Source organism: Amycolatopsis sp. La24 (assembly GCF_029087445.1).
Lineage (GTDB): Bacteria > Actinomycetota > Actinomycetes > Mycobacteriales > Pseudonocardiaceae > Amycolatopsis > Amycolatopsis nivea.
The window spans coordinates 1-55,206 of the sequence record NZ_JARACH010000008.1 but is presented as its reverse complement, the minus strand read 5'-3'; the positions used below and the strand labels follow the sequence as shown (position 1 = coordinate 55,206).

Annotated in this window: 58 protein-coding genes and 2 pseudogenes (1 of these 60 only partly in view); 32 read left to right on the top strand and 28 right to left on the bottom strand. The window is 69.0% G+C overall.

Translation table 11 applies throughout. The features are described from left to right. The 7 genes in view from PUT80_RS11555 to tcuA are tightly spaced (at most 50 nt apart) and all read left to right on the top strand, a layout consistent with a single transcriptional unit that may run on beyond the window. A protein-coding gene (locus PUT80_RS11555; protein WP_037814413.1) for an MFS transporter crosses the window boundary here: on the top strand, positions 1-101 show its final stretch. It extends 1,201 nt beyond the left edge of the window; the window shows 101 of its 1,302 coding nt (coding positions 1,202-1,302); the start codon falls outside the window, past its left edge; its stop codon occupies positions 99-101. Then, the gene (locus PUT80_RS11550; RefSeq protein WP_275291913.1) at positions 98-1,087 is read left to right on the top strand and encodes an Ldh family oxidoreductase; all 990 of its coding nucleotides are present in this window, start codon (positions 98-100) and stop codon (positions 1,085-1,087) included. Before PUT80_RS11555 ends, PUT80_RS11550 begins: the two co-directional genes overlap by 4 nt. Continuing rightward, positions 1,080-1,553: a PaaI family thioesterase gene (locus PUT80_RS11545; RefSeq protein WP_275291912.1), complete on the top strand. Its 474-nt coding sequence runs from the start codon at positions 1,080-1,082 to the stop codon at positions 1,551-1,553. Before PUT80_RS11550 ends, PUT80_RS11545 begins: the two co-directional genes overlap by 8 nt. A gap of 10 nt (positions 1,554-1,563) precedes the next feature. After that, entirely contained in the window at positions 1,564-2,586 is a 1,023-nt protein-coding gene (locus PUT80_RS11540; RefSeq protein WP_134733957.1) for an LLM class flavin-dependent oxidoreductase, read from the top strand. Continuing rightward, on the top strand, positions 2,583-4,199 hold the full coding sequence (locus PUT80_RS11535) for an AMP-binding protein (RefSeq protein WP_275291911.1): 1,617 nt from the start codon (positions 2,583-2,585) through the stop codon (positions 4,197-4,199). Before PUT80_RS11540 ends, PUT80_RS11535 begins: the two co-directional genes overlap by 4 nt. Further along, complete coding sequence (locus tag PUT80_RS11530) at positions 4,192-5,121, top strand: pyruvate carboxyltransferase (RefSeq protein WP_275291910.1); 930 nt, start codon at positions 4,192-4,194, stop codon at positions 5,119-5,121. Before PUT80_RS11535 ends, PUT80_RS11530 begins: the two co-directional genes overlap by 8 nt. Before the next feature lie 50 nt (positions 5,122-5,171). After that, the gene (tcuA, locus tag PUT80_RS11525) at positions 5,172-6,620 is read left to right on the top strand and encodes an FAD-dependent tricarballylate dehydrogenase TcuA (RefSeq protein ID WP_275291909.1); all 1,449 of its coding nucleotides are present in this window, start codon (positions 5,172-5,174) and stop codon (positions 6,618-6,620) included. On the opposite strand, the gene PUT80_RS11520 is transcribed toward tcuA, so the two are convergent. Further along, positions 6,608-7,738 carry an MmgE/PrpD family protein gene (locus PUT80_RS11520; RefSeq protein ID WP_275291908.1) on the bottom strand — a complete coding sequence of 377 codons (1,131 nt, stop codon included), beginning with the start codon at positions 7,736-7,738 and terminating at the stop codon, positions 6,608-6,610. The two genes, tcuA and PUT80_RS11520, sit on opposite strands and share 13 nt — an antisense overlap. A 55-nt stretch (positions 7,739-7,793) precedes the next feature. Here PUT80_RS11520 and PUT80_RS11515 point away from each other — a divergent pair, with 55 nt between their 5' ends. From PUT80_RS11515 to PUT80_RS11500, 4 genes are all read left to right on the top strand, one after another. Further along, a complete protein-coding gene (locus PUT80_RS11515; protein ID WP_275291907.1) occupies positions 7,794-8,408 on the top strand; it encodes an NIPSNAP family protein in 615 nt (204 codons plus the stop codon). A 459-nt stretch (positions 8,409-8,867) separates the two neighbouring features. Next, positions 8,868-9,131, top strand: a complete 264-nt coding sequence (locus PUT80_RS11510) for a hypothetical protein (protein WP_275291906.1) — start codon at positions 8,868-8,870, stop codon at positions 9,129-9,131. After that, on the top strand, positions 9,131-9,319 hold the full coding sequence (locus tag PUT80_RS11505; RefSeq protein WP_275291974.1) for a hypothetical protein: 189 nt from the start codon (positions 9,131-9,133) through the stop codon (positions 9,317-9,319). The genes PUT80_RS11510 and PUT80_RS11505 overlap by 1 nt, the downstream gene beginning before the upstream one ends. Continuing rightward, a complete protein-coding gene (locus PUT80_RS11500) occupies positions 9,261-9,989 on the top strand; it encodes an IS3 family transposase (protein ID WP_275291905.1) in 729 nt (242 codons plus the stop codon). Before PUT80_RS11505 ends, PUT80_RS11500 begins: the two co-directional genes overlap by 59 nt. A gap of 160 nt (positions 9,990-10,149) precedes the next feature. Here the strand turns inward: PUT80_RS11500 and PUT80_RS11495 are convergent, their stop codons facing one another. After that, positions 10,150-12,279 carry an FAD-binding oxidoreductase gene (locus tag PUT80_RS11495; RefSeq protein WP_275291904.1) on the bottom strand — a complete coding sequence of 710 codons (2,130 nt, stop codon included), beginning with the start codon at positions 12,277-12,279 and terminating at the stop codon, positions 10,150-10,152. A 35-nt stretch (positions 12,280-12,314) separates the two neighbouring features. Beyond that, on the bottom strand, positions 12,315-13,118 hold the full coding sequence (locus PUT80_RS11490) for a siderophore-interacting protein (protein ID WP_275291903.1): 804 nt from the start codon (positions 13,116-13,118) through the stop codon (positions 12,315-12,317). Between the two features lie 149 nt (positions 13,119-13,267). Here PUT80_RS11490 and PUT80_RS11485 point away from each other — a divergent pair, with 149 nt between their 5' ends. Beyond that, complete coding sequence (locus PUT80_RS11485; RefSeq protein WP_275291902.1) at positions 13,268-13,840, top strand: TetR/AcrR family transcriptional regulator; 573 nt, start codon at positions 13,268-13,270, stop codon at positions 13,838-13,840. 383 nt (positions 13,841-14,223) lie between these two features. On the opposite strand, the gene PUT80_RS11480 is transcribed toward PUT80_RS11485, so the two are convergent. The 3 genes from PUT80_RS11480 to PUT80_RS11470 all read right to left on the bottom strand — a co-directional run bounded on the left by PUT80_RS11480 (position 14,224) and on the right by PUT80_RS11470 (position 15,557). Then, positions 14,224-14,583 carry a hypothetical protein gene (locus tag PUT80_RS11480; RefSeq protein WP_275291901.1) on the bottom strand — a complete coding sequence of 120 codons (360 nt, stop codon included), beginning with the start codon at positions 14,581-14,583 and terminating at the stop codon, positions 14,224-14,226. Then, on the bottom strand, positions 14,580-14,924 hold the full coding sequence (locus PUT80_RS46285; protein ID WP_343076879.1) for a DUF3592 domain-containing protein: 345 nt from the start codon (positions 14,922-14,924) through the stop codon (positions 14,580-14,582). The genes PUT80_RS11480 and PUT80_RS46285 overlap by 4 nt, the downstream gene beginning before the upstream one ends. Positions 14,925-15,044: 120 nt before the next feature. Continuing rightward, positions 15,045-15,557, bottom strand: coding sequence for a class I SAM-dependent methyltransferase (locus PUT80_RS11470; RefSeq protein WP_275291899.1), 513 nt, complete (start codon positions 15,555-15,557; stop codon positions 15,045-15,047). Between the two features lie 220 nt (positions 15,558-15,777). Between PUT80_RS11470 and PUT80_RS11465 the strand changes: the two genes are divergently transcribed. Then, a complete protein-coding gene (locus PUT80_RS11465; protein ID WP_275291898.1) occupies positions 15,778-16,224 on the top strand; it encodes a GNAT family N-acetyltransferase in 447 nt (148 codons plus the stop codon). Positions 16,225-16,250: 26 nt separating this feature from the next. Here PUT80_RS11465 and PUT80_RS11460 read toward each other — a convergent pair whose 3' ends face one another. The 7 genes from PUT80_RS11460 to PUT80_RS11430 all read right to left on the bottom strand — a co-directional run bounded on the left by PUT80_RS11460 (position 16,251) and on the right by PUT80_RS11430 (position 22,275). After that, complete coding sequence (locus tag PUT80_RS11460; protein ID WP_275291897.1) at positions 16,251-16,751, bottom strand: histidine kinase dimerization/phosphoacceptor domain-containing protein; 501 nt, start codon at positions 16,749-16,751, stop codon at positions 16,251-16,253. A gap of 448 nt (positions 16,752-17,199) precedes the next feature. Continuing rightward, on the bottom strand, positions 17,200-17,952 hold the full coding sequence (locus PUT80_RS11455; RefSeq protein WP_275291896.1) for an SDR family NAD(P)-dependent oxidoreductase: 753 nt from the start codon (positions 17,950-17,952) through the stop codon (positions 17,200-17,202). Further along, on the bottom strand, positions 17,949-18,869 hold the full coding sequence (locus PUT80_RS11450; RefSeq protein ID WP_275291895.1) for a 3-keto-5-aminohexanoate cleavage protein: 921 nt from the start codon (positions 18,867-18,869) through the stop codon (positions 17,949-17,951). The genes PUT80_RS11455 and PUT80_RS11450 overlap by 4 nt, the downstream gene beginning before the upstream one ends. Continuing rightward, the gene (locus PUT80_RS11445; RefSeq protein ID WP_275291894.1) at positions 18,869-19,708 is read right to left on the bottom strand and encodes an LLM class flavin-dependent oxidoreductase; all 840 of its coding nucleotides are present in this window, start codon (positions 19,706-19,708) and stop codon (positions 18,869-18,871) included. The genes PUT80_RS11450 and PUT80_RS11445 overlap by 1 nt, the downstream gene beginning before the upstream one ends. Next, positions 19,705-20,481, bottom strand: a complete 777-nt coding sequence (locus PUT80_RS11440; protein WP_275291893.1) for an aldolase/citrate lyase family protein — start codon at positions 20,479-20,481, stop codon at positions 19,705-19,707. Before PUT80_RS11440 ends, PUT80_RS11445 begins: the two co-directional genes overlap by 4 nt. Continuing rightward, positions 20,478-21,344, bottom strand: coding sequence for a hypothetical protein (locus tag PUT80_RS11435; protein ID WP_275291892.1), 867 nt, complete (start codon positions 21,342-21,344; stop codon positions 20,478-20,480). Before PUT80_RS11435 ends, PUT80_RS11440 begins: the two co-directional genes overlap by 4 nt. Positions 21,345-21,384: 40 nt before the next feature. Then, positions 21,385-22,275 (bottom strand): DUF6282 family protein, encoded by an 891-nt coding sequence (locus PUT80_RS11430; RefSeq protein WP_275291891.1) that lies wholly within the window; start codon positions 22,273-22,275, stop codon positions 21,385-21,387. 160 nt (positions 22,276-22,435) lie between these two features. On the opposite strand from PUT80_RS11430, the gene PUT80_RS11425 reads away from it, so the two are divergent. Beyond that, positions 22,436-23,797: an MFS transporter gene (locus PUT80_RS11425; protein ID WP_275291890.1), complete on the top strand. Its 1,362-nt coding sequence runs from the start codon at positions 22,436-22,438 to the stop codon at positions 23,795-23,797. After that, complete coding sequence (locus PUT80_RS11420) at positions 23,798-24,817, top strand: tRNA-dihydrouridine synthase (RefSeq protein ID WP_275291889.1); 1,020 nt, start codon at positions 23,798-23,800, stop codon at positions 24,815-24,817. It abuts the gene before it with no gap. Here the strand turns inward: PUT80_RS11420 and PUT80_RS11415 are convergent. Further along, positions 24,784-25,575 (bottom strand): helix-turn-helix domain-containing protein, encoded by a 792-nt coding sequence (locus tag PUT80_RS11415; RefSeq protein ID WP_275291888.1) that lies wholly within the window; start codon positions 25,573-25,575, stop codon positions 24,784-24,786. The genes PUT80_RS11420 and PUT80_RS11415 overlap by 34 nt on opposite strands. A 320-nt stretch (positions 25,576-25,895) precedes the next feature. Then, positions 25,896-26,459, bottom strand: a complete 564-nt coding sequence (locus PUT80_RS11410) for a M24 family metallopeptidase (protein ID WP_343076877.1) — start codon at positions 26,457-26,459, stop codon at positions 25,896-25,898. On the opposite strand from PUT80_RS11410, the pseudogene PUT80_RS11405 reads away from it, so the two are divergent. Next, positions 26,349-26,996: pseudogene (locus PUT80_RS11405) on the top strand (IS630 family transposase); the annotation flags it as partial. The gene PUT80_RS11410 and the pseudogene PUT80_RS11405 sit on opposite strands and share 111 nt — an antisense overlap. Before the next feature lie 178 nt (positions 26,997-27,174). Here the strand turns inward: PUT80_RS11405 and PUT80_RS11400 are convergent. Next, a complete protein-coding gene (locus PUT80_RS11400; protein WP_275291886.1) occupies positions 27,175-28,107 on the bottom strand; it encodes a helix-turn-helix domain-containing protein in 933 nt (310 codons plus the stop codon). A 71-nt stretch (positions 28,108-28,178) separates the two neighbouring features. Between PUT80_RS11400 and PUT80_RS11395 the strand changes: the two genes are divergently transcribed. The 7 genes and pseudogenes from PUT80_RS11395 (at position 28,179) to PUT80_RS11365 (ending at position 33,804) form a co-directional block, all read left to right on the top strand. Continuing rightward, entirely contained in the window at positions 28,179-28,865 is a 687-nt protein-coding gene (locus PUT80_RS11395; RefSeq protein WP_275291885.1) for an HD domain-containing protein, read from the top strand. 36 nt (positions 28,866-28,901) lie between these two features. Next, complete coding sequence (locus PUT80_RS11390) at positions 28,902-29,321, top strand: Rid family hydrolase (protein WP_275291884.1); 420 nt, start codon at positions 28,902-28,904, stop codon at positions 29,319-29,321. 70 nt (positions 29,322-29,391) lie between these two features. Next, a complete protein-coding gene (locus PUT80_RS11385) occupies positions 29,392-30,621 on the top strand; it encodes an MFS transporter (protein WP_275291883.1) in 1,230 nt (409 codons plus the stop codon). 23 nt (positions 30,622-30,644) lie between these two features. Next, on the top strand, positions 30,645-31,727 hold the full coding sequence (locus tag PUT80_RS11380) for an NADH:flavin oxidoreductase/NADH oxidase (protein ID WP_275291882.1): 1,083 nt from the start codon (positions 30,645-30,647) through the stop codon (positions 31,725-31,727). A 621-nt stretch (positions 31,728-32,348) separates the two neighbouring features. Continuing rightward, on the top strand, positions 32,349-33,065 hold the full coding sequence (locus PUT80_RS11375; protein WP_275291881.1) for a methyltransferase domain-containing protein: 717 nt from the start codon (positions 32,349-32,351) through the stop codon (positions 33,063-33,065). 170 nt (positions 33,066-33,235) lie between these two features. Next, positions 33,236-33,565, top strand: a pseudogene (locus PUT80_RS11370) (hypothetical protein); the annotation flags it as partial. Between the two features lie 53 nt (positions 33,566-33,618). Continuing rightward, positions 33,619-33,804 (top strand): hypothetical protein, encoded by a 186-nt coding sequence (locus tag PUT80_RS11365; protein WP_275291880.1) that lies wholly within the window; start codon positions 33,619-33,621, stop codon positions 33,802-33,804. Positions 33,805-33,948: 144 nt separating this feature from the next. Here the strand turns inward: PUT80_RS11365 and PUT80_RS11360 are convergent, their stop codons facing one another. The 3 genes from PUT80_RS11360 to PUT80_RS11350 form a co-directional block, all read right to left on the bottom strand. Next, positions 33,949-34,254 carry a hypothetical protein gene (locus PUT80_RS11360; protein ID WP_275291879.1) on the bottom strand — a complete coding sequence of 102 codons (306 nt, stop codon included), beginning with the start codon at positions 34,252-34,254 and terminating at the stop codon, positions 33,949-33,951. After that, complete coding sequence (locus PUT80_RS11355) at positions 34,218-34,388, bottom strand: hypothetical protein (protein ID WP_275291878.1); 171 nt, start codon at positions 34,386-34,388, stop codon at positions 34,218-34,220. The genes PUT80_RS11360 and PUT80_RS11355 overlap by 37 nt, the downstream gene beginning before the upstream one ends. 638 nt (positions 34,389-35,026) lie before the next feature. After that, positions 35,027-35,890, bottom strand: coding sequence for a helix-turn-helix transcriptional regulator (locus PUT80_RS11350; protein WP_275291877.1), 864 nt, complete (start codon positions 35,888-35,890; stop codon positions 35,027-35,029). 139 nt (positions 35,891-36,029) lie between these two features. On the opposite strand from PUT80_RS11350, the gene PUT80_RS11345 reads away from it, so the two are divergent. Both PUT80_RS11345 and PUT80_RS11340 read left to right on the top strand, forming a co-directional pair. Next, positions 36,030-37,352, top strand: a complete 1,323-nt coding sequence (locus tag PUT80_RS11345; RefSeq protein WP_275291876.1) for an MFS transporter — start codon at positions 36,030-36,032, stop codon at positions 37,350-37,352. Between the two features lie 167 nt (positions 37,353-37,519). Continuing rightward, a complete protein-coding gene (locus PUT80_RS11340; protein ID WP_275291875.1) occupies positions 37,520-39,172 on the top strand; it encodes an alpha/beta hydrolase fold domain-containing protein in 1,653 nt (550 codons plus the stop codon). 186 nt (positions 39,173-39,358) lie between these two features. On the opposite strand, the gene PUT80_RS11335 is transcribed toward PUT80_RS11340, so the two are convergent. Beyond that, positions 39,359-40,468 carry an aminotransferase class I/II-fold pyridoxal phosphate-dependent enzyme gene (locus PUT80_RS11335; RefSeq protein ID WP_167754233.1) on the bottom strand — a complete coding sequence of 370 codons (1,110 nt, stop codon included), beginning with the start codon at positions 40,466-40,468 and terminating at the stop codon, positions 39,359-39,361. A 163-nt stretch (positions 40,469-40,631) separates the two neighbouring features. Here PUT80_RS11335 and PUT80_RS11330 point away from each other — a divergent pair, with 163 nt between their 5' ends. Continuing rightward, positions 40,632-40,760: a hypothetical protein gene (locus tag PUT80_RS11330; RefSeq protein WP_275291874.1), complete on the top strand. Its 129-nt coding sequence runs from the start codon at positions 40,632-40,634 to the stop codon at positions 40,758-40,760. A 103-nt stretch (positions 40,761-40,863) separates the two neighbouring features. On the opposite strand, the gene PUT80_RS11325 is transcribed toward PUT80_RS11330, so the two are convergent. From PUT80_RS11325 to PUT80_RS11310, 4 genes are all read right to left on the bottom strand, one after another. Next, positions 40,864-40,992 (bottom strand): hypothetical protein, encoded by a 129-nt coding sequence (locus PUT80_RS11325; protein ID WP_275291873.1) that lies wholly within the window; start codon positions 40,990-40,992, stop codon positions 40,864-40,866. 198 nt (positions 40,993-41,190) lie between these two features. Further along, positions 41,191-42,180 carry a hypothetical protein gene (locus PUT80_RS11320; protein WP_275291872.1) on the bottom strand — a complete coding sequence of 330 codons (990 nt, stop codon included), beginning with the start codon at positions 42,178-42,180 and terminating at the stop codon, positions 41,191-41,193. A gap of 28 nt (positions 42,181-42,208) precedes the next feature. Further along, complete coding sequence (locus PUT80_RS11315; protein WP_275291871.1) at positions 42,209-42,790, bottom strand: hypothetical protein; 582 nt, start codon at positions 42,788-42,790, stop codon at positions 42,209-42,211. Between the two features lie 85 nt (positions 42,791-42,875). Then, positions 42,876-43,448 (bottom strand): carboxymuconolactone decarboxylase family protein, encoded by a 573-nt coding sequence (locus PUT80_RS11310; RefSeq protein WP_275291870.1) that lies wholly within the window; start codon positions 43,446-43,448, stop codon positions 42,876-42,878. Between the two features lie 111 nt (positions 43,449-43,559). Here PUT80_RS11310 and PUT80_RS11305 point away from each other — a divergent pair, with 111 nt between their 5' ends. After that, positions 43,560-44,150 carry a TetR/AcrR family transcriptional regulator gene (locus PUT80_RS11305; protein WP_134730841.1) on the top strand — a complete coding sequence of 197 codons (591 nt, stop codon included), beginning with the start codon at positions 43,560-43,562 and terminating at the stop codon, positions 44,148-44,150. Positions 44,151-44,644: 494 nt separating this feature from the next. Here PUT80_RS11305 and PUT80_RS11300 read toward each other — a convergent pair whose 3' ends face one another. From PUT80_RS11300 to PUT80_RS11290, 3 genes are read right to left on the bottom strand one after another with little or no spacing between them, the layout of a single operon-like run. Next, positions 44,645-46,006 carry an MFS transporter gene (locus PUT80_RS11300; protein ID WP_275291869.1) on the bottom strand — a complete coding sequence of 454 codons (1,362 nt, stop codon included), beginning with the start codon at positions 46,004-46,006 and terminating at the stop codon, positions 44,645-44,647. Next, complete coding sequence (locus PUT80_RS11295; protein ID WP_275291868.1) at positions 45,963-47,120, bottom strand: Ldh family oxidoreductase; 1,158 nt, start codon at positions 47,118-47,120, stop codon at positions 45,963-45,965. Before PUT80_RS11295 ends, PUT80_RS11300 begins: the two co-directional genes overlap by 44 nt. Then, positions 47,117-47,692 carry an HD domain-containing protein gene (locus PUT80_RS11290; protein WP_275291867.1) on the bottom strand — a complete coding sequence of 192 codons (576 nt, stop codon included), beginning with the start codon at positions 47,690-47,692 and terminating at the stop codon, positions 47,117-47,119. The genes PUT80_RS11295 and PUT80_RS11290 overlap by 4 nt, the downstream gene beginning before the upstream one ends. A gap of 148 nt (positions 47,693-47,840) precedes the next feature. On the opposite strand from PUT80_RS11290, the gene PUT80_RS11285 reads away from it, so the two are divergent. Beyond that, a complete protein-coding gene (locus tag PUT80_RS11285) occupies positions 47,841-48,596 on the top strand; it encodes a GntR family transcriptional regulator (protein ID WP_275291866.1) in 756 nt (251 codons plus the stop codon). 592 nt (positions 48,597-49,188) lie between these two features. Here the strand turns inward: PUT80_RS11285 and PUT80_RS11280 are convergent. Then, the gene (locus tag PUT80_RS11280) at positions 49,189-50,382 is read right to left on the bottom strand and encodes an epoxide hydrolase family protein (protein ID WP_275291865.1); all 1,194 of its coding nucleotides are present in this window, start codon (positions 50,380-50,382) and stop codon (positions 49,189-49,191) included. Between the two features lie 94 nt (positions 50,383-50,476). On the opposite strand from PUT80_RS11280, the gene PUT80_RS11275 reads away from it, so the two are divergent. From PUT80_RS11275 to istB, 4 genes are all read left to right on the top strand, one after another. Continuing rightward, on the top strand, positions 50,477-51,076 hold the full coding sequence (locus PUT80_RS11275; RefSeq protein WP_275291864.1) for a TetR/AcrR family transcriptional regulator: 600 nt from the start codon (positions 50,477-50,479) through the stop codon (positions 51,074-51,076). Positions 51,077-52,163: 1,087 nt separating this feature from the next. Next, entirely contained in the window at positions 52,164-52,406 is a 243-nt protein-coding gene (locus tag PUT80_RS11270) for a hypothetical protein (protein ID WP_275291863.1), read from the top strand. Between the two features lie 623 nt (positions 52,407-53,029). Further along, on the top strand, positions 53,030-54,385 hold the full coding sequence (gene istA, locus PUT80_RS11265; RefSeq protein WP_020661065.1) for an IS21 family transposase: 1,356 nt from the start codon (positions 53,030-53,032) through the stop codon (positions 54,383-54,385). 31 nt (positions 54,386-54,416) lie between these two features. After that, complete coding sequence (istB, locus tag PUT80_RS11260; protein ID WP_275291862.1) at positions 54,417-55,115, top strand: IS21-like element helper ATPase IstB; 699 nt, start codon at positions 54,417-54,419, stop codon at positions 55,113-55,115. Positions 55,116-55,206: the final 91 nt, after the last annotated feature.

Sequence of the window (55,206 nt, the reverse complement as noted above, 5' to 3'; positions counted from 1 at the left end):
CCGCCAGCGCGCTCGCCGCGTTCGCGCTCACCCGCCGCGCGGCCCGCACCCCCGCGGCTTCCCCGTCCGCCCTTCCCCTGACCGCGGAGTCCGGCTCATGACCACCTTGCCCCTGCCCGATGCCCACGACCTCGTCCTGGCCGCCATGACCCAGGCCGGGCACACCCCGGACGAGGCCGCCGTCATCGCCGAACACCTACTCGACTGCGAACTGCGCGGGCTGACGTTCGGCGGCCTCGCCCGCGCACTGTCCATTGTGGAGCGCATCCGCGCCGTAGCCGAGGCTCCGCGCCCGATCCGGGTCCTCGCGGAGACCCCGGTTTCGGCCACCCTCGACGGCGGCGACCAGGTGGGTTACCTCGTCGGCATGCGGGCCCTGGACCTGGCGGCGGAGAAGGCCCGCGCGCACGGAATGGCCGTCGTCGGCGCCCGCAACACCTGGTACACCGGCATGTTTTCCTATTACCTGGAGAAGGCAGCCGCAGCCGGGCTCGCCGGAATGATCGCGGGCAGCGGGCCCGCCGTCGTCGCCCCGCAGGGCGGCACCGAGGGCAGGTTCGGCACCAACCCCATCGCGTTCGGATTCCCCGCTTCGCCGACGCCGGTCATCTGGGACATCGGCACCTCGGCGGTGATGTACGGCGACGTAGTACTGAAAGGGCGGCTCGGCGAGCAGCTCGAAGAGGGCCAGGCGTTCGACGCTTCCGGGGCGCCCACCCTCGACCCGGCAGCGGCGCTGGGCGGCGCGTTCGGCGTGTGGGGCGGGCACAAGGGTTCCGGGCTGGCCATGGTGGTGCAGCTGCTCGGCATGATGAGCGGCGCGGCCGCGGCCCCGCCGGGCATCTCCGACTGCGGGTTCTTCGTGCTGCTGGTCGATCCGGCCGCGCTCACCGACGCGGACGACTATCGCCGCCGCGTCAGCGAGTACGCCGCGTCGATCCGGGCGACCCGGCCCGTGGAAGGCGGCCCCGTTGTCCGGGTGCCGTTCGACCGGTCCGCCGCCTGCCGCGAAGAGGCGTTGCGGCGCGGCACGATCGACGTTCCGGACGCGGTGGTCGCGGCCCTGCGGAAGGTCGCGCATGAGTGATCGCGCGGACGATTTCCGGATCGGCCCGTCGCCGTCGGGACGACTGCTGTGCGGCGGCTGCGCCCCAGACGACCGGTGCCGCCTCGGCATCGAGGTCGCGCACACCGGGGAAGCCGCGACGACGTTCGACGTCGTCTGCCCTCGGCACTGGTGCGGTGGTCCCGAGGTCGCCCACGGCGGCTGGACCGCGGCGGTGTTCGACGACGTGCTGAACACAGTCGCCCTGCGCCGCGAAGCCCGGCTGGTCACGAAATCGCTCCAGATCTCCTACCACCGCCCGGTTCCGGTCGAACGGCCGCTGACGGTGACGGCGCGGATCGACAGTCACGCGGGCCGTCGCTGGGACGTCTCCGCGCAGATGACCCTCGCCGGCGGAACCGTCGCATTGGCCGCCGCCACCGCGGAACTCCGCACCCGGCGGCCTGATCACTTCGCCAGGCATCAGGCCTGGCTGGCACACGATTAAGGAGCATCCGATGGTCGAATTCTTCACCGGGCTGCAGCCCCTCGAAGCGGGCGAAACCAGCCCGGACGCCCTGCTCGCGCGAGTCCGGGAGCTGGACCGGTCCGAGGTGATCGACCGCGTTCTGGTCGGGTATTCCTCGACCTGGCCGCACAACCACGCGACCGCGCCGTTCGCCCTCGCGCTCACCGAGAAGTTCTCGCCGATCGTCGCGCACCGCCCGGGCGTCATGCCGCCGGCGGCCGCCGCGCGCTACTTCGCCACGCTCGACGTGCTCGCCCGCGGGAGGCTCGCGATCAACGTGGTCGTCGGCGGTTCCGACAAGGACCTGCGCCGCGAATCCGACGACCTGCCCAAGGCCGAGCGCTACCGGCGCGCGGTCGAGTACCTCGACGTCGTCCGGCGCACCTGGACCTCGCCCGAGCAGTTCGATCACCACGGCGAGTACTACACGGCCGAGGCAGTGAAGATCGTGACCAAGCCGGTGCAGGGACAGGTGCCGATCTTCATGGGCGGCGAAAGCGACGACGCGGTCGACTTCGGCGCCCGCCACGCCGACCTGTACATGCTGTGGGGCGAGCCGTTCGCGGGCACGAAGGAACGCATCGACCGCGTCCGCGACGCCGCCGAACGGTACGGCCGGAAGATGCGGTTCTCCTTGAGCCTGCGCCTGTTCGTCGGCGACACCGACGACGCCGCGTGGGCCCGAGCTCGCGCGGCGGAGCGGCAGATCGCCGAAGCCTCCGGGAAGTTCCTGCGCTCGTCGTCCACCGACACCTCGGTCGGCAGGCAGCGGGCGCTCGCGCTGACCGACGAGGAACTGCACGACGACTGCTTCTGGACCGGGCTGACCAAGCTGCTGGGCGGTTTCGCCAACTCGCAGGCGCTGGTCGGCACCGAGGAGCGCGTCCTGAACACGTTGGGCGCCTATCGTGACCTCGGGGTCGACGCGTTCCTCGTGACCACCGGAGCCGAAGCGGCCTGGGACCCGGCCCTGGAGGGATTCCTCGCCCGGGCGAAGAAGGAGCTGGCATGACGCGTTCGGTCCCTCGATCCGAAGAACTCGCGGCGGAGACCGTCAGCGGGCTGATCGCCGCGCGGGCACGGCAGCACCCGGGCAAACCCGCGCTCGTGGTCGACGGAGCCGAGCTGACCTACGGCGAGCTGGACCTGGCGGTGTCCGAGGTCGCGCGCGGTCTGCTCGCCACCGGCGCCGCGCCGGGCGACTCGGTCGGCATTCTCCTGCCCAACCGTGCCGAATACCTGCTCGCCTGGTTCGGAGCCGCCCGCGCCGGGCTCGTCGAGGTCCCGGTCAACACCGCCTACAAAGGACAGTTCCTCGACCACGCGCTGCGCAGCACCGGCGTCCGGATCCTGTTCACCGAGCCCGCGCTGCTCGGCCTCGTCGCCGACCTCCCGGAACTGCCGGAGGCCCTGAGCACCGTCGTCGTGCTCGACGACGCCGCGCCCGGCCGCACGCCGCCGGGAGTGCGGGTGCTGGGCTGGCCTGAATTGCTCGCCTCCGGCGACCCCGCCCGCGAGCTTCCCGAGGTCGGCCCGGCCGACCCGGTCGCGGTCATGCTCACCTCCGGCACCACCGGGCGCAGCAAGGGTGTCGTGTACCCGAACCGCATGCAGGTCGTCGCCGCCAAGGAATGCGTGCAGCAGATGGGCACGACCGCCGACGAGCGGCTGTACACCTGCCTGCCGCTGTTCCACGGCGCGGCCCAGGTCAACATCACCCTGCACGGGCTGTTCGCCGGCGCCACCGTGGTGCTCGGCCGCCGGTTCTCCGCGAGCCGGTTCTGGGACGAGATCCGCGCCGGCGGAGTAACCCAGTTCAACGCGCTGGGCTCGATCCTGCCGGTGCTGCTGGCCCAGCCCCCGTCCGAACGCGACCGCGACCACCGGGTCGGCCGAGTGTTCGCCGCGCCCGCTCCGCGCCAGGTGCTCGAGCCGTTCGAGGAACGGTTCGGAATCCACGTCGTGGAAGGCTACGGGCTCACCGAAATCAAGAATGTCCTCTACAACCCGTTGGCCGCGCGCAAGATCGGCTCGATCGGCGTGCCCACGGAGTCGTCGATCCTCGAAGTCCACGACGAGTCCGGGAACCGCGCGGCGCCCGGGCAGGCCGGGGAGATCGTGTACCGGCCGCGCGAGGCGAACATCATGTTCTCCGGCTACCGCGGCGAACCCGAGGCCACCCTCGCGACGATGAAAGACCTCTGGTGGCACACCGGCGACCTCGGCTACACCGACGAGGACGGGTACTTCTACTTCATCGACCGCAAGAAGGACGCCCTGCGCCGGCGCGGCGAGAACATCTCCTCGCACGAGGTCGAATCGGTCCTGCTCGCCTACCCCGGCGTCGTCGCGGCGGCGGCGGTCGCCACGCCGTCGGAGCTGGGCGAGGACGAGGTCCTCGCCGTGCTGCAGCTGGAATCCGGGCGGAAGCCGGACTTCGCGGAGCTGTTCGCGCACTGCGACCGGGCCCTGCCGCACTTCATGGTCCCCCGCTACTACCGCGTGCTCGACCAGCTGCCCGTCACCCCGACCGGCAAGGTCCGCAAGACCGACCTGCGCGGCCAAGGCCGGGGCGAAGCGTGGGACGCGCAGGCCGCCGGACTCGCCCCGACCCGCCATGTCTGAACCGAAGGCGGTGCGCATCCGCGAAATCGCGCCACGCCTGACGTTCCAGGACCACATCGCGCCGACCGAGGTCAAGGTCGAGCTTGTGCGACGGCTCGTCGACGCCGGGGTTCGCGCGTTCGAGCTCTCCTCGTTCGTGCGGCCCGACCTGATCAAGGGACTCGCCGACGCCGAGGAAGTTTTCGCGGCCGTGCGCCGCACCCCAGGTCTGCACCTCGGCTGTTGCGTCGGCAACGTCCGAGGCCTGGCCCGCGCGATCGACGCGGGCGCGGACAGCGCGTCGTTCCTTCTCTCGGCAGACGAAGACTTCGCCCGCGCCAACATCGGACGCTCCACAAAGGACTCTCTGGCCGAACTCGAACGCATGGCCGCTTACGCCGCCGATCACCGCGTCCAGCTCGGCACCTACGTGATCTTCGCCTGGGGCGGCCCGACCGGGCCCGCCCGCGGCGCCGGCGAACTGGAACCGCTGGCCCGTCGGCTCCTCGACCTCGGCGTGGACCGGTGGATCCTCGCCGACTCGTCCGGTTACGCGGCCCCGCCGCAGATCCGCGACCTCGTCACCGCCGCGCTCGCGCACATCCCGGCGGACAACCTCACCGTGCAGATCCACGACGCCCGCGGCATGGGCCTGGCCGCCCTGCTGCCCCTGCTCGACCTCGGCGTCCGGAACCTCGACACCGCGCTCGCCGGCAGCGGCGGGCACCCGGCCATGCCCGGCGCCCAGGGCGGCGGGATCTGCACCGAAGACGCCGTCCAGCTGCTCGAATTGTCCGATGTGGACACCGGAATCGACCTGCCGCGCCTGATCGCCGCCGCGAACTGGCTCGCGGACGAACTCGGCGTGCCCGGCAAGGGTTTCGTCCGGCGCACCGGACCGGTGCCGGACTCCCCCGGGCAGCCGCTCGCTTTCCGCTGGTGAACCGGGATCTTCTCCCGGCACCGATCATCGCAACCGGTCAAGGAGGACCAGTGCCGAACATTGTCGTCGCCGGAGCGGGCCTGACGGGGCTCGCCGCCGCGATCTCCGCCCGCGAAGCCGGAGCGGACGTCGTACTGCTGGAAAAGGGCAGCCGTGCCGACGTCGGCGGGAACGCCGCGTTTTCCGGCGGGCTGTTCCTGTTCTGCTACGCCGGCCCGGACGACCTCACCTCGATCACCCGGGACTTCGAACCCGGCATGCACGCCGAGGAAATCGTCGCGCCGCCCTACACTCGCGAGGCCTACGCAGCCGAGCTGACGGCGATGAGCGACGGCCAGGCCGACCCGAAACTGGTGACAGCGCTCGCGGAACGCTCGCTGGACACCGTGCGGTGGCTGTCCGAGAAAGGAGTGCGCTTCACCTTCAACCGGACAGTCGGCGCGCGCGTGCGGGACGGCGCGCTGCACATCCCGCCCGGGCAGATCCTGACCAGCACCGGCGAGGGGATGTCGCGCGGGTTCGAGGTGATCAAGCCGCTGTTGCGGTACGCCGAGCAGATCGGTGTCGAACTGCGCTGGTCCACCCCGCTCGTCGACGTTGTCCGCGAAGGCGAGCGGGTCACCGGCGCGCGGACCGCCGACGGCGTGCTTCCGGCGGACGCGGTGGTGATCGCCAGCGGCGGATTCCAGGCCAGTCGCGAGTCGCGGCTCCGGCATCTGGGCCCGCGCTGGGAGAACGTGAAACTGCGCGGCACCCGCCAGGCGACCGGCGACGGGATCGCGGCGGCGTTGCGGGCCGGGGCCGGCCCGGCCGGGACGTGGTCGAGCTGCCACTCCGCCGCCGTGGACCCGACCATGCCCGCGCCGGAGCGCAGCGAGGCGTCGCCGCCGTTCCCGCTGCACGGGTTCTGGCTCGGGGTGCTCGTCAACCGGGACGGCGAGCGGTTCGTCGACGAGGGGCCCGGCCCGTGGGTGAAGAACTATTCGAAGATGGGCAAGGCGATCATGGGCCAGCCCGGCCGCGAAGCGTACGAGATCTTCGACCAGCACACCGCGGCGCGCGTAGCGGACGAGTTCGCCGGGGCCGCGGTCCCGGTGACCGCGCCGACTCTGCCCGCGCTCGCCGAGCGCATCGGCGTGCCGGCTGGGGCGCTGGTCCGGACGGTAGCGGAATTCAACCGCGCCTGCCGGGAAGACGGGAGCACGGACGGCATCGCGCCGGCCAAATCGCACTGGGCCGTTCCGCTGGACCGGCCGCCGTTCGTCGCCTACCACGCGGTGGCCGGGCTGACGTTCACGTTCGGCGGCGTGCGAATCGACCCCGACGGACGCGCTTTGGCTTCCGACGGCGCGCCCGTGCCCGGGCTGTACGCGGCCGGCGAGGCCACCGGCGGCCTGTTCTACGGCGACTATCCCGGCGGCGCCGCACTGATGCGGGCGGCGGTGTTCGGCCGTTCGGCAGGCCGCACCGCGGTGACCGAGGCTCTTCAGCGCGGCTGAAGAGCCCGCAGCAGGCCAGACGCGGACGGCGTCCGGTCGAGCCGATCGACGCGCGCGAGGATCGCCTCACTGCCAGCCCGGCCGTAAACCCGGTCCGCGGCCGCATGAAACCGCCGGACGATCTCGGCGGCGTTCATCGAAGGAAAGGTGTCCTGTTCGGCGACGAGCACTTGTCCGTCGTCGAGCAGGACCCGCACCCAGGACCCGTTGCGGGCCGGAAATCGCGCCGTCAGCCCGGGGTCCGCGACCAGCCGGGAGCGGGCAGCGAGCCGGTTCGCCTGGGGATCGGCCGGGTTTCGCCAGTTCCGGTCGAGAATTCCGCCGGACGCCAGCACCGACGCCACGCTGAACTGCACGCTCAGCTGCGCGGCCACGACATCGGAGATCGGCCCGCTGTTGTCGCAGCCGGGATACCGGACCGCCTGCTCGGCGAGCCCGATGCGGACGGATTCGACGCGGGCCGGATCGGGACGGTGCCGCCGCCCGATCTCCTCGGCGAGCTGGCAGGGCCCCTGCACGTAGATGCAGGCCGGCGCGGGCTTGTGCACGATGTCGCGGATCGCGAAGCCAGGTCCCCCGGCGAGCCGGTGCGCCCGGTCCCGGGCGCCGAAAGCGGCGAGCAGTCCCGCCTCGCCGTCGACCGCCCCGCCGGACGCGATCAACCCGGCGGCCGCCAGCAAAGCCGACTCGACGCCGGTCCGAGCGGCCGTCGCCGAATGCAGCACATGCTCCTGCGTGGCGGCCCGCGCCCAGTGGTTGAGGCCGGACACCTCGTGCTGCCCGGCCAAGGCCAGCAGCGCGGGGAACACCACCATGCCGGGATGCGACGAACTCTCGACGTGCGTGTCCGTCCGGCCGGTCGCCGCCGCGGGCACGCTGGTGAGGTACGCCGCCGCCGGGGCGGGCGCGCCGGCCGCGGCACCGAGGACGAGCGCGGCGCCAGCTCGCGGATTTCCCAGTGCGCGCAAGGCAATTCGGCTCTCGTCCGAAGGCACCAGAGCCGCGGACAGGAAGTCCGTCAGACACAGCTTGGCTTTGTCGAGGACGTCCGCCGGCGCCAGTGCTGTGGTGGTTCCCACGCAGAAATCCGCCAGTTCTCCCGCAAGGTCGTCGCCCATGGTTGGTAGTATAAGCATGCTTACGCGTGATACGCATGCTTATGGAGGTTCCGCGATGTTCTACGAACTGACCCATCTCGCGCTGAAGCTCTACACGGTGCCTCGAGCACTGCCCGCCCTGGAGGATTACGCCACGAACGCGGCGGCGCGCGGCAGGCTGCTCGGCTGCTGGGAGACCGAACACGGAGAGATCGTCGGCCGCGTGCTGCTGCTCCGGGAATTCGAGGACGCGGGCGCACTCGCCGAGGAACGCCGACGAATCCTCGCCAGCGCCAATCCGTTCGGGGTCGGCGAGCACCTGGATTCGTTCACTGTCAGCAGCTACGCGCCGTTCCCGTTCCTCCCGCCCGTGCAGACCGGGCGCTTCGGCGATGTCTACGAATTCCGCACCTACGAACTCAAAGTCGGCGGCCTGCCGCCGACTTTGGCCGGCTGGGAGGCCGCGCTCCCCGAACGCACCAAGCTTTTTCCGCTCACCACCGCGATGTACGGACTGGACGGAACCCCGCGCATCACGCACATCTGGCCCTTCCCCAGCCTCGACGGCCGCCTCGCCATCCGCCGCGAGTCCTACGAGCGGGGAATCTGGCCGCCGAAGAACGGTCCGGAGAACATCGCCCGGGCGACTTCGAGCATCGCCATCCCGACAGCTTTCTCACCGCTGCACTGAGAGCGGACGTTGAGGCGCTGGTCGACTCGCTGGCGGATGCCGGTCGGCAGGTGATCAGCGCGAGCCCGGCCCGGTTGCAGGAGTTGTACGAAGAGATCGGCCTGGAGCTGGTCTATAACGCAAAAGAGCGGATGGTCGCTGTGACCATCCGCCCACCCCGTAGGGTTAATGCGCGTGTCCGAGGGGCGAGTTGATCTATAACCCCAACCCGCAATTTGCCACGGACCTGCAGCTTGACTGACTGGCCAGACGGCAACGAGCGCCAGCACAACAGGCGGCACGCCGGATAGTCCAGCGGGTCCTCGACGATGCGGGACTGCGCTGCGGTCGATTGAGGTTCACCCCGGGTAGCGGACACCGAGTTGGCAGGACCAGTCGTCCTGCTGAAAGGATGTCCTCGTGTCTCCTCGCTAGCGTCGGTCGTACACGGCCGGGCGCACGGTCGAGGCTACTCATCGCGTGATCGATTCCGGCCGGACGATCGCTGAGGTCGCCCGCGAGCCGGGTCTCGACGCGGGCATGTCGAGTGGCTGGGCCAAAGACGAACGTCGACGGGTCACCGCCGCCGAAATCCACGAAGGCAAAACGCTGGAGGCGGCAGAGCGCGCCGAACTGCCGCGCTTGCACCGGCAGGTGGCCGAGCTGGAGAAGGACAACGCCTTCCTGGTAAAAGCCCCGGCGTACTTCGCCGCGATGCAGAAGAACCGGCCCGGTTCGCTCTGATGGCCAAGTACGCCGGCACCGACGAGTTGGCCGGCACGACCCTGCCGCCTGAGCGCACGCGGTTTTCGTTGCGGCGTATGGCACGGTTGCCGGGCGTGTCGACGTCCGGGCATTACGCGCATGTGAAACGTGTGGCGGCAACGGTGTTGGCTCCGCGGCAGCGACGCCGGGCCGATCTCGAGGTGTAGATCGCCCAGGCGCACAAGGACTCGAGCGGGATCTACAGCGAAGACCGTCGCCAAGATCATGACCTCGATCGGGATCGAGGGCATCAGCCCGCGCACGTTCACGGTGAAGACGACAGACGTCGATCCGGCCACGTCGTTCCAGCCGGATCCGGTCGACCGGCATTTCGACAGGGACCTGCTCGACGCGGTCTGGCTGACCGGCATCACGTACCTGACGTGCGGTCAGGGTGACCTGTTCCTGTGCGCGATCCTGGACAGTCACTCCCGGAAAGTGTTGGGCCACAGCATATCCGGCCACATCAGTGCCGAGATGGTCACCGACGCGGCCGATGCCGCCGTGGCCGCTCGCGGCGGCAGATGCCGTGGCACGCTCCTGCATTCCGACCGTGGCGGCGAGGACACCGCACACCTGACAGCGAAGGCGTGCCTCCGGCACGGGCTGCGCCGGTCGACGGGCGCGACCGGAATCTGCTGGGACAACAGCCCGGCGGAGTCGTTCTGGTCGACGTTCAAACACGAGCACTGCTACCGGCACGCCCACGCCACGAAGACAGAACTCGTTGCCACGGTTGACAAATGGGCCCGTTTCTACAACAGTGCGCGACGGCACTCCGCTACCGGGATGCTCAGCCCCGACAACGACGAGCAGTCACTCCAAACCGCTGCCTGAACCCCTCGTAAGCCCCTGCCCGCCATTCGGGGTGAACCTCACGGAACAGATACGAACGTGTGGTCTGAGGATGCTTGACAATGGGCCGCGCCGAGGTGTTCCACCGCGCCCCGACGAACAAGGTGGACATCGTGATCACCGGCCAGCGGATCGCATGTCGTCACGGCTCGGCGATGTCTAGAGTGACTCTGGACAGCGGGCAGCCCACGCACGTCAGGACGTAGCCGTCGGCTTTCTGTTGCGGCGTCAGGCAGTTCGGCCCGTTCATCGCGACCTGCCCGCAGCGGAGCTTCACCATGCAGTCCCCGCAATTGCCGACCGTGCACGAATACGGCATCGGCAGCGCCGCCGCGAGTCCGGCGTCGAGAAGCGTCTGGCCAGGCTCTACCACCACGGCGCCGACCTCGTGCGCTCCGTCCTCGACGATCATCTCCTGCGGCTCGGTGGCCGTGGCGGTCGTGTCCGCCCCGCTGGCGTAGCGCTCGCGGTGCACATGTTCGTCCGGTACATCGAGCTCGGTCAGGACGCCCTGGACCGTGTCCATCAGCGCCTCGGGCCCGCACATGTAGTACCGGGCGTCTTCTGACGGCCGCAGCTCGGTGAGCCAGCCGTGTACCCCTGCGGCGTTGAGCCGTCCGTGCTCCTGCGTCAGGACGTGCGTGACCGACAGCCGCTCGGGGTTCTCTTTTTCCAGCCGGAGGAGCTCGTCGGCGAAGATGACCTCCGCCTCTCTGCGGTTGCTGCAGAGCAGCGCGATCCGGCCGGCCGCCGGTGCCGCGAGCAGGGTGCGGATCATGCTCATCATCGGTGTGACACCGCTGCCCGCGGCGACCAGGACGACCTCGTGCGCCGCCGCCGGGTCGGCGTGGAACGCCCCGGACGGACCGCGCACCGACAGCCGGTCCCCGGTGCGCAGGTTGCGGTGGACGTGGGTCGAGAACCGGCCGCCGTCGACGTGCTTGACCGTGACCTCCAGCCGCGTTGTCCCGGGTGCCGACGACGCGGAGTAGGCGCGTCGCACTGGTCGGCCGTCGATGTCGGTGACCAGCGTGAAGAACTGCCCGGGTCGGAAGTCGAAGGAACCTGGGCGTTCGGCGTCTTCCAGCACGAGCGTCACCGCGCTGGGCGTCTCCCGGCGTACCTCGGCGATCCGCACCTCCCGCAACGGGTTCTCCGCCGCGGGCTCGACGGCGGGACGCTTGAGCCGCCCACCGCGCCGTGAGCCGACCTCGACGTTCTCGTAGCCCTCCTTGTGCAGCCCGGACCGGTAGGCGCGGTTCATCGCCAGCCGCAACGCCCGGCTGATCCCGGGGATCCCCGCGACTACCTTGAGCACGCGAGCGAGCAGGCCTCTCTCGGCGTCGGCCATGTTCGCGGCGAGGTGGTCCGCGGCAAGCGCCATCAGATCCGGTGCCCTGCCGCGATCGAGATGCGCGGCCGCGCTCCACACTCGCGAGCGCGTCACTGCGTCGCTGGCGGTCACCTCGGCGTGTTCGACATCGATGAGCAGCGCCGCGTGCGGGGGATTCCCGCGCAATGCCATCGTCTGCAGCAACGCGGGATCGTCGGTGATCGAGCCCCGGCCGCGGACGTGCAGCACGCCGGTGCGGCCTGGGACGAGGGCGGCGAACGAGAGCCGGTCGTCCTGGAGAAGGTTGTGGAGGCTGTCCGCGCGCTTGTTGCCCTTGCGGTCCGGGATGACGAGCGTCCGGGCGTCGAGGATCCGCGCGACAGTGTCCCGGTCGCCGCGCGGACTGGTGTCACTGCCGCCTGAATTATCCCACGTGGACAGAGTGAGAAACGGCGCGGCGGCGAGGAAATCCGCGACGCCGGGCCCGCGCAGCGGTCCGTTGCCCTCGACGGCGAGCGCCGGTGAAGCGGGAGCGGGTGGCTGCCACAGGCGCGAGCGGACGACGGCCTGTGCGCAGTGCACGTACGCCTCCCCGACGTCGACGAACGTCTCGGTGCCCTTCCGCTTGGCGACGGAACCGTTGACGCGCAACGTTTCCCCGACACCCGGCACGAGGAAGACGAATGACACCGGGCCGTGCGCCTCGCCGTCGGGCAGGGGGAAGGAGATCCGTGTCGGCGAGTGGACGCGCACGAATCCCGGTATGCCGCCGATGAACGTCGTGCGGCTGACACCGTCAGCGTTGCGGTACCCGAAGCCCGCCAGCGGGCAGTGCGCAAGGACGGAACGGCAGCCCTCGTCAAGGGCGCTGATCTGCTTTCTCATGATGATCGACGGCGGCCGCCCCACGGTGGCCTCGACCTCGTCGGCCGTCGTCATGCGGTGGAGTGTGCTCAACTGCATCGGAATCCTCCTCAGCCCGGCGCGGACCAGCCGTGCCGCCAGTAACCCGCGAACGAGATGTCCGCTTTCGGCACGCCGCGGTCGTTGACCAGGTGCCGCCGCACCGACGTGGCCAGCCGGGACTCGCCCGCGACCCACGCGCAGACGCCTCCGGGCGGCATCGCCGCGCGGCGAACCGCTTCCAGGACAACGGTTCCCGGTCGCTGGTCCGGGACGTCGTCGCGGCTGAACCAGTGGACGCGGACCCCGGGCGGCGCCACGACGTCACGCATGTCGGCCGCGGTCGGCACTTCCAGGTAGACCTCCGCGGTCAGCGACGGCGGCGCCTGATCGAGGATCGCCAGGACGGCCGGCAGCGCGGTCTCGTCGCCGACGAGCAGTTGCGACTGCGCATGCTCCGGCGGCCGGTACGTGGTGCCCATGTCGAAGATTCCTGCCTGGTCTCCGGGTCGCACCCGGCGCACCCAGGACGACATCAGGGAGTCGCCGTGCACGACGAACTCGATGTCGATCTCACCCTCGTCGGGCCGGGCACGGCGGATCGTCAGGTTCCTGACCCGCGGGCGGACCGACTTCGGCATCAGCAGCACCTGGGCCATCCACGCCCCGCTCGACGCGGTCGGCATACGCAGCGCGGTCTGGCCCTCGCGCGGGAAGAACAGCCGGACTGCCTGGTCGCCGCCAGCCACGATCAGGTCCTGCAGCGCCGGGCCGCCGAGGGTGACACTCGCGAAGCCCGGCGTCAGCGACTCGCGGCGACGCACCTCCAGCGTGATCATCGTGCGCGCCTGCGGCAGGCGCACCTTCGGGATCACCAGACACCGCCTGGATCCTTGTCTTCGCAGCTCATAGCACTATTATGAGCAATAGCTCAGGTATTAGCTACTCGCTTTCGCTGCCATTGAGGAGGATCAGGATGCCATCGGCAGACCGCCGCTTAAAGCCACGTCGGAAGCCCCGCCAGGTGCGCGCCGAGCTCACGCGCGAGCGCATCCTCACCGCGGCTGCTCACGTTTTCGCCGAGTACGGCTACGCCGCCGGCACCACCAACCGCATCGCCGAGCGCGCCCGCATCTCCATCGGCTCGCTGTACCAGTACTTCCCGAACAAGGACGCCATCCTCGCCGAGCTCCTGATCCAGCACATCGACCGCGGCACCTGGACCGGCGCCAACGAGCTCGACCTCTCACCCGGGACGCTGGAGGCGACGGTCCGGGCGTTCGTCCGCGACGCGATCGACAACCACAGCGACGACCCCCAACTGCTCCGGCTGATGATCGAGGAAGCGCCGGTCTCCCAGGAGCTGCTCGACACGGTCGACCGGCACGGGAAGCTGCGCACGGCCCAGGTCCGCGACGTCATCCTCCGGCACCCCGACATCCGCGTGGGCGACCCCGACGTCGCCGCCGAGATCATCCTGTTGACTGTGGAGATCAACACGCACAAGTTCATGGCCGCTCCGCAGACCATCCCCATCGAGACGTTCGAGAACGAGCTGGTCGCCATGGTGACCCGCTACCTGCGCGGAGATCAGTAGACGCGATGCACTGAGGTTCCCCCGGGAGCCGGTCGCCGGTTTTTATGCTGCGCGGGTGTTGCGCGGACTGTAGTGGATGCGGGTTTCGTGTGGTGTGCGGGAGCCGAGGGTGGAGTGCAGCCGGTCGTGGTTGCAGTAGGCGAGGTAAGCGAAAACGGCGTGCCTGACTCGGTCGCGGGTGGGTCAGGAGCGGGTGCCGATTTCGATTTCGAGGGTGGCGAAGAAGGATTCGGCGGCGGCGTTGTCGTAGCAGGGCCCGGTCCTGCCCATCGAGGGCCGGATCCCGAAGGCCACCCGACCCCGACCGCGCTGCGCTCGGTGAGCGAAGACCCCGACCTGACTTTCCAGCCGCCGCCCGAGCTTCGGGACGCGTCGTGATCAGGTCACCCGCGCGGTCCTTCCGCCAACGCGGGCACGGCGTGCGGGCGGGGCTTGCGGGGACCGTACGGGAACAGGATGACCATCCGCCGCCCCCAGCCGCCGATCCACGCGCGGCGGTTCTGCTCGCCCAGCAGGTACGCGACACTGTGGCTTGATATCGTCGGCCGGAGCACCAGCTCGCTGCCGTCGCGGTACCGGACCAGGGCTTTCGCGCTGCGCCCGCGGCCTGGGAAGCCGGGCACGACGGTCACCGCCGCGACCTGCCAGCCGGTGCGGGCGACCGCTCGGGCGCGGCGGTGCCAGCCCATCGCCACCGTCGCCGCGAACGGCAGTCCCGCCACCCCAGCCACCAGCGGGATCACGCTGATGCCGACGAGAATCCGGTTTTCGTTCGACTCCTCGTGGTGCGCACGTGCCGCGGGTCGTCCGGGTCGTAGACGACGGTCACCGCGTCGCCGATGTGGTACGAGCGAGCGGAGTCACGGGCGATCTCCTCGGTCCAGGACTGGCCCGGTGAGCAGTAGCGCACCCAGAACGACGATGGGTCCCGGTTCGGCTCGTGGACGGACAGCACCACGCCGTCGACGCGGATGCCGGTCGGGACAGACCCGTTGCTCTCCCCGGAACTGCGGGCGAGCGACCGCCGAGTACGTAGCCATGCTTTTCCTGGTTCACGCGAAGGACTTCCGCCGCACGCTGGCATCTCAGGCGGCGAGGGAATGGGATTACCGCGTGACGTCGTGCGCAGCTGGAACCGCTGCGCGGCCGTCGTCGGCACCGGGAGCATCGGCCGGGCGATCGCGACGCTTCTTCGCGCGGTCGGCTACGAGATCACGCTCGTCGGAAGAACAGCCGCCGTGGACCCGATTTTCGGGACGGTGCGCGCGTCCGCCGATCTTGCGACTTCGAGTTCCTCGTGCCGGTAGGGCCAGCAGGACAGCAGTTCCGAGCGGACAACAGCCAACCCAGTCGCATCAACCTGGGCGATCGCGATCTCGATGTGGTGCTCCTCCTCCCACTGCGGCGCGATCTCCCAGCGGTAGATCACGACGGCATCGCGACCGTTCCGGCGGACGAGTCGGTCACTGATGTCCAGCCGGGAACCTCTGGCCCGCACGCGTTCCCACGTGCGGGACGTGAGCACCAAGCGCCCGCCAGGGCGCAATAGCCGTGACATCGACTCCAGAGCAGCGCCCCTGCCTCGCGCGCCCTCGGCACGGTGCAGCGAGTTGCCCACGCAGAACACCATGTCGAACGTGCCGTCCTCGAAATGATGGGGCAACTCTTCCCAGCTCGCCCGCACGACCCGGACGGACGCACCGAACTCCTCAGCCAACTCCGCACCTGGACACGGCCGCGAGGCGGCGGCCGAGCACGGCCATGCTGACACCCCCCAGCGCGGCCCGGGCTGTGCAGCCTCGGCCGAAACGACCCGACCGAGAGCATGCCTAACCAAGGCGAACCAGGAATTCGCGTCGTTCGCCGCAGGCTCCCGTTCGAGCATCGGAACGCGTTCGAACTCGGCGAACGGGTACCTGACACGGCAGACTGCATGGATGACAACGATCCGACCCGCACACCCCGGCGATGCCGCGCTGCTGTCGGAGTTGGCTCGCGCCGCCTATATGCACTACGTCGAACGCATGGGCACCGAACCGGCACCGATGCGCCAGGACTACGCCGCCCTCGTCAACGCCGGCCAGGTCTGGGTCGCCGAACACGACGGCGCTGTCGTCGGCTTGCTCGTGCTCGTGCTGGAGCCGGACCACCTGTTGCTCGACAACGTCGCTGTCTCACCGACTGCGCAGGGCACAGGCATCGGGGCGCAACTGTTGAACTTCGCCGAGGCCCGCGCACGCGAGCACGGTCGTGCCGAGGTTCGGCTCTACACCAACGAAGCCATGACGGAAAACATCGCCTACTACCGCCGCCATGGGTTCGTCGAAACGCACCGTGCCACCGACCACGGCTACCGCCGGGTGTACTTCGCCAAACACCTATGACCAGTCTCTGTCCCGGTTGCCGATCCTCACCCAACCGCCAGAACAGAACAGCTGTTTACTGCTCGCGTGAGCCAAGACGCCCCTTCGCTTCCTCCCGACGGAGCAGCGCCCGGCGGCGGGGTCAGCGCGGGACCGTCCGTTCCCGCCTCGGCGGAGGCGGGGCGCAGCACCCCGAGGATCCGGCGGATGTCGGCCATCGCGGCCTGGCTGGTCTGCTCGATGGTGCTCAGCGCGGCCTTCGCGTGCTCGGGATGCTCGTCGGCGAGACGACCCGCCACGATCGCCTTGACCGCGATCAGGCTCATGCTGTGGCCGAGGATGTCGTGCAGCTCGCGGGCGATCCGGAGCCGCTCGTCAGCTTCCGCCTCCACCGCCGAGCGACACACGAGTTCCGCTCTGTCCGCGCGTCGCGCGTGGACTAACCGGCCGGCCGCCCACGCCGCGACGAGCTGCACAGCCACGGTCCCGAGTTCGAACTGCCACCACAGCGGCGCCTCGCCGCGCGGCACGGCCGCACCCACCGGCACGCGTCCCGGCTCATCGACCAGTTGCAGGAGCGCACCGGCCGCGACTGGGCCTCGGCCGTCGCGCTCGCGCGGGTACGGAGCCGGCCGTGCGGGCGACAACTCCGCCCAACGGCGCGGACGACATCCGCGCAAGCGGGCGCGATCGGCTGAGCGGCACCTTGTGCGCGAGGCATCCGATCCACGGTCCGTCCAACCACGTGCGGGACGGCCTGATCGCCGTCCAGCACTCGCACTTCGCGCGGAGCATCTCGAAGAGCCTTCTCGCCAGCTCCGGCGGCGCCGCGGCCAAGAGCCCGGGCTACGCCCGGCGGCCCCGTGCAACTCTTCGGTTCCGACCGCACCACCCCGTTCGGCGGCAGGCGCGGTTCGGGGATCGACGGGGGAACGGGCGCAGTACGTCAGCCACGAGTCGGTCCACCGCCGGACCGAGGGAGACCGGCTCCGCTTGTCACGCGGTGAAGCCGCCGTCCACCGGGAGCACCACGCCGCTGAGGTGACTCGCCCGGTCGCTCAGCAGGAACGCCGCCGCCGAGGCGACCTCGGCGCCCGTTCCGGCCTTGCGGAGCGGGGTGGCCGCGATTCTCGCCGCCACCCCGGCGGGCAACGTGCGGCGGAGTTCGTCCAGCATCGGGGTTTCCGTCGGGCCGGGAGCGATCACGTTGACGCGGATGCCGAGCGGACCGAAATCGTGCGCGGCGGTGCGGGTCAATCCGATCACCGCGTGTTTCGTCGCCTGGTAGGCGCCCATGCCCGAACTGCCGCGCACCCCGCCGATGCTGCTCACGTTGACGATCGAACCCGCCGCTCGCTGTTGCATCGCCCGGACCTCCTCGCGCAGGCACAGCCATGTTCCCTTGACATTCACCGCCATGATGCGGTCGAAGTCCTCTTCGGACACTTCGTCCAGCCTGCCCGCCTGGCCCGCCGCGGCGTTGTTGAAAGCACCGTCCAGCCTGCCGAACCGCGAGACCGTCGCGGCGACGAATTCGGCCACGCTGTCCGCGGACGAGACGTCGCCGGTCGTCCAGCCGACGTCGTGGCCCTCGGCAGCGAGGTCTTTCGCCAGTGCCGCAAGGGGTTCCGCCGTGCGCGCCACCAGCATCACCGAGGCGCCGTCTGCGGCGAAGACACGCGCGGCGTCCGCGCCGATGCCCGAACTGGCCCCGACGACCAGCACCGCTTTCCCCGTCAGCAGGCTCATGCCGCCGCTCCTCGAAGCCCCAGCAGCGCACGGGCGTCGGCCGGGCTCGCGATCGGCTTGCCGAGATCCTCCACCACCGCCCGGATCTTGCGGACCTGCTCGGCGTTGCTCCGCGCCAGTGTCCCCTTGCCGATCCACAGGCTGTCCTCCAGCCCGACCCGCACGTGGCCGCCGAGCCACGCGCTGTGCGTGCCGAACGCCATCTGGTCCCGTCCGGCCGCGAAGGCCGAGAAACAGTAGTCGTCGCCGAAGAGCTTGTCGGCGATGCGCACCATGTGCTCCAGGTTCGCGTGGTCCGCGCCGATGCCTCCGAGCACTCCGAACACGCCTTGGATCAGCAACGGCGGCTTCGCCAGCCCGAGATCGGCGAAGTACGCCAGCGAGTACAGGTGCCCGATGTCGTAACACTCGTACTCGAAGCGGGTGCCTGCCTCGCCGAGGGTGCGCAGCGTGTCCTCAATCCGGTCGAACGTGTTGACGAACGGATGCGAATACGTGTTGCGTACGTACGGTTCTTCCCACTCGTGGCGCCACTCGGCCACCTTGTCCGCGATCCCCGAGTAGACGAAGTTCATCGTCCCCATGTTCATCGACGCCAGTTCGGGCTTCAACCGGCGCGCGGCGGCGAGCCGCTCGTCCATCGTCATCGACGACGCGCCGCCGGTGGTGATGTTGACGACGGCGTCGGTCTGCTCGGCGATGCGCCCGACGATCTTCTCGAACACCTCCGGGTCCGCGGTGGGCCGCCCGTCGGGTTCGCGCGCGTGCAGGTGCACGATGGCGGACCCCGCACCGACGGCTTCGACCGCCGCGTCGGCCACTTCGTCGGCGGACAAGGGCAGATACGGGCTCTGGGACGGGACGTTCACCGAGCCGGTGATCGCCGTGGTGATGATGACTTTCTCGGCCGTGTGCATCAATTCTCCTCTGCGAGCGCGCGGTAAGCGGCGAGTTTCGCGTCGTCGAGCGGGCCGACGAGGGTGAGCGCGACCTGGGTGGCGCCCGCGTCGTACTGGGCCCGCGCGGATTCCCGGATCTGCTCCGGGGTTCCGCAGGCGACCAGCGCGTCGATCAGCCGGTCGGATCCGGGCGGGGCGAGATCGGCTCCGGTGAAGCCCAGCCTGGTCAGTTTCGCGATCTGGTGCGGCAGTTTCAGGTAGTACGCGAGCCGTTCCCGGGCCACGTCTCGCGCCGCGGCCCGGTCGCGCCCCGCGACCGCCCACTGGACGACGGAGAGGAACAGGTCCGGGCCGACCGTTTCCCGAGCCCACCGGGTGTGCTCCGGCGGGACGAGGAAGGTGATCAGCCCGTCCGCCCGGTTCGCCGCCAGTTTCGTGATCCCTTCCGAATAGGCGCCGAGGACCCGCGGCACGCCGGCCGCGACCTGGTCGATCCCGTCGAGGTAGCCGCGCAGGAACGGCAACGGCCCGATGCCGCGCTCGCGGACCGCGCCGCTGACGCCGAGACCGAGCACGTAGCGCCCGGGATACCCGGCAGCGAGGTCGCGCGCCGCGGAACCCGCCGATTTCGGCACGCGCTCCAGCGCCCGCGCCACCCCGTTCCCGACGATCAGCCGCTCCGTCCGCGCCAGCACCAGTGCCGCGGTGGTGAACGCCTCGCGCCCGGCGACCTCGGGGAGCCAGACCATGCGGTGGCCGTATTCCTCGAGAGCGCGTACGAACCGCACGAGCCCGTCGTGGTCCAGGCTGTCCGGTTCGGAGATCGACAGGGCGGTGCGCGGCAGGACGAGGCTCACCCGCACGCCTCCCGGAATCCGGCGACGAGCCCGCGCGCGGCTTCGGCCAGCATCGTCGTGTCGTTGCTCAGCAGGACGAAGTCGCAGCCGTCCCGCACGGCCGCCGCGGCCCGTTCCGGGACCCCGCCGTACGCCAGGCCGCACCGCTTCCCCGCGGCGTGCGCGGCCTCGATCGCCGACGCGACCAGTTCCAGCACCTCCGGCGCGGCCGGCGTGGAGCCCATCGACATCGAGAGATCCGCCGCGCCGACGAACACCGCGTCCACTGTGTCCAGTGCGAGCATCTCGGGCGCCGCCTTGATCGCCTCCGCGCTTTCCAGTTGCGGGATGCAGAGCACGTCTTCGTTTCCGGACGCGAGGTACTCCGCGGTCGGGCGCAGTCCCCACGCCCCGGCCCGGCTGGTGCCGCCGGCGCCGCGGACGCCGTTCGGCGGGAACCGGCACGCGCGGCCGACCGCGGCCGCTTCTTCGACGGTGTCGACGTGCGGCACGAGAATGCCCGCCGCGCCCGCGTCGAGGATCTTCTGGATCGTCGACGGCGTCTTGTCCGGCACCCGCACCAGCGGCGTCATCCGCAGCGCGGCGGCGGCGTTGATCAACCGGTACGCGGTCTGCAGGTCGAGCGGTGCGTGCTCCAGGTCGACGACCACGAAATCGAACCCGGCGAACGCCATGATCTCGACCGGCTCGCCGGACGCGATCTTCAGCCACGTGCCCACCGGGGTCGCCGGGCGGTCGAACAGGCCGCCTCCGGTGCGTCGCGCGGCGCTCACGGCATCGGGTAGTCGTCGGCGTTCAGGACCCAGCCCGGTTTCTCCGAGAAGTCCTGCCGCGGCGGGCTGAAAATGTCGATCAGCTGGTTCGCGCCCGGGTCGGCGGCCTCGGACGTGTGCACGGTCGGCGGCGGGATGATCGTCACCGACGGACTGCCGATCCGCACGTGCTCGTCCTCCCGCCAGACGGTGCGGTCGGGCAGCCACGGCGTGCGGATGTGATGCACGTACTCCCCTTGCACGGCAAGGGAAAGCTGTTCGAAGTCGTCGTGGTGATGGGGCGAGAGCCGGCGCGGGTCGCGCGGGCCGTCCTGCCGCGGCAGGAAGTTCACCATGAACGAGCGGGTGCGGAAGATCCGGCCGAACCGTTTCGGGTCGTCCGGCGCCTCCGACAGCGGATACACCCGCACGCGCGGCCCGCCCGCCGGTTCCGGCCACCGCCGCAGGAGCGCGACGCGCTCGTGGTCCTCCGCGTACACACCGGCATTGGCCGCCCGGTCGCGCCACGCGGGCTCGGTCGCTTCGACCAGGCGGACCAGCGGGCCGTCGCCGTGCACGCCGATCCGGGACGCGCCGGGCGGCACGACGACCAGCCCCGGAGTGTCCACTGTGGTCGCCCCGGCGTCGGTGAAGACGGTGAACGCGGGGGAAGCCTCGGTCACGACGACGGCCAGTTCCCCTTCGAGCACGCCGTTGTCGAGGTCGTCGCCCTCGTGGGCGTCGGTGTGGATGAGCACGACGTTCTGCGCCCGCACGACCGGCGTCGCGGTCAGGTCGAGATATTGGGCGGCGGCGATGCCGGCACCGGTGTCCGGCCGGTCCGCGGCAGCGAGGGCCGAGCGTGGATCGTCCTTGTCGTACACGGAATCTTCCTTCCAGCTGGCGAGGATTCGGGATCGCCGATCAAGCGTCGAGGTTCAGCAGGTACGCCGGGTTGTCGCGCACCACCCGGCGCAGGTCCTTCTCCGGCAGGCCGAGGTCGAGCAGCGCCTCGCTCACCCGCAGCCACGCGTCGACCGGCTTCGGGTTCGACTTCTGCCCGAAGTCCGAGGCCAGCACCACGTGCTCGGGGCCGAGCGTCTCGATCCAGGTCAGCAGCTGCTTCGGATCCCATTTCTGGGTGCCTTCGGGGTCGTACATGCCGACCTCGTGCTCGATGAACGCGCCGAGCCCGATCAGCTCCCGGCAGAGGTCGAGGTCGGCCCCGATGACGAAGTCGGGGTGGCTCACGACCATGCGCTCGAGACCGCGTTCCCGCGCTTCCTGGAACAGCGTGCGGATGTACTCCGGGTACATGTGGCCGCCGTTGAGCACCGCCTGCTGGTCCTTGATCTCGTCGAGGATCTCCAGTGCCGCCGGCTTGAGCCTGCCGTCGGCGTCGACGATGTCGATCCGCTCCAGGGTGAGCGGCACCGTGGTGGTCGGGAAGGCGCCGTCCTCGGGGTGGCAGTCGATGTGGCGGCCGGACGAAATGGTCGGGAACCAGACGACCTTGCCGCCCATGCGCAGGCACATCCGCACGGCGTGCACGTTGAGCCCGCCGACCGTGCTGTTGAGCGCGATCCCGCCGAAGACCTGGGCCTGGACGCCTTCGAGCCTGCCCTTCATCGCCAGGACGTCCATCTGCGTGTTGTGGTGGTGGGACTTGGCGACCATCGCGCGCATCCCGATCCGGGCGCCGTCCGCGGCGGCCTCGACGTGGTCGAACCGCCGGGGGAACGGGCTGGGGCCGGAGTGGACGTGCAGGTCGACCAGTCCGTCGAGGACGGCGGCAAGAGCGGGGCGCGGGCTCATGGGTCACCTTTCGTTCGCATTATGAAGTCAAAGTTCACTATAAGACCGGATGTCAAGCCCGCGACCGTGCTTGTGCTCCGCATCCCCTCGAATTAGAGTGCTTCCGGGTTCACTTCGTGAACTTCAAGTTCGAATTGATCGAGCCGCCCGGAGGACACCGATGTCCACACCGCCCAGCTCCGCGGAAGCCGCCGTCCCGGCCGGCACGCCGCACAGTCCCGACCCCGCCAAGATGCGCGCCGCCGTCCGCGGCGGGACACTCGCCTACTTCGTCGACCAGTTCGACATCTACCTGCCGATCGTCGTGCTGGCTCCGGCGACGGCGTACTTCCAGGCAGCGAATCTGAGCGCGAGCACGACGGCCCTGCTGGCGTCGCTGGTGTTCGCCTCGACGCTGATCGGCCGCCCGCTCGGAGCGGTGGTCTTCGGCCACTTCGCGGACACTGTCGGGCGCAAACGGACCACGCTGGTCGCAGTCGGCGGATTCGGCGTCACCACGCTGCTGACCGCCTGCCTGCCGGGGCACGAGCAGATCGGGATGTGGTCGGTCGGCCTGCTCATCGCACTGCGGTTCGTCGACGGGATCTTCCTCGGCGGCGAGTACACCACCGCGGTGCCGCTCGCGATGGAATGGAGCCCGAAGCGCAAACGCGGCCTCTACGCCTCGGTGATCACCTCGACCTCGCCCGCGGCCTACGCGGTGATCGCCGCGCTCACCCTGCTGATGCTGGAACTGCTGCCGGCGGAGGGACTGCACAGTGCTTACGTGCAGTGGGGCTGGCGGGTGCCGTTCGCGGTGGGCGGGCTGCTGGCGGTCGTGCTGTTCCGCTACTACCTCAAGCAGGTGCACGAACCGCCGGTCCGGCTGACCGGGGAGAAGCACAAACTGCCGCTCGTGCGGCTGCTGGTGAAGTACCCGCGCGCGCTGGGCCAGGTGTTCGTGCTGATGACCGGCACCTGGCTGGCGACGAACATTGAAGCCGCCGTGACGCCGGCGCAGCTGAAAGCGCACCTCGAGCTCTCCAGCAAGGAGGTCACGCTCACCATGCTCGTGATCAACGCGTCCGCCGCGCTCTCCTACCCGGTGTTCGGCCTGCTGTCGCAACGCATCGGACGGCGGCCGTTCTACATCGGCTACGGCCTGGCGGTGGTCGTGCTCGGTTCCGGGGCCTACACCCTGCTGATGGCGTCGCACGGCGGTTTCGGCGCCGCGCTCGGCTTCGGCGTGGTGATCGGGGTGTTCACCGTCGGCACCTTCGGGCCGATCGCTGCCTACCTGACCGAGCGGTTCCCCGCGAGCATCCGGTCGACCGGGTACGGCGTCGGCTACAGCCTCGCCCTCATCGCGCCCGCGTTCTACCAGTTCTACCTCCAGCAGTTCGACGGCGTGCTGCCCGCGCACCTGGCCCCGGCGGTGCTGCTGGTCGTGGCGGGCGCGCTGATCAGCCTCGGCGGGTTCCTCGGCCCGGAAACCAAGGACGTCGACATGGCCGACGACCGCACGATCCCGGCGCTGTCCTGAATGGACGTCGGAGGACTCGCCGCGGCGAACCCCGTGTGGGTCGGCTCGTCCGAGCTCACCATGACCCTCGACGGGCTGACCGCCTGCATCGACGCGGGCGCCGGCGCGGTCGTGGCGAAGTCGGTGAACGAAAGCGCCGCCGCGCGGCGACAGCTGGACATCGCGGACTACGCGTTCGTCTCGCCGGACGGAGACCTCCGTTCGGGCCTGCCCGAGCCGAGGGACGGGCTGCTGAACCGTTCCGGGCTCGCGCAGGTCGAGCTGGCCGATTGGCTCGAAACCCTGGCCGCCGCCGTCGCCCATGGCGCCCCGCGCGGATGTCCGGTGCTCGGCAGCATCACTCTCGGCGATCCGGCCGAGGCCGCCCGGATCGGAAAGGCGATGACGGCTGTCGTGCCCGCCGTAGAACTCAACATCGGCGCTCCGCACGGACGCGAAGCGCGGGCAGTGCGTCAACTGACCGATGCGGACTCGGTGCGCGACGCGGTGCGGACGGTCCGCGCCGCTGTCGGCGTGCCGCTGTTCGTGAAGCTGCCCGCACAGGCTTCAGACGTCGTCGCCCTGGCCCGCGCGGCGCGCTCCGCCGGGGCGGACGCAGTCGGCCTGGTCGGCCGGTACCCCGGCTTTCTGCCCACGGTGGACGGCAGCCCGGCACTCGGCTCGTGGGGCGCGTGGGGGTCGCCCGGCTGCCTCCCGATGAGCTTGTACTGGGTCAGCAAGGCCTTTCAGGCCTTGGCCGTGCCGGTGATCGGCACCAACGGCGCCCGGACCGCCGCCGACGTGCTGCGGTTCCTGGCTTCGGGGGCGCAAGCGGTCGAGGTCGTCACCGCGCTGTGGATCGGCGGGCCCGCGGTGCTGCGCGAACTGGTCGCGGGCGTCGGCGAAGGCCTCGCCGGAAAGGACTTCGGCGAGTTCGTCGGCAGCGCGGTCGCGGGGGCGCGCGAGTACGCCGATCTCGTGCCGCTGCCCTCCCCCGCCTGGCTTCCCTACACCGCGCGCTGGGAGTCGTCCGGGCGGTAGTGCCCGCCCAGCTCGTGGGTGAGTTCCCGGGCGGTGTCGACGACGACGCGCAGTTCCGGCGCGTCGTCCGACATCGACAGCGTGTTGTCGGGACCGACGATGGCCAGGGACGCGCAGATCCCGTACTCGTCGAAAACCGGTGCGGCCACAGCGACGATGCCCGGCGTGCTCATCGCCGCGCAATAGCCCGCGTCGCGAACCCGGTCGACCTCCGCGCGCAGCTCGTCGCGCGCCGTGCCCGACAGGGTGCCGATCAGGCGTTCCATCGACAGCTGGTCCGCGTGATAGGCGAGGAACACCTTGCTCTGCGCGGTGTCGAGCGGCAAGTGGCTGCCGACCCGCACGGACACGACGACGATGGTGGACACCGTTTCCTCGACCCGCGACACCACCGGCCCGGTCAGCCCCCAGAGGCTCAGCACCGCGCTGGTCTGCGTCGCCCGCGAGAGCGCTTGCATGTGCCGGGGCGCGAGATTCACCACGCGCCGGTGCCCGATCGCGAACGCCCCGAGCTGCAACAGCAATCCGCCGGGCTCGTAGCCGCCGTCCGGGCTGCGCTCCAGAAGCCCCGCCGCGACCAGCGAGGTGCAGTAGCGGTAGGCCGTGGTGCGGTTAAGCCCGAGCCGTTCGGCCACCTCGACCGCGGTGACCTCAGGCGTGGCCGGGTCGAACAGCGACAGGATCTGGCTGACCCGGCTCACGGCCTGGATGTCCGCCTGGTCGGCGCGGGTCTCGCGGGACCGCGTCGGTTTGGTCACGAAGCCTCCGCCGGTAAACGTGGTCTGGCTGTTCACTTCGTGAACAGCACTCGTCAGGCTACCGGACCCCCGGATTTCCCTCCTGCCGCAGCGACAGCCAGCGTGTCCGCCGGCTGTCCCGCCCCGACGCTCGCCAGACCCGGCGACTTGTCCGGCCTGGCTTTCCCGCACCGTCTCCCCGATGCCCGCCCAGTGCGCTGCGGCGACGCGCGCTGCCTCGGCCCCGCCGGAGCACCCTCAAACACGCCGCACTCCCCCGTATGCGCCGCGAAGGGGCCGCGCTGCTCGCGATGCGCTCCGCCGACGTGAAGCCGGGACGCTCATCGTGGCGTCCCCGCCGCCCGCAGGGGCGCGAGCCAGCGCTCCACCTCGTCCGCGGACCGGGGCAGCGCCGCCGTGAGGTTGTCGTGCCCGCCGGCCGTGACGAGCACGTCGTCCTCGATGCGCACGCCGATGCCGCGCAGGTGCTCCGGGACGTACTGGTCGTGCGGCGAGAGGTACAGCCCCGGCTCGATCGTGATGACGTGGCCGGCCCGGAACGGAGCGGTCATCCACTCGCCTGCCACCGCCGTGCTGTCGTGCACGTCGACGCCGAGCATGTGCCCGATGCCGTGCGGCATCCAGCGCAGCGCTGCCTCCGCGTCGGTCAGCCCGCCGGCGACCCCGCTGTCGAGCAACCCGAGTCTGCGGATGCCATCGCTCACGACCGCGAGGGCAACGCCGTGCAGTTCCCGCAGCGAGACGCCGGGGCGCACCGCGGCGAGCGCCGCCTGCTGTCCGCCGACCCGTTGTTCGTGGACAAGGTCGTCGATGTCGTCGGGCTCTATCATCACCCTCCGGAACGGGCGGTGGTACTGTGCGCCGACGAAAAAAGCCAGGTTCAAGCTTTGGACCGCTCCCAGCCGGTACTGCCGATGATGCCGGGCATGCCCGAGCGCCGCAGCCACGACTACGTCCGCCACGGCATCACCAGCCTGTTCGCCGCGTTCACCATCGCCGACGGCACCGTGATCGGCGAACTGCACCGCAAGCATCGAGCCGCCGAGTTCAAGAAGTTCCTGACCACGATCGACAAAACCGTCCCCGCCGACCTCGACATCCACCTGATCTGCGACAACTACGGCACCCACAAGACCCCGGCGATCAAGGCATGGCTGGCCAAGCACCCCCGGTTCCACATGCACTTCACCCCCACCGGATCGAGCTGGATCAACCAGGTCGAGCGCCGGTTCGGGTTCCTCACCGATCAGCTGATCCGGCGCGGCGTCCACAAGAGCGTTGCGGCACAGGAGAAAGACATCCGCGAGTGGATCAAGGACTGGAACCAGAACCCCCAGCCGTTCGTATGGACCAAGACCGCCGAAGAAATCATCGACTCACTCGCACGATACTGCCAACGAATTTCAGGCGCAGGACACTAGTCCAGCTTTTGAAGTGGCGTGCGACCCGGCCGAGGCCGGGCTCGCGGCAGGCATCTCGCCGTCCACAATGGCCTGCTGACTGACCGAGGGCCGCGCCCAAACCCTGCCCGTGCCGGCGTCGACGGCACGGTTGATCCACCGCGCCGATCGCTGAACCTCTGATCTCTGTCGTGCCGGGTCAGCCCTTGAAGGTCTGCCGGTAAGCGGTGGGGGTGGTGTTCAGCGCGCGCCGGAAGTGGAGACGCAGGTTGGCCGCCGTGCCCAGGCCGCATTCGCGTGCTACCAGATCCATCGGCTGATCGGTGGTCTCCAGCAGTTCCCGTGCCCGGCCAAGACGGGCGTCGAGCAACCACTGCAACGGGGTCGTGCCGGTCTCCTCGGCGAACCGGCGGATGAGAGTGCGCTGGGAAAGGCCCGCGTGCTGGGCGAGTTGCCGCAGGGAGATCTGCTCGCCGAGACGTTGCAGGGCCCAATCGCGGGTGTCGGACAGCGCCGCGTCCCCGGCCAGCGGGACCGGGGCCGGCACGTACTGGGCTTGCCCGCCTTCGCGGTGAGGGGCCGCGACCAGGCCGCGCGCGATCCGGTTGGCCACCACCGCGCCGAGGTCGCGGCGCACGATGTGCAGGCACAGGTCGATGCCGCAGCACACGCCGGCGGAGGTGAGGACGTCGCCCTCGTCGACGTAGAGCACATCGCGATCTACCGACACGGCAGGGAATTCGCGTTCGAACTCGTCGATGTACTGCCAGTGGGTCGTTGCGCGCAGCCCGTCGAGTACACCCGCGGCGGCCAGTGCGAACGCTCCCGTGCAGATCGACACGATGCGCTTGCCCTGTTCGTGCGCTTCGGCCAGGGCGGCAAGCACGGCTTCCGACGGCCAGCAGGGCGGTTCGGACCCCGGCACGATCACAGTGTCGGCGGAGCGCACCTGTTCCAGGCTTCCTTCCGCGACGACCGCGAACCCCCCGGCGGTGTGCGTACTCGCACCGAAAGTGCACACGGTCGTCTCGTACGGGGTCTCCGGGCGAGCGGAGAAAATCTGCGCTGGGATCGCCAGGTCGAGGGGCATGATCCCGTCCAGGGCGAGGATCGCGATCCGATGAGCCTTCATGGCAATATCCTATCGATAGGCGGCGATTTTGCCTATCGCCAGGTCAGGGCCAACTTAGGCAAGCTAACGACATGACCGCACATACCCACGAGACGCCCCCTGCGGGAGCAGAGGGCCTGACCGCGCTGCCCGGTACGCCGTTGGCTGAGGCCGTCGTGGAACTGATCCGCCCGGTGGAGACGCCGTCGGTGTTCAACCACAGCATCCGCAGTTACCTGTTCGCCCGGCTGCTTGCGGACCGCCTCGGCCTGTCCGCGGGCAGCGACTACAGTGACGACCTGCTCTTCACCGCGTGCGCGATGCACGACCTCGGGGTCGCCGCGGACAGCCCGAACCGTCAGCGTTTCGAGGTCGAGGGCGCCGATCGCGCGGCCGAATTCCTCGTCGGCCGCGGAGTGTCCGCTTCGGACGCCGATCAGGTATGGCAGGCGATCGCCCTGCACACATCGAGCGGCATCGCGAACCGCAGGGGCACCCTGTGCCTGCTCGTCCGCGAAGGTGTCGCGCTCGACTTCGGCGGCCCGATGGGAAACGAGTACGTCGAAGCGGTCAGCGACGAGCAGGCCGATGCCGTGCACGCGGTGTACCCGCGACTGAACATGGTCGGTTCGCTGGTCGACGCGATCGTCGCGCAAGCCGCGAAAGACCCGAGGAACGCGCCCCGGTATTCGATCCCCGGAGAGCTTCTCCGCGAACGCGAGGAGTTCGGCCGGACCAGGATGGAGCATTCCTTCCGCTCGTCCCGCTGGGGCAACTGAAACCCGCGATTCAGCATTACGAAAGGGAAAACCGCAATGAGCCTCCACCGCGTCGAAGTCCCCGAGAACTCGGAAGTGTTCGGGAAGACTGTCAGCGCTTTCGCGAACTTCGGCTACTCCGCCGCCGTTCGCTCGCACGGGCATCTGTTCATCGCCGGCACGATCGGCCGCCGGGCCGACGGCACCATCCCCGACGACATCGAGGAACAAACCGAGGTCGCCATCTGCCGGATCGAGGAGATCCTGCGGCTGGAAGGGCTCGACCTGTCCGCGCTCGTCGACGTCACCAGCTACCACGTCGACATTAACCAGCACCTGCCCGGCTTCTCCGCGGCCAAGGCTCGCCTGATCACACCGCCCTTCCCCACCTGGTCGCTGATCGGTGTCAGCGGACTGGCCAGCCCCGGGTTGCTCGTCGAAATCCGCGCTACGGCCGCATACCCGGACCGCTCCTGACCGACCGCCGCTCCTGGGCCGGGTCCGAGCCTGACACCAGGAGCGGCCAACAGCCTCTCTGGAACTGCTCATGAAGATCGTCCGGTGTCCGCGCCTTCGCGACCTCCTGTTGCCGGCCTCGATCATCGTCTCTTTCCTGGCCACGTCCAGCGCTCCGACGCCGCTCTACGCCGCATACGCCGATCGTTGGCATTTCTCGCCGATAACAACCACCGCCGTCTTCGGCGTGTACGCCATTACCGTCCTGGCCGCGCTGCTCGTGCTCGGCAGGGCATCCGATCACTTGGGCCGTAAACCGGTGCTGCTGGGCGCATTGGGCCTGCAGATCGCCGCCATGGTCGTGTTCGGCGAAGCCGACGGCACCGCTGCCCTCTTCGGCGGGCGGATCCTGCAAGGGATCGCGACCGGAAGCGCCTTGGGCACACTCGGCGCGATGATGCTGGACGTCGACCGCGAACGCGGCACCCGGGCCAATGCCGTCGCGCCCGGGCTGGGTTCCGGAACCGGCGCCTCGTTCTCCGGGCTGATCGTGCAGTACCTGCCGGCACCGACCCTGCTCGTCTATGCCGTGTTCATCGGGATCTTCGCCGTCCAGGCCCTCGGCGTCGCACTGCTGCCGCGAGGCGCCGGGCGCAGGCCCGGTCTGCGGACCGCCCTCGTACCCGAACTCGTGGTGCCCCGCCGCCTTCGACGCGCTTTTCTCACCGTGGCACCGGTGCTGTTCGCCGTATGGTCGCTCGGCGGCTTCTACGGCTCTCTCGCACCAGGCCTGGCGCGTCAGTTGTCCGGTTCGAACTCGGCAGCGCTCGGCGCGCTCGGACTATTCGTGCTCACCGCGGTTTCCTCGACCACCGTCGTCGTGTTCGCGCGCATGGCGGCGAAGACGGTGATGTTCCTGGGAATCGCGCTGCTCGTACTTGGCTCGCTGTGCACCCTGGCGGCAGTCGAAGCGTCGTCGATCACCGGATTCTTCGCCGGCACTTTAGTCTCCGGAATCGGTTTCGGCGCGGGATTCCAGGGCGGGATGCGCACCGTCGTGCCGCTGGCCGCCGAACCCGAACGCCCCGGCGTTCTCTCCTCCATTTACGTCCTCTGCTACCTGGGCATGGGGCTTCCCGCCATCGGCGCCGGGTTCCTTGTCGTGTACGGCGGCGGCCTGCTGAACGCCACCCGGGACTATTCCCTGTTCGTCATCACGTTCGCAGTCGCGACGCTGATCATGCTCCTGCACGGCATCGGCACCAGACGCTCCGCAGAGCCACCCCGTGAGCCGCGCTGCGCCCCCAGTGCGAAGCTCTGACCACCAACCGAGGATGACGAGCCGTGCCAAGCCTTTTCGATCCGATCAGCCTCCGCGGAACCACTGTCCGCAATCGCGTCTGGCTCGCTCCGATGTGCCAGTACTCCGCCAACGCCCAGGACGGCGTGCCGACCGCCTGGCACCTCGTGCACCTGGGTTCGCGTGCCACGGGCGGATTCGGGCTCGTGATGACCGAGGCCACCGCGGTCACTCCGGAAGGACGCATCACACTCCAGGACACCGGGATGTGGAACGACGGCCAAGCAGCCGCGTGGCGCGGCATCACCGATTTCCTTGCCTCGCAAGGAGCCGTCCCGGCCGTCCAGCTGGCACACGCGGGACGCAAAGCTGCCACCACGCAACCCTGGCACGGTGGGGCCCCGCTACGTCCGGACGAGGGCGGATGGACACCCATCGCGCCGTCTCCCTTGCCGTATCAGGAACTGGCCGCCCCGATCGCGATGACCGCCACCGACATCGACGCAACAGTGCGCGCCTTCGCTGACGCCGCTTCTCGGGCAATGGCAGCAGGTTTCAAGGTAGTCGAAATACACTCGGCACACGGATACCTGCTCCACGAGTTCCTCTCCCCGCTGTCCAACAGGCGGACGGACCTTTACGGCGGCTCGTTCCGGAACCGGGTGCGGTTTCTCCTCGCGGTCGTCGACGCGGTCAGGGCGGCGATACCGGACAGCACGCCCCTGTTCGTCAGGCTGTCCGCGACTGACTGGGTCGAGGAAGGGTGGACGCTTGAGGAAACGGTCGCACTGTCGGCCCTGCTGGTCGGGCACGGGGTGGACCTCGTCGACCTCAGTTCCGCGGGCAACGACCCGCGACAGCGGATTCCCGCGGGGCCGGGCTATCAGGTGCCGTTCGCGCGCGCCGTACGGGCTGAGACAAAAGCACCTACCGCGGCGGTCGGGCTGATCACCGAATCTCGGCAGGCCCAGGAAATCATGGACGAGGGGGCCGCCGACGCGATCTTCCTCGGCCGGGCGGCACTGCGCGAGCCGACCTGGCCGGTGCGCGCGGCCCACGAACTGGGAGTGGCGGTGCGGGACGCTCCCTACCCCGTGCAGTACCTGCGAGGCGCGTACCGGTCGTGAGCACGGCTCCCCCGGCCGACGACGGGTTCGACGCGATCGCTTTGCACATGCGGGCGGAGACGCACCGCACCCCGTGCTAGTCGCTCGCGGGAATCCTGGACGGGTGTCATCGGTGCGGGCGGTGAGCAGACGGGGCCGCACCCACACCGGCAGGCGCTCGGCAGAGAATCGTCCCGTAATGATCAACCACGATTCAGGCACCACCGATGTCGCGGGGTCCGAACGCGATATGTCCCGCGATGGCGAGCTCACGTACCAAGGCCGTCGCCGCGGTTGCGCGGTGTCGGTGTTCCTGCCGCGACCCGTCCTGCGGGTGTTGACGTTGGCGACGACCGACTCCGGGAGTCTTGATCAACGCCCCCGGCCATTCCGAGACAGTCCTCAGCCCATCCGCTTGCCGTTGTTCGCAACCGCTTAGCCAGCGGGCTTCGCGCTCAGCACGCGAACGTGGCAATTTCCTGACCACTGAAGGCAATTTCGCCGCTCGCCTGGCCTCAGCAGTGCGGGCTAATTTTCAGCAATGATCAAACCCGCTGCTGATCGTTACGCGATGGGCCGAACCGCCGCGGAGACCGAGCGCTTCAGCCGCAGGTCGACGTCCTCGCCCCGCACGGTGCGCATTTGGCGCGCCTAGCTGGGATCAAGCCCGGCATGCGGGTACTGGACATCGGTTGCGCGGGCGACACGAGCATGCTGCTCGCTGAACTCGTCGGGCCGGAAGGCTCAGTCATCGGTGTCGATCTGAACCGTGCGATGCTGGACCTGGCCCGCACCCGCACCGCCGCCGCGAGCCTGACCGGTGTGTCGTATGTCGAGTCGGACCTGACCGCTCTCCGGCTCGACGAATCGGTCGACGCGCTGTTCGGCAGGCTCATCCTGCTCCACCTCCCGGAACCGGTCGCCGCGGTGCGCGACTTGTCCCGGCTGGTTCGCCCCCGGGGCGTGGTGACTTTCCAGGAACTCAACGCCACCGCTACCCGGTCGGCGCCATCGACTCCGCTGGTAGCCAAGAGCGTGGGCTGGATCGTAGAAGCGATGCGCACCGCCGGGCTTGACCCGGACCTCGGCGAACAGGTCGGATCGGTCCTGCGCCGTGCGGGTCTGTCGGTGAACGGCGCCGCCAGCGCCGGACCGGCGGGTTACGCGGAATCGGCCATGCCCGCGCATCTAGAGGGCACGCTTCGCAGCCTCCTTCCCTTCGCGCTCGCGCACGCAGAAGTCGCCGAGGCCGAGATCGGAATCGACACGCTGGCCGAGCGGACGGCCCGAGAGTTGAAGGCCGCCGATGCGACGTTCTGGAGTGCCGAATTGGGTGCCGCCGGCGCCCGCGTTCCCTAAGCCGCGACGAGAGAAACAACGGCGTCAATGGATTCGACGACAGTTCGATCAACGGAGGATGATGTTCGCATGGAGCAGTCGGTCGAGGCGATGAGTGCCATTGCGGACCGGATGTACGAAGCGTGGAACCGTGGTGACGCCCAGGGTTTCTTCGCTGATTTCGCGAGGACGCCCTGTTCGTGGAACTCGAAGGAACCACGTACCGCTGCGCGGACATGGTCGCGGCGCAGGCGGAAGCATTTCGGACCATCCTGGGGGGCTCCAGGATGGTGCGAGGCGAGGTGCACGAAGCGCGGATCATCAGCCCGGGTGTCGGCGTACTTCACGCCCGCGTCGCTGTCCTCATGCCGGGCGAGGAGGAGCCGCCTCCGACACGCACCTCCATGCAACTGTTCGTCACGGTGTGGCGGGACGACCGCTGGGTGGTGGTCGCCCCAGAAAACGCGCGCGTGCTTTCCCTCGACGCCATGATGACTCCCGAATCCCTGGCCGGGCGCTAGCGAGAGCACTCGGTCCTGTCTTGGACCCGCCGCGCCGAGCTGGAGCCGAAGCTGTGGTCGGGATCGCGCACACCGCCGCGATCGTCGTCCTCGCCACGATCACCGGATTGCGTACGAGAGAACAACTGAGCATCCAGATCGGCTGTCAGCGGGCATCTGCTCCGCACGAAAAGGTGGCGGCGCATTCGCACGCGGTGCCGGTGGCGGATGGTGCTGGCCGATGGCCGACTGACGCCTGACTGAGCACCCAACTCCTAGCCCGTGGAGCTGGACTGGCAGCCTGGGACGAGTTCATAGACCTGATCGGGGCCGAGTTGCCGGGCGCACCGAGGGCGGTCTCGCTTGGCTGTCGCTGGGAGGGTGGGGCTGTCGTGCAGGTGCTCTCAGCCCACAGGGTCAATGGGCGACGGCGGGGTGCCACCGGCTTCGATCGCTTCGCCCGCGGACAGGCAAAGATCCTCGCGATAACGACCAACGACCACCTGGACACCGACCGGCACGCGTCCGACAAGGCCGGTGGAAACCGTCAGAGCCGGGAATCCCATGAAGGCGATGCCGGCCTGAGGCGCCTGTGCGCGCCAGACCCGCGCGAACGAGGCAGCGTCTTTGAGATCAAGTTGATCGGGAAACGGCAGTTCGCCGGACACCGGCATCACCAACACCGGATGTTCTTCGAGAAAAACTGCCATTCCCGGGTAAGCGTCGCGCGACGCCGCAGCAACGCCGAAAACTCCTGGACATCGAGCGCTGCGACTTCGTCGCGGTGGCCGCGCAGCCAGGCCAGCACACCGGGATCGCCTTCGCGCTCGGCGGCTTCCAGCATCTCCCATAGCCGTCGCCGAGCCAGAAGTTACGCTGCAGCTCAGCGGCTTCACGAAGCGGCGAAGTGTCCTCGACCGCCTCCACCGCCCAGCCCGCGTTCTGCAGAATGCGATGCGTCGCGCTGCGGCTCAAGCCCAGCTGCTCGGAGACTCGCCGAATGCTGGGACCCGGATTGCTGGCAGCCAACATGTCCAGCACGACCAACGCGCGATTGGTCGATTCAACAGCCATGGTCACCTCACGCGAGCGGAACGAGGCAGCCCAGAATATGCACCGTCGCCACCGCGCGAAGTACCTGGTCGGTCACACGGCATTAAAGCGGCTGCAACACGGGACGGGCAAGCGCGACGCACAACCTTGATCCACATCCAGCGGAATGCTGAGCGAGAATTCCCCTGAGCAGCGAGGAGTCGATTGCTTCGGCTCCTCCCCTCTGCTCAGCGGTGCACCTCGATGCGGAACCCGCTAACCCGACCGGCCTGTCCTCGTTGTCCGCGAGGGTGATTTCCCGGAGCGAAGACTGCCGACCCCGCCAGCCGGTGCCAGTTCCCCGAGAACCTGACGGGGCAGAGACCTCACGGCTCGGCGATTTCGCACACCGCTGGCCATTCGCGACCGCGTCAGCGGCTCAGCGACGAGTCACTCACCGGTCAGGTTGCCAGGACCGAAGCGGGGCCGGATGCCTGTCGACCGCAATGCGCCGGCGGTGGCTTCGTCGGCCGGTACCAGGAAGCTGGCGCGGATGCCCGAAGCGTCCTGGGTTCGCAGGGGCACGTGCTGGAACACGAGGGTCCCCAATTCCGGATGATCGAGCGTGGTGGTGGCTTCGGCGCGGGTTTGCGCGGGATACTGCTGCCACCACTCGCGGAACTCGGGACTCTCCTGGACGAGCCGGTCCACCATGGCGCTGAGCGCGGGATCGCCCGAGTGCAGCGCCGTGCTCAGCCGGAACTCCGCGATCAGCCGCCGCGCCTGCTCGTGCCAGTCCCGGAACAAGGATCGAATGAACGGATCAGTGAACATCAGGGTCAGGAGTCCTCGATCGGCGACGTCCCGGCGCGTCCAGTCGCCGAACACCAGCCGCGCGCTCTCGTTCTGCCCGAAGCCTTCCCAGCGCGGCCCGATCAACCAAGCCGGAGACGGGTCTTGCTGAGCCACCAAGCCGACGAGTCCCGCCGCCGCGGCGCCATCGTGCTCCGGTGACGCCGGCCCGCGTCCGCTGAGCAGCGTGAGCACCAGCTGCGTTTCCTCGTCGGTGCACGCCAGCGCCGCGGCGACACGGGTGAGGGCGGCGACAGAGACCGGCACCGGGCGTGCCTGCTCGAGCCAGGTGTACAGGGTGACGCTGATCTCAGCCAGCACGGCCACCTCTTCCCGGCGCAACCCGGCCGTACGGCGCCGGCCGGTGGTCGGGAAGCCCGCGGCCACCGGATCGAGCGCGGTGCGCCGGGCCCGCAGGAAGGCGGCGAGCTCCTTCCTTCGTTCGCGGTCCTCGATAACCACAAGCACTCTCCGCCGAGCCAGGTAACTGCCGTTACTAGGAAGGTCCCGCAACTGGTGACCCGCCTGTCAGGTCCCACACACTACCCGTCGGCACACGGCATCCCGGTCAATGCTGACTCGGAGAAGGACGGATACGAGCATGGTTGTTCAGGGAAGAACACATGGTTCACAGCGGCTGGTTCTGGTGCTCTGCTTCCTCGTCATCCTCGTCGAGGGTTACGACCTGATCGTCTACGGCACAGTGCTGCCGACAATCCTGAAGACGCCTTCCTGGGGGCTCACCCCGGCGACAGCGGGACTGATCGGCAGCTGCTCGCTCGTCGGTCTCCTGATCGGCTCGCTCTTGGCCGGCGCGCTGGCCGACCGGCTCGGACGGCGTCGGACGATCCTCGTAGGCACAGTGTGGTTCTCGTTCTGGATGGCCGTGTGCGCCTTGCCCGCAGGCGTCGCGATGTTCGGCATCGCGCGGTTCATGGTCGGCCTAGGCGTCGGGTCCGCAGTGGCCGCGGCCGGCGTGACCGCGGTGGAATTCGCGCCACGCGGCCGCGGTCAGTCCTACAGCGCCATCACCTGGACCGGCGCAGCGGGAGGAGGCATCGTCTCGTCGTTGCTGGCGCTGGCGCTGCTGCCCCAGTTCGGGCCGCGCGTGATGTTCTGGGCCGGCGCGCTTCCGATGGTCGTCCTCGTGCCGGTGGTGGCGCTCCTGCTGCCGGAATCACCTGCGTGGCTCCGTGCCCGGGGTCGCGCCAGGCAAGCCGACTCCATTGCCGACGCATTCGGGCTCGACGGCGGGGCCATGACCGGCTCGGCCGGTGCTGGGCGCGGCAGCAACGGAATGAAGGGGCTGTTCTCTCGCAATCACTTGCGGGTGACCGCTTTGCTGGGGTTGCTGAGCATCCTGACTCTGCTGCTGGTTTACGGGCTGTCGACCTGGCTGCCGGTGCTGATGCAGAGCACAGGGCACAGTCCGTCGACGGCACTGCTGTTCCTGCTCCTGCTGAGCGCGGGCGGCATGATCATCCCCGTCTTCAGCGGTCGTGTCGCCGATCTGGCCGGGCCTCGCGTCGTGACCGCTTCCGTCCTCGTGCTCGCCGCCGCGTGCATCGTGCTGCTGACTGTCGGCCTGCCCACGCCGGCGCTCCTCGTGCTCGCATTCCTCACCGGCGGCGGCACGCTTGGCACCCAGGTCCTGATCTACGGGTTCGCCGCGAACTTCTATCCGACGTCCTGCCGGGCGTCGGGCGTGGCGTGGGTATCGGCCGCAGGACGGCTGGGGTCCATCGTCGGTCCCGTCGTCACGGGGTTGATCGTCGGTGCGGGCGCCAGCGCGGCCACCAGTCTGCTGTTGTTCGCGTCTGTGGCCGTTGTCGCCGCGGCGTGTGCGGGCTTCGTGCGGCAGCGGACCGCGCCCGCGCGCGAGATGCGGTCGCCTCAGGTCGTCCAACGTGACACAGCCGCCTGAGCAAAGCAAAACGGTGTACCAGCCGACCGGCTGCCAGACACGGGACGCGCCGTCGCCTGTCAGACCTCTTTGTGGAACAACGGGCGTGACGACCTGCTGCCGAACACTTCGACCACGCGGGACGTCACCGTTGCGGACAACGCAACCGGCCAGTGAGGAGTTCTTCCATGCACGCAATCCACCATCCCCTTTCCGCGCGTGACGCCACGCGGATGGCAGACGTCCGTGCGAAAGCACACGGCGCCGCCGACACCGGAGAACGCCTCGTGAGCATGGCAGCCGACCAGGGTCCGACGATCGCGACCTCGCCGTTCCAGGTCGGCGGCATCACCGGAGAATGGGTCGCCGCGCCGGGCACCTCCGTCGACGGAGTCGTCCTGTACCTGCACGGCCGTCGTTTCCAATTCGAGGAACCGGCGAACGTGCTCGCCGGCAAGCTCTCCGCCGCCACCGGATGGCCAATCCTGATGCCGCGCTACCGGCTGGCCCCAGCTCATCCCTATCCGGCCGCACTGGACGACACGCTCGACGCCTACCGAGCGCTGCTAGAGCAGGGGTTCCCCGCCGACCGCATCGTTCTGATCGGCCATTCCGCCGGCGCGACGCTGACATTGCAGGCATTGCTGCGGCTTCGCGCGGCTGGTGAACCGCTGCCGGCGGCGGCGGTCACGGTCTCCCCCATCACGGACTTCACCTTCGGCGGCGCGAGTATCGCGAACGGCCATGATGACGTGGTCACGCACCAGGAGCTTCGCCAGGCGCGGGACGCGTTTCTCGGGGACGCGGACCCAGCTGGTGATGTTTCGCCGCTCACCGGAGCGTGCCCAGGCTTGCCCCCGCTCATGATGGTGTGCGGCGGCGACGAGCGGCTACGGGACGACACCGTGCGATTCGCCGAGCGGGCCGCGGCCGCCGGCAACGAGGTCAGCCTCGAGCTGAACGACGGCATGCCGCACGGCTTCCCGGTCCTCGACACCGACGCGACGAGCCTGTTGCTGGACCGGATCGCCGCGTTCGCCACTGAGCACCTCGCGGGTCGTCCGGCAGGCAACGCGCTCGGTCCCCTGACCATCCGGCGGGTGGGCTGGGCGAGCTACGTGATCACCACCGAACGAGGGACCAGAGTCCTGGTGGACCCCTACCTCACGGGCAGTCAGGGCATCCATCACGGACTCCCGCAAAGTCCGATCCGGCCGGTCGACCTGGCGGACGTCGATGTGGTGGTCGTGACCCACGCCGGATTCGACCACCGTGCCCAGGCGCTGGAGATCGTCCGATCAGGACACTCCGTCCTGGTGTGCGGAACAGCCCTGTTCGCGTCCGCTCGCGCCGCGGGAGTTCCCATCGAACGGATTGCCGTCACGGTCTCCGGAGTCGAGGTGCGGCACCGGGACGTGACGCTGCGCTCCCTGCCCGCCCGCCACGAGTCGAGCATGACCACCGAGAGCGGATTCGTCGCCGACCAGCCGCAGTCGTTCATGCTCACCACGGACAACGGCGCGCGCGTGTTCTGCGGCGGCGACACCTCCCTGTCCCAGGACCTGCGAACCTGGGGCGAGCTCTACCGTCCGGAGACAGCCGTACTCGGAATCGGCGGGCTGTGGCTCGGCGCGACTCGCGTAGTCGAACTACCGCCCTTTGACGCGGCAGCCGCAGCTCGATGGCTCGGGGTATCGACCGTGATTCCGGTCCACCACACCCCCGGCGACGCTCTGCCGACCCAGCTCGCGGCAAATCTTGCCGGTGACCCGATCGAGGTCGTTCCCCTCGAATTCGGCGAGAGCTGGACCGCGGCAGGGGCGATGTCCAGCAGCCGCTGATAGCTGCCGGTTTCCGGACCGGTGAGGTCACCAGTGGGCGCGACGTCAAAGACCTCGTCGAGCTGGACGTCGTGCTCGCTGGCCTGGGCGCAGACCCAGGCCAGCGCCACCTGAGCCGGGGCGACCAGGCCGGTCGCAGGCTGCGGTGACCGGCGAATCGCGGGAGCCCTGCCGGAACGAGAAGTTCTACGATTCTTTCAGAACGCTGTCGAGGGCCTCCAGCGCGACCGGCACCGCGGCGCGGCCGAGCCCGAACCGGAGATACCGATCCGGAAGGTGGAGCGCAGCTCCGGGCACCGCGAAGACCGAATGCCGTTGCGCGAGCCGGCGCGCGACTGCGGTCGCCTCATGGTTCCGGAGTTCGAGCAAGGTGGTCGTGCCTGCTTTCGCCGAGGTAAAGCGGACGAGGCCCGGGTGTCCAGCGGCGAACTGCTCCAGCGCGGCCTTGTTCGCACTCAGCAGTGTTTTGGCGCGATCGATGAGGCGGGCCGATTGGCGAAGTCCGGCGAGCGCGAGGACTTCGCCGACAACGTTGTTGCTCAACGACGTCCAGTAGCGGTAGGTGCGCAGTTCGTCCATGAGCCTGGCGTCCGGTGCCGCGACCCAGCCGAGCCGGACGCCGGGCAAACCGTAGACCTTGGACATCGAACCAATGCTCACACAGCGTTCGCCGAGTTCAGCCGCGGCAGGCAGCCGGTCGGCGTCGTCTTCTACCCCTTGGTAGATCTCGTCGTTCACCAGCCACGCATCCGCCTCGCGGGCGATGGCGAGCACCTCGTCGAATTCGTCCCGGGACAGCGACGTGCCCGTCGGGTTGTTCGGGAAGTTGAGCACGACGACCCGGGTCCGCGCGGTGACCGCGCGGCGGAGTTCATCGAGATCGAGCGCCCACTCCCGGTCGGCGCGCAGGTCGACCCGCCGGACCTGGGCCCCGATGGCCACGGGCAGGTCCGACACCAGCTGATAGCTCGGACCGACGACGACGACTTCGTCACCAGTCGCGACCAGAACGTTCAGCAGAGCGAAAATCGCCTCGGTAGCGCCGCTGAACGTGTGTACCCGCTCGGCGTCGATGCCTTGGTAGCGCTCGGCAATCTCGTCCCGGAGGGCCGCCGCTCCGCGGGAGTGGCCATAGGACAGGGTCAGTTTCGACCAGAGCCCGAGGATCTCGCTGTCGGCGCCGGACAGCAGTTCGTCGAGCGTCAAGGGATCGACATCGGAACTACCGATCGAATAGGCGCAGGCAGACCGGTACTGGGCAACCCAATCCTCGAGCGCGAAGCGGGGCATCCGCATATGTCCTCCTCGTTCGCTGCCGCGGTCAAGAAAACGCACGGCTCGACCGGATCCGTACCCGGGCACCGGCCGTCTGCCGCGGCCTGCCGAACCGCACGGCAATACCGTGCCCGCAACCGGCATCTGCTTCCATGGCCAATTCGAAGAAACTGGTCTCGGCCGAGTGCCCGCGACCCATGCGAACACTCCCACCAAGGACCGGCGGGTGTTCGCGGAAGACTCCCCCGCCGACCGGCTGAAGAACCTCGCACTGATCGCGAAGAACGGCGTAATCCACGAGGAACCGCTCTGACTGAGCCATGCGCCGCATCGAGATGAACGCCGTTCCCGACGGCATCCGAGAACGACGGTCCACAATGGATATCAGGATGGATCCCCCGCGACGAAGAAGCCGTTCAGTTAGGCACCGCGGACGCTGTGTCCGGGTGGTTGGTGGCCACGGTTCGACCATCGAAGTTGCCGTATGCGTGCCCGAGCACGACGGCGGGTCCATGGCCGAGTTCGCCGACGGTGATGCCGGTCATCGGTCCGGTCGACCGTCCGGTGCCGGGTGGTTGCGGTCGCAGGCCCCGGTAACCCCGCGTCGGCCAGAACGGCGGTGACCGTGTCGAAGTCCTCGCCGCCGTCCCGGCCGCAGGGCGGCAAGGTCACCGCGTCGGGCCCGGTCCCGTCGACGTAGGTCTCGATAGAGGCCTACGTGGTGACGAATTCGCTGTGCCGGTTCACGACTCGGCCCGAGGGGACAGTACGACGCGCAGCAACGCGGCCTTGCGGAAGACCCCGTCCGGAGGGGCGGTGGTACCGCCGTCCGTGGTCACGTACATGACCCGGCCGTAGTCACCGGAGCTTCGACCCCAGACGGCACTGGAAGGACCGACCAGGACCTCGTCGAACGGATCGCCGGCGAGGTGGCGGACCTCGCTGCCGTGCCGCGGCTTGAGCGGCACCCGGTCGAGCGTATTGGCGCGATGCCGCGTGACATAAGCGAATCCGGCGTCCTCGTCGACGCAGAAGTCGTCGGCGTTGTCGATCGCGGCGACGAACTCCGCGCCGCCTGCCGGGTCGAGCGTGCCAGGGTCGACCGGTACCCGCATGAAGACCTTCTGCGCTGTCGACGTGTAGTAAAGGTATCCGATCCGCGCGCTGTAACGGACGCCGTTGACGCCCGGCTGCGGCGGCGACGCGATCTCGCTGTCCGGATCGTCGGCCATCGTGTCGTGCTCGAGCCAGACCCGGGCGCTCGCACTCCTCGCGCCTTCGCCCAGGTCGACCCGCCAGATCCGCCCGGGGTCGAAGCAGTCGGCGACGGCCAGCACTCCGGGGCCGAGCAGGCAGCTGCCGTTGAGGGCACGGACGCGGTCGTCGAAGGTGAAGACGATCTCCGGGGCCACCGGCTCGCCGGGCGTCCAGCCGCCGAGGTCGATCCGCACGAGATGCGATTCGTGGGTGGCGTACCCGTCGGTCACGCTGACGATGAACACATCGGGTTCGACCTCGGCGACACCGGTGATCAGGTGGTCGAAAGCGTGCACCAGAACCGGTTCGGCCATCGAACCCGGCGGCGTGCTCGGCACGATCCAGAGTTCCTTTTGGAGTACCGCGGTGATCAGCACCGAACCGTCGGCACGGACCGCGAGGTTTTCCAGGAAGTACTTTTCCGGAAAATAGGCGACCGGAGCCAGGGCGACGTCCGGGACAGGCGTCATAGGCATGGCAATTCTCCGCTTTCTCGAATGTGGGTCACTGCTTCAGGCCGACCGCGTTCGAGGGCACATCGAACGCGGCGAGGGTGAGCGAGACACTGGTGAACCAGCCCATCAGGACGGTGACATCGACGATGCCCGCCACGCCGATCGTCTCCTCCGCCCGGCGGTACAGGCCGAGGGGAACCACGCGCGGCTGCACCAGGGTCGACGAGAGTTCGTACACGAGTTGCTGCCGGGGGTCGTCGAACGAGGTCGGCAGGCCGGCGATCAGGGCCTCGGCCTGCCGCGGGTCCAAGCCCCCCAGTTCCACCCCGATCTTCTCGTGCTCATAGTTGCCGTAGGCCGCGAGCCAGCGGCCGTTGACGACGTTGGTGACGATTTCGATCTCGGCCTTCGACAGCGACGAGTCCTTCTGGAAGTACGCCCCGGTCGGCACGACGGCCCTCAGCAACGCGGGGTTGGCGAGCCAGATCTTGTGCGGACCAGGGACCAGGCCGCGCAGCTCCATGGTGTAGTCGTACGCGCTGCGCATTTCCGTCGGCATTTCGGCTACTGGAGTTTCCGTGTAGCGGCCAAACGTTCCGAAATCCGCGGGATCGGGGGTTCCGTCGAACATGGAATTCTCCTCCTTTCTGTTATGCCGCCAAAACTGTCGGGTCGCCAGGTGACGGCGGTCGGGCTGTGCTCCCGGCTCCGGCCGGTCAGCTTGCGGCGGGCGCCTTCACGTCGTAGGCGTTGAGGATGGTGCCGAGCGCCAGGTAGTGGACGGTCACGAACACGATCGCGTCGAGGGCGTCCTGCCCCAGCCGTTCGACGACGTGGTCGTAAAGCGGCCCCGGCAGAGGTCCGCCCTCGGTCAGCGCCGTCGCGACGTCGACCGCGAGCACCTCGTCCTCGGCGAGGCCGGCCGGACGGCCGCCCGCGCACAGAGCGGCGATCTGGTCCGCGCGCAGCCCAGCCCGAGAGGCCAGCCGGGCGTGCGCGTACATCTCGTACGCGACGTTGAAGCGCGCCCCGACGGTCAGGATGACAACCTGACGCGCACGCTCGGACAGGCCAGGCAGTTGCTGGGCAAGGTCGACGAAGCGCCCGAGCGCCCGGCCCATTTCCGGGAAGTGCAGCATCACGCCCCACGGCCCGACGTATGCGCCGTCGGCATCGCGCACCTCGAAGCCCGTGTACTCCTCGCCGCCTTCGACCATCGCGTCGAAGGCCTGGTGAAGGGACTGCTGTTCGGCGGTCAGGTCCGCCGGGCGGAGCAGTGGCAGGCGCATGGATCCTCTCCTCGTCGTGCTGCGGACTAGACGAATAAAAAGAACGGACATCCGCTTTTCTTAAGCTAGACTTGTGTCCGGCGGGTGTCAACCGGCGAGGAAGGACGGCCCATGCCGCGGGTGAGCCAGCAGTACAAGGACGATCAGCGTGCCGAAATCCTGGCCGCGGCACGCCGCTGCTTCGTCCGCAACGGCTTCCACCGCACGTCCATGCAGGACGTGTTCGCCGAGGCCGGCAAGTCCGCGGGAGCCGTCTACCGGTACTTCACGAAGAAAGACGACCTGATCCTGGGCGTCGCCTCCCAGAACCTGGACGACGTCGCCGAGGTGCTGCACGCCGCGCTGACCCGCAGCGGCGGCGAGCGCGGAGTCGGCCAGGTGATGGCGGAGCTGCTGGAGGCGGTGACGGAGCGACACAGAGACAAGCAGCTGGCCGCTGTGGCACTGATGGTCTGGTCCGAGGCGCTGCGCAACCCGGCATTGGCCGAACGGCTGGAAAAGGCGAGCGTCGACATGAGCCAAGACCTCGCCGACCTCATCCGCGAGCGCCAGCGGGCCGGTGCCTGGGCCGGACGGCCCGCCGAGGAGTTCGCCGCTGTGGTCCTGTCGATCCTGCCGGGATTCCTGTTCAACCTGGCTCTCAACGGCCCACGCGGAGTTGCCGGATTCCCCGGCACCGTCCGGACGCTGTGGCGAAGCTGAGCGGCCCGGCACGACACCGAAGACCGGTCACTCGCCGAATGGCACCGCCACGTCAAAACCTGCGAAGACGGAGCGGCTGACGAGAGTCTTGACTGCGCACTTGGTGCACGCCTCGATCACGCCCTTCATCGACGAGCAGCCGAAGTACACCGGATTCGCGACATACCGGGCACGGCCAACCGTCGCGCAAGTGTGGCGTCAGCAGTTCGCTAGCAGGATCGGCCCCTTGACGTGGACCTTGCAAAAGTCGCCCATCGTGTCGGGGCCGGTCCGGCCGCGGGGGTCTTTCCATCGAAGCCGCCGCTGGCCTGCCGGTCTCGTGCGTGCAGTTCCATGACGAACCTTCCGTGTCGCTTCGCAAACCGGCACGGCCCGGCGGAGAGCGGCGGCGGCCCGATCCGGACACCGGTGAGAGCGCGAACAACCCGGGCCGGCTGCGGGCGAATCAGCCGCCCGCAGCCAACCGGTCTCGCGGCGCTTCCGATCCCGCGGGATCAGCGGGCGAGACTGCCCGGATGTTCCGCGGATTCCGTCATCCACCGCCTGCCGACGGTCAGCGCGATGACGAGCGTGACCAGAGCCGCCGCGACGATGTAGCACGAGAACCCCAGCGAGGAGCCAAAAATTTCGTTGAGCGCGACGGCGACCAGCGGCGCGGTGCCGCCGAGCGCGGAGGCGGCGAGGTTGTAGGACAATCCTCCCGCGCTGACCCGGAACCGCGCCGGGAAGATCTGGCTGACCGCCAGCAGCGACGGCACAGCCAGCACTCCCTTGGCCATGCCCAGCAAGAGGGCGCCGAGGTAAGCGCCGCCCAGATTGGTTCCGGCGAGCAGGAATCCGGGCACGATCGCCGCCGCCACGAAGATGCTGGCGATAACGGTCGCCCGGGACAGCCCCACCCGGTCCACGACCGGCGCGAAGAGCAGGACGAATACCACCGCCGACGCGGAGGCGGTGGTATTCGCGCCGTAGGCCTGGGCTTGCGAGAGCGCGTGGTTCTGTTTCAGGAAGGTCGCCAGGTAGGAGGTCACGATCGCGGAGACGATCGACCAGGTGCCGAGGAAGGCGACGAACACCAGGATTTTGCGCCACGAGGTGCGGATCGCCTCCAGGACCGGCGAGCTGCGCAGGGCGGCTTTCCGCCGCTGATGGTTTTTCACCTGCCGGAATTCCTCGCCGTCACGGGCGTTCCGGCGCACGTAGAGCCCGATCAGTCCCATCGGGAGCGACAGCCAGAACAGGACGCGCCAGCCCCAGGAGGTCCATGCGCCGTCGGGCAGGATCGCCGAAAGGCCGGTCGCGAGCAGCGTCCCGGACAGCAGTCCGGCGAGCGTCAGCGCGCTGAGCATCCCGACTGCTTTCGCTTTCTTGCCGCTGGCGCCGTGCTCGTAGACGAAAGCGATGGCCGTGGCGTGCTCCCCGCCGGTGCCGAGCGACTGGATCAGCCGGCACAGCACGAGCAGCAACGGCGCCGCGGCGCCGATCGAGGCGTATGTCGGGATGAACCCGATCATCGCGGTCGACGTGCAGGTGAGAATGATGGTGAAAGTCAGCGCCTTCGGCCGGCCCAGGCTGTCGGCGATGTGCCCGAAGACAACGGTTCCGAACGGCCGGGTCAGATACGCGATCGCGAAGATCGCGTAGGCGCCGACGAGCGCCAGCGCGCTGTTGCCGGCGGGGAAGAACTGCTGAGCGATCAAGGTGGCGACGACGCCGTAGACGCCCCAGTCGTACCATTCCGCGAAATTGCCCACGGACGCCGTCATGATCATCCGCCAGCGTTCCCGGCCGCCGCGCGCGGCCGGGCCGTTCTCATTCGAATACTGCGCCCGTTCCGTGCTCGCGTCCGCGTCCATTGAGTGCTCCCTGATCGTCGTTGAGGGGAAGTGGGGCGGCGAGCCCGAGTTCAGCCGCGAGAACGTCGAGACTGTGCGCGGTCGCCGGGGCGATCGGAACGCCGCTCTCGCTCGTCGCGGCGAACCGCGCCCGTTCGGGATCGCCCGGCGCGAGCACGCGCTCGACGTCGCGGGCCGGTTCGCTGCGGCGGACGTGGTCCGCGATGTCGCTCGCCCGGCGGCGCACGGCCGCGGCGTCGCCGAACATCGCCGCGTCGAGGACCAGGAAGGCATTGCCGACGGTGACGTCGGCGTCGAGGTCGGGAGTGCCCGCCGCGGTGAACCCGGCGTGCCGGATGTACTGGGTCAAGTGCGCGCCGGTCAGCCCGGAAGCCAGCATTTCGACCATCAGCGAGAGCGCCGCGCCCTTGTGCCCGCCGCTGGGCAGCACTCCCCCGGCCAGCGCGGCCGCCGGGTCGCGGGTGGGCAGACCGTCGCGATCCACCGCCCAGTCCGGCGGCAGCTCCTTGCCCTCCGCCGCGAAAACCTTGATCCGCCCGCGTGAACTGACCGACTGAGCCATGTCGAGGACCAGCTCGGGCGCATCGGTTCCCGGCGCGGCGAAGGACATCGGGCTGTTGCCGATCCGCGGGCCGCGTCCGCCGAAAGGCACCACCGACGGCGACGTGCTGCTCATCGCGAAGGCCAGGAAGCCCTGTTCCGCGGCGCGGCGGGTGAAGAACGCGGCCGCCCCGAAATGCGCAACACGCCGCACTCCACCGAACGCGACCCCGGTTTCGCGGGCTTTCGGCAGGAGCCGGTCGATCATGCGGACGCCGACCGGAACCCCGAACCCCCGGTCCGCGTCAACCAGGACCGCGGACGGCGTTTCAGCGAGGACTTTCTCCTGCGGCAACGGATTCACCTGTCCAGCCCGGAGCTGGGCGAGATAGGCGGGCAGACGAGTCAGCCCGTGCGTGGCCACCCCTGTCGCATCGGCTTCGACGAGCGAACGGGCGAGCAGCCGCGCGTCTTCCGGCCGCATTTTCGTCGTCCGCAGCACATCGCCGGCGAAGGCGCACAGCACGCCGAGGTCGTAACGCACCGCTCCCGAACTGTCGACAGTCGCGTTCACGGGCGCCTCTTGCAGAACAAGCGCTGCCCGGCGTCGAGCAGTTGCGCGTCGGAGTCGGCGAAGTCCGCGTAATGGACGATGACCGCCTCCTGAGTCTGGGGAACCACTGACGAATGCGGCGTGTGCGCGATGACCGCGTGGACCAGGTCATCGTCCATCCCGGCTTCGAGCATCCAATGCGCGCTGAGGAAACCGTGCTGGAACCGGCGTCCGGGCGTGGACCACTGCCCGCCTCCCGCCGGAGCCGGCTCGAACTCGTGGATCTTGCAGACGTCGTGCAGCAGCGCGATCGCCAGCACCGCGTCGCGGTCGACGGCGATGCCGTGCAGCTGCGTGACCGTGTCGGCCATCTGCGCCGACATCCGGGCCACCGCTCGCGAATGCGTCGTCAGCGTCCGGCTGCTGGGCAGGTCGACCGATTTCGGCACGTCGGACAACTGCTGCCAGGCACTGGAGCGCCAGGCCCGGACCCAGACGTCCAGGACGCTGTCGCACAGGTCCTTCCTGGCGATCTCGCCGGCTTCGGGAAGCAAGTCGCGGACGTGGTCCACGGTGATGGGTACTTGAGACATGAGGGCCAATCTGTCGACACTTTGTGGAGTGCGCCCCACAATAGGCAGCCGCTAGCGATGATTGCAAGCAATCTGGCGACAGATTGGCGGGTACGCGCGGACACCGCGGCAGGTGCCGGGGCGTCGGCGGCCGGGATAGGGTGCCCCCATGCACGCGCAGGAACCCGCCTCACCGGCCGCCCCCGCGGGGATCACCGAGGCCCTGGCGCATTCGCCCAGCCTCGCCGGGCACGGGGAGCTGGTACGGCGAATGACCGCGGAGCTGGCCAGGGAGATCATCGAGGGCGAGCTGCCCAGCGGGTGCCAGCTGACCTCGGCCGAGCTGGGCAGGCGATTCGGCACCAGCCGGACCCCGGTGCGCGAGGCGCTCGGGGTGCTGCAGCGCGAAGGACTGGTGGAGATCGAACCCCGGCGCCGCCCCCGCGTGGTCACGCTGTCCCTCTCCGAGGTGCGCGATCTCTACGAGATCCGCGCAGGGCTGTATGCGCTGATAGCCGGGGCGGTAGCCGAACGGGCCGCTGACGACGAGATCCAGCAACTGGACGAGCCGCTCGCCCGGTTGCGGACAGCCCGCGACGCGGGCGACGCGCAGGCGTACTTCTACGCCACTGTGGACTTCCGCCGCGTCGAGGCCGGCATCTGCCCCAACCGCCGGGTCGGCGCCCTGATCGACTCGCTCGGCCTGCGGATTTATCGGCTGCGCAGTTTCGGACTGTCGCTGCCGGGTCGGCTGGAGGTCTCCTGCCGCGATTACGGCTACCTCGTCGACGCCTACCGGGCGCGCGACCGCGCCCTCGCCGAGGCAGTCACCCGGTCGCTGATGTCGAAAGCGCTCGCCGCGATCGAGAAGCACTGGAGCCGCCTCGCCGAACCACTGCCCGCAGCACGCCCGACCTCAGCTTGAGCCAGACAGCGCAGCCGCTGATCATCAACGGCGCCTCGCGATTCGAAGCAGAGCCCCTGGCGGGCACCCGTGGTTGTTCCGTGAATTCGGGATCAAGCCAACGTCTCGCCGAAGGACCAGGCACCTCCATCCCCGGCTGGGTCGCGAACTCCGCGAACTGCTTCACAGCCAGCAGCGACGGGTGGTTCAGCGGATGTCTGCCATGCTCCGGCATGTCGTCAGCGTGCCCGACGATGACCGGGCCAGGTCGGCACCCGCGCCGCCCTGCGAACAGCGAGCTTGGCGATCTCTCGGACGGGGGAACCTGATCTGCGACTCAGCCTAGTTTGGGTATCGCGGCCCGCAGTGCCTGGTGCTCGGCCTTCCGGCGGCCCGCCCTGGCAGGCGAGCCAGACTCAAGGGGCGAGATCATCGTCGCCGACCTGTTTGCTCTCGCTCTCGTCGAAGCACGGCCAAGCAGGCTGACGACGAAACAGCTGACCGTCGTCACCGAGCTTTCTCTTTGTCAGATCCGGAACAGCGTCTGATGGATCGGGAAGCCGCTACGCGGCGCGACACACCGCTGACCTGGATACGGCTGGGCAGCTGTTCTTCACTCACGAACTGCCGACGTGGAGTGGGCTTCGAAACGAAGAGTGCGCAGACCAGCGCGAATTTCATTGACCAGGATATCGGGCTGCTCCAAGGCCGCGAAGTGTCCGCCTTTGCCGGCCTCGCCGTAGTGGATCAGATTGCTGTAGGCGTCTTCGATCCAGCTTCGCGGCAGGCGTGGGATGTCCTTCGGGAAGACGGTCACGGCGACTGGAAGCCTCAGCTTCGGGCCGGCGAAGGTGAGCGATTTGTTCTCCCAGTAGATGCGGCCGGACGACGCCGCGCTGTTGGTGAACCAGTAGAGGGAAATCGCGTCGAGCATGTCGTCGATGCCGATCGCATCCTCGGCGAGCCCGTGGTTGTCGGTCTTGGACTGGAACTTCTCGTAGATCCAGGCGGCCTGGCCGACGGGAGAGTCCGCCAGGGCGAATCCGACAGTTTCCGGCCTCGTGCCCTGGAGGTGGTTCGACCCGCCGAGTTCGCCGGCGTAGCGGGCGAGGGTCTCCACGGCGTGGCGCTGTTCGGGCGACAAGGTATCGGGGATCTGTTCGGGGAAGGCGTACTGGGTGTTCAGGTGAATTCCGAGCAGTCCTTCAGGTTCCATGGCCCCGAGCGCGGTGGTGACGACAGCGCCCCAATCGCCGCCCTGCGCGGCCCAGCGCGGATAGCCGAGACGCTTCATTAGCTCCGCCCACGCGTTCGCGACGCGCGATACGGTCCACCCCGTCTCCGATGGCTTTTCGGAGAAGCCGAACCCGGGGAGAGACGGGACGACAACGTCAAAAGAATCGGCGGCGTCTCCCCCGGACGAAACCGGATCGGTCAGCGGGCCGATCAGCTTCAGGAACTCCGCTGTCGAACCTGGCCATCCGTGCGTAAGCAGCAGCGGCATCGCATCGGGATTCTTGGACCGGACGTGGATGAAGTGGATGTCCAGACCGTCGATCTCGGTCAGGAATTGCGGGAAGCGGTTCAGTTCGGACTCGAAACGCCGCCAGTCGTAGCCGCGCTCCCAGTAGCCGACCAGAGATCTGGCGTTCTCCACGCGAACCCCTTGCGACCAGTCGGCCACCGTTTCCGGGTCCGGCCATCGGGTTCTGGCAAGTCGCCGCTTCAGGTCGTCGATCTCCGAATCCGGGATCGAGACGGTGAACGGGCGGACGAGAGCCGAGGCCGGCGGCGTCGGTGCGGTCATTGCCTTCTCCTGAGCGTCGAAGCACAGCGCAACTCTTCATTGCACAATGGTGTGCAATCTACGCCATTGCACACCAGTGTGCAACAATGATGTCGTGCCTGCCGAGTCCTCCCGCACGCGCTCGATGATCGAGAAGCGCGAACGCCTCCTCGACGTCGCCCTCGACGTGCTGGGAGAGAACCCCGACGCCGGAATGGGCGACATCGCCTCGGCCGCCGGCGTCGTCCGACGCACCGTCTACGGCCATTTTCCCTCCCGCCTGGACCTGGTTCGGACGCTCACGGAACGGGCCGTCGCCGAGATGACAGCCGTGCTCACCGAGGTCAACGCGTCGGCCGCGGAAGCGGACGCGGGATGGGTCGAATTCGTTGCCCGCGTCTGGCCGGTGACGCACCGGTACCGAGTGCTGCTTGCGCTGCGCCGAGGCGAATACAGCGAGGCGATCCACGGCTTGCTCGGGCCGGTCGACGACCTCCTGGCTGATCTCGTGAAGCGGGGCCAGGACAGCGACGTGTTCGCGGAGCACCTGCCGGCAACCATCCTGAGCCAGCTTGCCTACAGCGCCGTGTTCGCCATCGCGGACAGCAGCCTTTCGAACGGGACTCTCAGCGCTCGTGCGGCGACGATCACGAGTCTGCTGATGCTGGGAGTTCCCGAGGAGCGCGCACTCTCTCTCGCGGGCGACCAGCCCTGACCGCGGCGCCGCACGAGCCGGATCGCCGCTCGCAAGTCCGCGAACCGGCAGGCCGAGTCCGCCACGAGTCAGTGGCCGACGTTCCTTAAGCGAAGCGCCGATTCGGCACCGGCAGCCCCCTAGACGACGTCGTTTCGCAACGGCCGTCGGTCACCGTCCGCGCCAGCACCTTGCCGGGCAAAGGGTCATCACCTCGCTTCGAGGTGGCGAGCAAGGCTCGCACGAGCACACGGCCCCGAGAACCTGCTGCAGGGCGACGATGACAGCCGCAGCGCAGTGTGGCCGCACCTCGCCGTCCGAGATGGTGGCCGCCCGGACGAATCGGGCGCTCGCGAGCCGTACGGATGACGTGGCGCGTTCCTTTGGCGCGGTTCCCGACGGATTCGCCGGACTGGGTCGTCCAGGCCGGGAAGACTCGCGGCGACCACGACGCGGGCCGTGGCCCGCGCAGCCTCCACTCGGTACCCAAGCACGTACTCGAGTCAGGCGAAATTCTGCCGGGACCAGGAGTGAGCAGCCGTGAACGGGCGTTGATCACAGCGACGATCGCCTGAGAAGTAAATAGGTCCACAGTGGACAGCGCGCCCCGAGCGATTGAACTGAACTCTGACGAGCCGGGGGTATCGGGACGCAGAGCTGAACCGTGCCAGTCACCACCCGCGCAACGCGAGCACGAGGAGACGAACCGCGCCGCCGCGCGAGGCGGCCTTCGAGCTGACCACAATGTGCGTGGCGTTCGGCTTCGCATGCTGCTGACCCACTTTTCGACCACGCAAGGGAGGCCAGCGACCTGCCGACGGCTCGGACCAGGAACGACGGGCAGCGCGACCAGGGTGCGCGACTGCCTACTCCACATCGTTCCGCCAGCGAGCCTGGATCGCGCCGACGCGCACCTGACCGGACTCTGCGGTCGGGGAACCATCGGGCGGGGAAACGGCGGCCGGCGCAGAGGGTTGCCGGAGCAACAGATGGGTCGTTCGTCCCGTTTCGGCGACACTGAGAGTGGGTTGCCGGGCGGGGCGGCTCCCGGATCGGGTGCCTGGGGTGTCGCATCGTTAGTGTTGCCTCTAGAGGTGCGGGAACTGAGATGGTCGACATGGTTGCCGGGGAGATCGTGATGTCCGCAGAGGAAATGGCCGCTCGTTGGGCTGATGTGACAGAGCAGGAACGGGTGTTCGCGGCGCACCGCGCTGCGTCGGGGACTTCGGCGGCGACTTTGGCGTTGATGGAGGAATTTCTGGGGAAGCCGCCCGAGTGGATTGCGGAGTGCCTTGCTGCTGCGGTGGCGGCGCTTGACGACGTGCGCCGCACGGGTCGTCTCCCGGGCTAGCCGGACAGGGCGCGATCCGCACGGACAAGCGAGCTGTGCAACCCACGAAGCCGCAAGCCGCGCGGCGACGCACGGGTCTCAGATATCGCCTTTGCTTCGCGCAAAACTCGCCTCTTCCGTCCCTCGCCGAGCCGATTCCCACAGGAAGCTGTCGAGATGTCAGCCTCGTCGCTGTGCGCCGAGGCGCTACCCGGCCGCGGTTGACGGCGATCTGTCCGGCCCACGCTCAACATAGCCGTGGACGTGGTGAAGTCTTCCCGGTCTCTCGTGCATTAGTCGTCTGAATTGGTGCTGAAGCGGCCCGACAGACAGCGGTGAGCAGGGATCGCGACCATCGGGCCCGCAACGCGAATGAGAACACGAGGCCAGGTGGCAACGCATCTCTGCAGTGAGGTTCCCCCCTTGGACCGGACGCCCTGAGCCCAGACAGTGGTCTGGGGAAGGATGTCCTGGTGCCACGTTCGTCGAAGTATCCCGAGCTGATGGTGCTCTCTGAATAGGGCCAGTCCTGCTCTCTGAAATTCCCCAGCTGGGGTGTCCTGTCGGCGCGTCGTTTGCGCTGGTCAGCGGCCTCGGGGTGACGGTTTCGGTGTTGATCACCGTGATCGTGACCGGAGGCGTGGATGCTCACTCTGGAGGAAGACGTGGAGGCGCAGGCGCTGCGTGCTCAAGGCTGGTCGGTCTCGGCGATCGCGCGACATCTCGGACGCGACCGCAAGACGATCCGCCGCTACCTGGCCGGCGAGGTGGTGCCGGGCAAGCGACGGCCAGCGGGGCCGGACCCGTTCGAGCCGTTCCTCGGCTACTGCCGCGCCCGGCTGGCCGACGACCCGCACTTGTGGGCGGCGACGCTGCTGGACGAGGTCACCGAGCTCGGCTACCAAGGCGGCTACTCGACGTTCACCCGGGCGCTGCGCCGCTATCAGCTGCGCCCGCACTGCGAGCCTTGCCAGGTGTCCCGCGGCCGGGACGTCGCGATCATCACCCACCCGCCGGGCGAGGAAACCCAGTGGGACTGGCTCGAGCTGCCGGACCCACCGGCGAGCTGGGGCGCCGGGAAGCAGGCACATCTGCTGGTCGGCGCGCTGGCGCACTCGAGCAAGTGGCGCGGCGTCCTGGCCGATGCCGAGGACTTCCCGCACCTGGTCGAGGCCCTCGACGCGGTGGTCCGGCGCCTGGGCGGGGTGACCCAGGTCTGGCGCTTCGACCGGATGGCCACGGTCTGCCACCCCGCCTCAGGCCGGATCACGCCCGCATTTTCCCAGGTCGCGAAGCATTACGGGGTCCGGTCGGTGACGTGTCCGCCGCGGCGCGGGAACCGCAAGGGTGTGGTCGAGAAGGCCAACCACTCGGCCGCGCAACGCTGGTGGCGCACCCTCGGCGATGACGTCACGATCGCCGAGGCGCAGGCCGGGCTGGATCGTCTCGCGGCCAAGCTCGATAGCCGCCGCCGGGTCCTCGACGGTGAGCGCACCACGGTCGCCGGCCTGGCCGCGGCCGAGCGGCTGCACGCCCTGCCGCTGGTCGCGTTCCCGGCCGAGTTCGACCTCGGCCGGATCGTCACGCCGCAGGCGCTGGTTTCCTTTCGCGGCAACTCCTATTCCGTCCCGCCCGGGCTGGGCGGCGCGCAGGTTCAGGTCCGTCACCGGCTCGGCGCGGACGTGCTGCGGATCGTCACCGAGGGCGGCGCGACGGTCGCGGTCCACCACCGCGCCCCGGACGGGGCCGGCCGGGTCGTCCGCGACGACGGGCACGTGATCGCGCTCGAACACGCCGCGATGGGCGCGTTCAGCACCGATCGGCCCTGCACCCACAAGACGCGCCGGCCGCCGTCGGCGGCGGCGTTGGCCGAAGCAGCACGACTGCGCGGCCTGCCCGCGACGGGGCCCGCGGCCCACGTCGTGATCGACCTGGCCACCTACGCCGCCACCGCGGCGAAGCTGGGCAGCGCACCCACCTATGAGTCCAAGGAGGACTGATCACTTGTCCGGAAACCGTTCAGGGCCACAGATGAGCGAGGCCCGCCGCTATCAGCAACTCCGCTCGCACTTCTCCTACCTCAAGCTCGACAACGCCGCCGAAGCCCTGCCCCGCATCCTCGACCAGGCCCGCGCGGAGAACCTGTCGATGACCGCGGCGCTGGAGAGGCTGCTGGAAATCGAGGTCAACGCCACCGAAGAACGCCGCCTCGCCGGCCGGTTGCGGTTCGCCTGCCTCCCGGATCCCTGGACTCTGGCGGACTTCGACTTCGCCGCCCAACCCGGCGTCGACGAGAAACTCATCCGCGACCTGGCGACGCTGCGGTTCCTCGACGACGCCTCCAACGTGTTGTTCGTCGGGCCGCCCGGAGTCGGAAAGACCATGCTCGCCACAGCACTCGCGCGCGGCACGGCCGAAGCCGGCAACCGGGTCTACTTCACCACCGCAGCCGACCTCGCCGCCCGCTGCCACAAGGCCGCGGTCGAAGGACGCTGGGCCACCTGCATGCGGTTCTTCGCCGGACCGAAACTGCTCGTGATCGACGAGCTCGGCTATCTCCCACTGCCCGGCGACGGGGCCTCAGCGTTGTTCCAGGTGATCAACCAGCGTTACCTCAAGTCGAGCACGATCCTGACGACAAACGTCGGGATCGCTGACTGGGCAACGGCTTTCGGAGACGCGACCGTCGCCGCGGTTATCTCGACTTCGATCTTCAAATACCGCCTTTGACCTGGCGTTTCGCGTCGTGGACAGGTGTCTTTGACTATCGATCACCGGTGCTGAGGCGGGCTGCGCGGAGTTGGCCGTGGGCGTGGGCAAG

Excerpts from the sequence above, each read along its gene's own strand:
- PUT80_RS11400 (WP_275291886.1), bottom strand. The coding sequence starts at position 28,107 with ATGAAGGCTCATCGGATCGCGATCCTCGCCCTGGACGGGATCATGCCC.
- PUT80_RS11545 (WP_275291912.1), top strand. The coding sequence starts at position 1,080 with ATGAGTGATCGCGCGGACGATTTCCGGATCGGCCCGTCGCCGTCGGGA.
- PUT80_RS11335 (WP_167754233.1), bottom strand. The coding sequence starts at position 40,468 with ATGCGGATGCCCCGCTTCGCGCTCGAGGATTGGGTTGCCCAGTACCGG.
- PUT80_RS11515 (WP_275291907.1), top strand. The coding sequence starts at position 7,794 with ATGTTCTACGAACTGACCCATCTCGCGCTGAAGCTCTACACGGTGCCT.
- PUT80_RS11465 (WP_275291898.1), top strand. The coding sequence starts at position 15,778 with ATGACAACGATCCGACCCGCACACCCCGGCGATGCCGCGCTGCTGTCG.
- PUT80_RS11535 (WP_275291911.1), top strand. The coding sequence starts at position 2,583 with ATGACGCGTTCGGTCCCTCGATCCGAAGAACTCGCGGCGGAGACCGTC.
- istA (WP_020661065.1), top strand. The coding sequence starts at position 53,030 with ATGCTCACTCTGGAGGAAGACGTGGAGGCGCAGGCGCTGCGTGCTCAA.
- PUT80_RS11270 (WP_275291863.1), top strand. The coding sequence starts at position 52,164 with ATGGTCGACATGGTTGCCGGGGAGATCGTGATGTCCGCAGAGGAAATG.
- PUT80_RS11420 (WP_275291889.1), top strand. The coding sequence starts at position 23,798 with ATGGACGTCGGAGGACTCGCCGCGGCGAACCCCGTGTGGGTCGGCTCG.
- istB (WP_275291862.1), top strand. The coding sequence starts at position 54,417 with ATGAGCGAGGCCCGCCGCTATCAGCAACTCCGCTCGCACTTCTCCTAC.
- PUT80_RS46285 (WP_343076879.1), bottom strand. The coding sequence starts at position 14,924 with ATGCCAGCGTGCGGCGGAAGTCCTTCGCGTGAACCAGGAAAAGCATGG.
- PUT80_RS11495 (WP_275291904.1), bottom strand. The coding sequence starts at position 12,279 with ATGACGACGGCCGACGAGGTCGAGGCCACCGTGGGGCGGCCGCCGTCG.
- PUT80_RS11520 (WP_275291908.1), bottom strand. The coding sequence starts at position 7,738 with ATGGGCGACGACCTTGCGGGAGAACTGGCGGATTTCTGCGTGGGAACC.
- PUT80_RS11300 (WP_275291869.1), bottom strand. The coding sequence starts at position 46,006 with ATGGACGCGGACGCGAGCACGGAACGGGCGCAGTATTCGAATGAGAAC.
- PUT80_RS11340 (WP_275291875.1), top strand. The coding sequence starts at position 37,520 with ATGCACGCAATCCACCATCCCCTTTCCGCGCGTGACGCCACGCGGATG.
- PUT80_RS11455 (WP_275291896.1), bottom strand. The coding sequence starts at position 17,952 with ATGAGCCTGCTGACGGGGAAAGCGGTGCTGGTCGTCGGGGCCAGTTCG.
- PUT80_RS11305 (WP_134730841.1), top strand. The coding sequence starts at position 43,560 with ATGCCGCGGGTGAGCCAGCAGTACAAGGACGATCAGCGTGCCGAAATC.
- PUT80_RS11290 (WP_275291867.1), bottom strand. The coding sequence starts at position 47,692 with ATGTCTCAAGTACCCATCACCGTGGACCACGTCCGCGACTTGCTTCCC.
- PUT80_RS11530 (WP_275291910.1), top strand. The coding sequence starts at position 4,192 with ATGTCTGAACCGAAGGCGGTGCGCATCCGCGAAATCGCGCCACGCCTG.
- PUT80_RS11285 (WP_275291866.1), top strand. The coding sequence starts at position 47,841 with ATGCACGCGCAGGAACCCGCCTCACCGGCCGCCCCCGCGGGGATCACC.
- PUT80_RS11425 (WP_275291890.1), top strand. The coding sequence starts at position 22,436 with ATGTCCACACCGCCCAGCTCCGCGGAAGCCGCCGTCCCGGCCGGCACG.
- PUT80_RS11325 (WP_275291873.1), bottom strand. The coding sequence starts at position 40,992 with ATGACCGGCATCACCGTCGGCGAACTCGGCCATGGACCCGCCGTCGTG.
- PUT80_RS11280 (WP_275291865.1), bottom strand. The coding sequence starts at position 50,382 with ATGACCGCACCGACGCCGCCGGCCTCGGCTCTCGTCCGCCCGTTCACC.
- PUT80_RS11345 (WP_275291876.1), top strand. The coding sequence starts at position 36,030 with ATGGTTGTTCAGGGAAGAACACATGGTTCACAGCGGCTGGTTCTGGTG.
- PUT80_RS11360 (WP_275291879.1), bottom strand. The coding sequence starts at position 34,254 with ATGGCAGTTTTTCTCGAAGAACATCCGGTGTTGGTGATGCCGGTGTCC.
- PUT80_RS11450 (WP_275291895.1), bottom strand. The coding sequence starts at position 18,869 with ATGCACACGGCCGAGAAAGTCATCATCACCACGGCGATCACCGGCTCG.
- PUT80_RS11505 (WP_275291974.1), top strand. The coding sequence starts at position 9,131 with ATGGCCAAGTACGCCGGCACCGACGAGTTGGCCGGCACGACCCTGCCG.
- PUT80_RS11550 (WP_275291913.1), top strand. The coding sequence starts at position 98 with ATGACCACCTTGCCCCTGCCCGATGCCCACGACCTCGTCCTGGCCGCC.
- PUT80_RS11355 (WP_275291878.1), bottom strand. The coding sequence starts at position 34,388 with ATGCTGGAAGCCGCCGAGCGCGAAGGCGATCCCGGTGTGCTGGCCTGG.
- PUT80_RS11310 (WP_275291870.1), bottom strand. The coding sequence starts at position 43,448 with ATGCGCCTGCCACTGCTCCGCCCGGCGGACCTGACCGCCGAACAGCAG.
- PUT80_RS11390 (WP_275291884.1), top strand. The coding sequence starts at position 28,902 with ATGAGCCTCCACCGCGTCGAAGTCCCCGAGAACTCGGAAGTGTTCGGG.
- PUT80_RS11430 (WP_275291891.1), bottom strand. The coding sequence starts at position 22,275 with ATGAGCCCGCGCCCCGCTCTTGCCGCCGTCCTCGACGGACTGGTCGAC.
- PUT80_RS11385 (WP_275291883.1), top strand. The coding sequence starts at position 29,392 with ATGAAGATCGTCCGGTGTCCGCGCCTTCGCGACCTCCTGTTGCCGGCC.
- PUT80_RS11540 (WP_134733957.1), top strand. The coding sequence starts at position 1,564 with ATGGTCGAATTCTTCACCGGGCTGCAGCCCCTCGAAGCGGGCGAAACC.
- PUT80_RS11320 (WP_275291872.1), bottom strand. The coding sequence starts at position 42,180 with ATGCCTATGACGCCTGTCCCGGACGTCGCCCTGGCTCCGGTCGCCTAT.
- PUT80_RS11315 (WP_275291871.1), bottom strand. The coding sequence starts at position 42,790 with ATGTTCGACGGAACCCCCGATCCCGCGGATTTCGGAACGTTTGGCCGC.
- PUT80_RS11395 (WP_275291885.1), top strand. The coding sequence starts at position 28,179 with ATGACCGCACATACCCACGAGACGCCCCCTGCGGGAGCAGAGGGCCTG.